This window comes from Pantoea sp. S-LA4 (assembly GCF_054482835.1).
This window is the reverse complement of the sequence record NZ_JBTLRC010000004.1, coordinates 57,672-115,342: the sequence shown is the minus strand read 5'-3', so window position 1 is coordinate 115,342 and position 57,671 is coordinate 57,672. Positions and strand designations below refer to the sequence as shown.

Below are 57,671 nucleotides of genomic sequence, written 5' to 3'. Positions count from 1 at the left end.
TCATTTATTTTTGCCAGAACAGCTATATTGATCGTTACGCATCACTATCTATCAGCCCGCTTAATTGATGTCACAACAACGGAGAGAGGAAATAAATTTTCCTGCTGAGGATTAAGCACATGAATAGATAAGAGGTTTATCATGAAAAAATCAGTATGTAGTGAACTGCACGGCAGAATAATTCATGCAAGAACGATTCTACCCGCCAGTAATATTGCACTGTACGAGGTCGATTTTGACAATGGCACTACTGCGGTGTTACGCGTCAGCACAACTTTTCCGCTACGGGAAGGCGACACGATTGCCAGAATCAATGATGTCTGGCGTGCGGGCCAGCATGTGATTACGCCCTCTCCGTTCGAGTTCGTGGAAAAGCGTGAATCCGACCGCTATTTCATTGAATATGAGCGTTAATGCGCGATTTTTATGATTCAGATTTAACCCGTCGCGTCAGTCAGGCCGAAGCCTTCCATTCGTAGCTGATTGATATAAATGATAAAATATCAGGTAAGCAATCAAACACCTCAGCCACCTGAACGGCAAGAGTGGGTTGCCGTCCGATTAAGGGAACTGTCACTTTTTTCTCTGCGTTTTAAATAATAAAAAGCGACTTACAGTGCGGACACAGCACAGCCTGGCCTTTGTTCTTTTTCGCGATTAACTGCCTGGAGAATTTCTTACACTCCGGGCACTGGGTATTCGTTTCGTTGTGGTGCAACGCGTCGAAAAGAAAGCTTAACCAGGTCATGTCCGTATCCTCTGAAGTGGGGCGATCAGCGTAGCACAAGGCGAAATAATTAGCTTTTCCTATAAGCCATCGCTGGTTAAATAAAGATAGAACCCGAAGAAACCTCTCTTTTATTTTTTTATTTATATTTGGTGATTATCGTCAACAGCCCCTCTGTTTTATTAACATCGGTGTTAATGATCGAAACAAGACTATAGTTAACCTATCGGAACCTGCTTTCACCTCTGGCTCCCTCTTCCTTTTTTATCATCCTTTCTTTTTTCCAGACCCAGCAGCTGCGCGAGCGCAAGGAAATGAATGTGAAAATAAATCTGTCGACGTGGTTCAGTCGGGAAAGTGAATTACCTTCCGATCATTTCCCGCTGTTCCCGCCAGAAGGCCTTTATCAGGCCCAGCGGCCCGAACTCTTTTCTGCTGAACAAATGGAGAGCTACGGCGAGAAATTAGCAAAAACACACAAGCTGTCGGGCGGTAAATGGTCCTACCGGCTGCTGCAACAGCTGGCTGATAACGAGCTGTCCCTGACGCAGAGCGCGGCGATTCTGAGCGAGGGCGACAAACGCAGCCAGACGCCGGCTGCCGTCTGGCTGCTGGATAATTTTTACATCATTGAAGAGCAAATCCGCCTGGTGCGGCACCTGTTACCGGCAAAGTTCGGTAAAGGATTGCCGATGCTGGAACAATCGGCGCATTACCTGCGCATCCAGGCGATCGCCGAGGAGATGATCAGGCACAGCGATGGCCGGCTTGAAACCAGCGTGCTGCTGCCGTTTATCGCCGCCTATCAGCGCGTCACTCCGCTGCTGCTCGGCGAACTGTGGGCGATGCCCGCCATGTTGCGCTTTGCGCTGATCAACAATCTGGCCCGGATTGCGGCGGAGGTCGCCAGGGTGCATCAGGAGCGCAACAAAGCTGAAGAATGGATCACCGATATACTGGCCACCGCAGCCAAAGATGCGGCAAAAGTGATCCTCGTTATCGCCGATATGGCCCGTCAGAACCCGCAGATTTCCGGCGCTTTCGTGGCTGAGCTTGAACGCCGGTTGAGTGGTCAGAACAACACGCTCGCCTTAACCTGGGTTGAGCAGCAGCTTGAAAGCACCGGCCGGAAAACGTCAGAGGTGATTGAACAGTTCAACCGCCAGCTGGCATTGAGTCAGCTGTCGGTGAGCAACACTATTACTGGACTGCGCCAGCTGGGCGAGATTGACTGGCAGGCCTTTGTTGAGTCAGTCAGCCTGGTTGAACGCATTCTTCAGCAGGACCCGGCAGGGACTTATCCTCTGATGCACTTCGACAGTCGTGATGACTACCGTCACGTTATTGAGCGTCTGGCCCGGCACAGTCGGTTTGATGAGCGGGAGGTGGCCCGGACGGTGCTGGATCTGGCTAACCAGCCCGGACGTCCCCTGCGTCAGCAGCATGTCGGCTATTTCCTGCTGGATAAAGGCTATCTGCAGCTTGAAGAGCAGCTTCAGGTCAACGTCACCTGGCTGAATAAGAGCCGCCAGCATCTCAGCCAGACGCCTTTACTCTCCTGGCTGGGCAGCCTGCTGCTGCTAACCATCGCCTTTAGCGCTGAGATGCTGGTCAGCACGCAGCAGGCTGGCATCGGGCCGTTACTCTGGCTGCTGGTGCTGCCAACCCTTATCGTCAGCAGCCAGCTGGCGTTACAGCTGCTAAGCGAACTCACCACCCGCACCCGCCATCCGCTTCCGCTGCCGCGTCTTGATTATGCTCAGGCGATACCGCCGCACCATCAGACGCTGGTGGTGATCCCCTGTTTACTCAGCAGCAACGCCGCCACCGACGCGCTGCTTCGCTCCCTGGAGATCTGTTATCTCGGCAACGCCTTACCGAATATCCGTTTTGCCTTACTGACCGACTTCACCGACAGCGCGGAACAGAATCATATTCATGATGAGGCGCTTATCCGCTATGCGGTGCTGAAAACCGAGGCGCTGAATCGCCGCTACAGCGGCCGTGCCGCAGATAGCGCGCTGTTTTCACTGCTGCACCGCGATCGTACTCATAATATTTCGCAGGGCGTCTGGATGGGCTATGAACGCAAACGCGGCAAAATCCATGCGCTCAACCGCTGGCTGCAGGGAGAAGATAATAGCTTCAGCGTGACGGCGGGAGCGTCCCAGGCACAGCTGCAAGGCGTCCGATACGTCATTACGCTCGACAGCGACACCATTCTGCCGCGCGAGACCGCCCATAAACTGATTGGCGTGATGGCGCATCCGCTTAATGCGCCCGTGTTCGACACTCAGTCCAGTCGGGTGGTTGAGGGGTATGCCATTCTTCAGCCCCGGCTGGCCGAGGAGATCCCGGTTCAGGGTCAGGGCCGCTATGCCAGGTTGTGCAGCAGCGTGCCGGGTAATGATGCTTACTCCTCGCTCTCCTCAGATATTTATCAGGATCTGTTTGGCGAAGGATCGTTTGTCGGTAAGGGCATTTACGATGTGGCAGCCTTCTCGCGCGCCACCCGTAATACCTGCCCGGAAAACCTGGTGCTGAGTCACGATCTGCTGGAAGGCTGTTACGCCCGCTCCGGGGTGGTAAGTAACGTGGTGCTCTATGAGCAGTACCCGACGAACTATCTGAGTGATGTCGCCCGGCGGTTTCGCTGGGTCAGAGGTGACTGGCAGCTGCTGAACTGGCTGCGGCCGCAGGTCCGGCTGGAAGATGGTCACCGGCAGAAAAATCCGCTCAGCCCGCTTTCCCGCTGGAAGTTAATCGATAACCTGCGCCGCAGCCTGGTCGCACCTGCCCTGCTGGCGCTGGTGTTTATGCTCTGTACCCTGGTGCCGAATCCGGCCTTCTGGGCCGCTGGCATTATGCTGTTTCTGCTGCTGCCTGGCGTGCCAGCGCTGATTATTGATGGCGTGACAAAAAGTAAAAAACGCGGCTGGCGGCAGCATCTGCAGATCCTGTTTACCGATGCGTTTAACCGTATCTCCCGTGCCGGCCTGGCGCTGGCCGTTCTGCCGCATGAAAGTTACTGGTCGCTGAAAGCGATCGTTGTCACCCTGTGGCGGCTGAATATCAGCCATCGCTACCTCAACGAGTGGAAGAGCGCCTCTGCATCCCCTTCGGCCGCCCATGATATACGCCATTTTTACCGCTGCATGTGGATTAACCCACTGGCAGGCGTGGCGCTGGTGGTACTGACCGGGCTGTCGATGCCAGCGTTGATCCATATAGCCCTGGCGCTGGCGTTACTCTGGGCAATGACCCCGGCGCTGCTCAGCCGCATGAGCCAGCCGGTTGCCCCGCCGCGGATCGCATTGTCAGCCGCACAACAGGGTTTTCTGCGCCGCACCGCCCGTGAAACCTGGGCCTGGTTCAGTGAGTTTGCCAGCGATGAAAACAACCATCTGCCACCGGATAATCTGCAGGAAATCCCGCAGATGCGGATAGCGCACCGCACCTCACCCACCAATATCGGGCTGTCGCTGCTGGCTAACCTCACCGCATGGGATTTTGGCTACGTCAGTCAGGATCGGGTGATCAGGCGATCGCTTGCTACCCTCGATACCCTTGATCGGATGGAGCATTTCCGGGGCCATCTTTATAACTGGTATGACACGCAGACGTTACAGCCGCTCAACCCGCGCTATGTCTCCAGCGTGGACAGCGGCAACATGGCGGCTCACCTGGTTACGCTGCAGGCCGGACTGGCGCAGTGGAAATACCAGCCGGTGATCTCCCCGTCGCGCATGCTGGAAGGTCTGCGTGATACGCTGTTGCTGATCCCGACGCAGCCCGGCACCCGCCAGCACGACCTGCTGGCTGACATCGACACCCGGCTACGGGCGATGGCACAGGCATCACCCGCGGAGCTGTTATCCGGACTGGAGGCACTGCTGCCGCTGAGCGCTGAAGCACAACAGCAGCATCAGCCGACAGGCCGCATCAACTGGCCAGCCCTGCTCCACCAGCAGCTGGATGACCTGGCCGGGGAGTGGCGTCGCTTTTTCAGTTGGGTCTCTCCGCAGGCGCCCTTCCCCGCTGAGATGCCGTCTCTGTTGTGGCTGGCTGAATTACGTCAGCATCGCCCTGGATTGACCCGGCAACAGAGCGATCCGGTGGTGTGGGCCGCCCGTGAGCGGATGGCCGCGCTGCTGGAGCTGGACAGCCGCCTTAGCGATCACGCCAGAATGGATTTCCGCTTCTTATATTTTCCGGCTACCTCGTTGCTCAGCGTGGGCTACAACATTGACAGCGGTCTGCCCGACGCCAGCAAATATGACCTGTTTCCGTCAGAAGTGCGGCTGACCCACTATTTCGCCATCTCCGCCAATCAGCTGCCCGCCAAAAGCTGGTTTGTGCTGGGTCGCTTATTTACCCGACTGGATAATCAGCCCGCCGTGATGTCGTGGAGCGGCTCGATGTTTGAATATCTGATGCCGCATCTGGTGATGCCGGTCTACCCCGATACGCTGCTGGAAAAGATGGCGTTATCGGCGGTGAAGCAGCAGATCCGATCCGCGAAAGCTACCGGTACGCCGTGGGGCGTGTCGGAATCGGGATATGCCGCCTTTGACGTGAATCATAACTATCAGTACCGGGCATTCGGCACGCCAGAATTAGGGTTAAAACGCGGTCTGAATGATGATCGGGTGGTTGCGCCTTACGCCTCGCTGCTGGCGCTGATGGTCCTGCCGCAGGAGGCAACCGATAACCTGCTCAGGCTGAAAGCGATGGGCGCCAGGGGTGAATATGGCTATTACGAGGCGCTGGATTTCACCGCCGACCGGCTGGCTCCCGGTCAACCATTTACCCTGGTCAAATCCTATATGGCCCATCATCAGGCGATGGGGTTTCTGGCGCTGTCGCACCTGCTGCTGGGCGCGCCGATGGTGGCCCGCTTCATCTCCAGCGCGCTGTTTCAGTCGTCGCGCCTGCTGCTGCAGGAAACCGTGCCGGATGATATCGAGCTGTATACACCGCGCCGCAGCTTTGACGAAGCTGTCGATAACAAACTGCAGCGGAGCGTGCCCGACCAGCGTGAGTTCAGCGGTTCCGATCCGCGTCAGCCACAGCTTCAGCTGCTGTCCAACGCCAACTATCATCTGATGGTGACCCACTCCGGTGCAGGCTACAGCCTGTGGAAGGGGCTGGCGCTGACCCGCTGGCGGGCAGACAGCACCAGCAATCACTACGGCACCTTCTGCTACGTCACCGATCATCATTCCGCCGACGTCATCAGCCACAGTTATCAGCCGATCTGCAGTGCACGGCCCGGCTATAAGGCCCGGTTCAATGATGCCGGCATTGAGTTTGACGCAGCGGGCACCACGTTCAGCATCCACACCCATATTGTGGTCTCGCCGGAAGATGATGTTGAGATCAGACGGATAACGGTTACCAACCGTTCCCGTCAGCCGCGCCGGTTCGATATCACCAGCTATGCCGAAGTGGTGCTGGCACCGGCCGCCAGCGATATGGCCCATCCCGCCTTCAGTAACCTTTTTGTTCAGACAGAAATTTTGCCTGGGCTGGAAGCGATTCTGGCGCATCGCCGGCCGCGCGAAGAGCAGGAAGTGACGGCCTGGATGTTTCATGCGATGGCGATCCATGGCAATACCGACCGTGAAACCACCTATGAAACCGATCGGGCCCGGTTTCTTGGACGGGGCAATAGCCGCGCCAGCCCGCAGGCGCTGAAGCCTGGCGGTGAGCTGACCGGCCATCAGGGCGCGGTACTGGACCCGCTGCTGTCGATTCGCCAGACCGTCGCGCTCAAAGCTGGCGAAGCGGTCACCATCGATATGCTGTATGGCGTGACGCCGCAGCGCGACACCTCGATTGCGTTGATCGGGAAGTACCGTAACCATATCAGCGCCGATCGGGTGTTCGAGCTCGCCTGGTCGCACAGTCAGGTTGCCCTGCGTCAGCTGAATATTCGCACTGAAGATACCGGCCTGTTTAATCAGCTGGCCAGTGCGCTGCTGTTCCCTTGCGCCGGGATGCGTGGCGACCTTAACAACCTGATGCAGAACCGGCTGGGTCAGGAGTCCTTATGGCGTCATGCGATATCCGGCGATCTGCCGATTCTGCTGGTACGTATCGGGAATAACGATCAGCTTGATTTGGTTACCACGGTTATCCAGGCGCATCAGTACTGGCGTCAGAAAGGCCTGACGATCGATCTGGTGATCATGAACAGCGATCAGGGCGGCTATCAGCAGAACCTCTACAACCAGCTCACCACCCTGATCCCGGCTGGAGAAGAGCGTCAGCAGGTCGACAAGCCCGGCGGTATCTTTATTCGGAAGAGTGAAAGTTTTTCCGCGGAAGATTTGCGGCTGTTGCTGAGCGTGGCGGCAGTGGTGCTGGAAGGCCGCGATGGCAGCCTGGCCGACCAGCTCAGCGTGCTGTTGAAACCGCCTCGCACACTGCCCGCTTATCCGTTTACCGCCACCCGCCCAACGCCTGAACCGGCGGCGGTGCATTTTGCCCCGGCGGGTTTGCAATTTTTCAACGGTTACGGCGGCTTTAGCGCCGATGGCCGTGAATATCACATTATTCTTTCCGGGCAGCAGCAGACGCCTGCGCCCTGGAGTAACGTGCTGGCTAACAGCCAGTCAGGCAGCGTCATCTCTGAAAGTGGTCAGGCCTATAGCTGGTATGAAAACGCCCACGAATATCGCCTGACGCCGTGGCACAACGATCCGGTGAGTGATAGCAGTGGTGAAGCGCTCTATTTACGTGATGAAGAGAGCGGCGATGTCTGGTCCCCCACGCCGCTGCCGATCCGGGGAAAAGGGGATTACCTGACCCGACACGGCTTCGGCTACAGCGGTTTTGACCACACGGAACAGGGCATCAGCAGCACCTTAACGGTATTCATGGCTGAACTGGCACCGGTCAGGCTGTCATTGCTGACGCTGAGTAATCAGTCGGGACGGACACGCAATTTGTCGATCACCGGCTACGTCGAATGGGTTCTGGGTGAGCTGGCGAGTCGCTCGGCCCGGCACGTAGTGACTTCAGCCGCTACGCTGGCTAGCGGTAATGCGGTGCTGGCTAAAAACTTCTATCACAGCGCGGGTTCAGCGCGTACCGCCTTTTTCGCCGTCACCGGCACACAGATTGCGCATAGCGGCAACCGGCTGGAGTGCCTCGGTCGTAACGGCACCACTCGGCAGCCAGCGATGATGAATTTTCGCGGCCTGTCGGGCAATACCGGCGCGGGTCTGGACCCCTGTGCTGCCCTGCAAACGCTGACGACGCTGATTGACGGTGACAGCCGCAGCTTTGTTTTTGCCCTTGGCGTGGGTGAGGATGAAACGGCAGCCAGCGCGCTGATGCAGCAACTGCTGTCAGTCGATCAGGCCAGCAATGAGCTGGCAAAGGTCAAGCGCTACTGGCAAAGCGTGCTGACGAAAGTGCAGATTCAGACGCCTGAACCGGCGGTTGATCTGCTGGTCAACGGCTGGCTGCTCTATCAGACGCTGGCCAGTCGCTTACTGGCGCGCAGCGGTTATTACCAGTCCGGCGGGGCCTACGGTTTTCGCGATCAACTTCAGGACACGCTGGCGCTGACCCATGCGGCACCGCAGCGGCTGCGCGATCAGCTATTGCTGTGCGCATCGCGGCAGTTTATTGAGGGCGATGTTCAGCACTGGTGGCATCCACCTGGCGGCCGTGGCGTCAGAACACGCTGCTCCGACGACTATCTCTGGCTACCCTATGCGCTGTGCCACTATGTTGAGGCCACAGAGGATATGGCACTGCTGTCACAACCTGTCAGCTATCTCGAAGGCCGCTTACTGGCGGCGGATGAAGAATCGGTGTATGAGCTGCCTGGCACCAGCAAGGTCAGCGAAACGCTGTGGCAGCATGCGGTTCGAGCGGTGAAGCACGCCCTGCGCTTTGGTCAGCACGGCTTACCGCTGATGGGATCTGGCGACTGGAATGATGGCATGAGCACGGTCGGGATCGCTGGCAAAGGGGAAAGCGTCTGGCTCGGCTTTTTCCTCTATCGTGTGCTGACCCGTTTCGCCGCGCTGGCGGTTCAGATCGGTGACAACCCTACCGCCGCGCTGTGTCAGCGCCATGCGCAGGATCTTAAAACTGTGCTCAACGTTGCGGCCTGGGATGGCGAATGGTATCTGCGCGGCTTCTTTGACAGCGGCCAGACGCTTGGCTCTCACGTTGACCCTGAATGCCGCATCGACGCGATTGCCCAGAGCTGGTCGGTATTGTCCGGGGCGGGTGAAGCAGCCAAAAGTCAGTCTGCGATGAATGCGCTGTTCCGGCATCTGGTCGATCCGCAGAACGGGCTGATTAAATTGCTGACGCCGCCCTTTGATGGCGCAGGACCTAATCCGGGCTACATTCGGGGCTACCTGCCCGGAGTGCGCGAAAATGGCGGGCAGTACACCCACGGTGCGCTGTGGGCGATTATGGCTTTTGCGGCACGGCGGGAAACCGAACGTGCCTGGTCGCTGTTCTCGATGATTAATCCGGTTAATCACAGCAGCGATCAGCGGCGTTCGGCGATCTACAAAGTCGAACCCTACGTGATGGCCGCGGATGTCTATGCGGCAGAAGGTCACAGCGGGCGCGGCGGCTGGACCTGGTACACCGGCTCTTCCGGCTGGGCCTGGCAGCTGATTACCGAAAGCCTGCTCGGGATCACCCGACGCGGCCCACGCCTCTCTGTCCATCCCCAGCTTCCCGCCGCGTGGCGCGAGATAAAAGTGGTCTACCGTGAAGGAGAAGGTATCTATAACATCACCGTGTCACGCGGAGAGGGCGAATGGCAGCTGTGGCTGGATGGCGAGCGGTGTGAAGGCGATGAAATAGTGCTGGAGAGCCTGCAAAAAGTGCATCAGGTAGTGATTCATCTGCCAGCCGAAAAGATCTGAATAACGCCTGGCGGATTAACGGTGACGCTGCGGAGAAACCGCAGTCACGACGGTGGACGGCGCCAGCCGCCAGCGATCACGCCAACGGCTGAGCTTACCGCGCAGTAGCTTGCTCATTCACACCACTGCGCTTGCCGCCCGCGTCATCAAGGGGCGGCGTGGGCGTGGTAAATCTTGCTGACCACGCTCCAGCGCCCGTTTATTTTCAGCTGTCCGGGATAGCGACGTCTGCGGACCAGAGTGGCGGTCTGAAACAAAGGAGTGAATGATGGAGCGTGAAGCGATACTGCAGGTGCTCAGGGCGAACCCGCACAGCGGCATCCGGGCCTTTCACCGCGGGCGCCCGGGCTGTTACGGTTACACGGAGGGGAAGCTGCTGATAGAGCACGCGGGCAGCCTTATTCCCAACGAAATCGTGCAGAAGCCCGTGATGTTTTGAAGGTGCAGAATGCCCTGTGCGTGTCCGGGCGATGGCATAGTGACTTTCCGGGCGGCTGAACCTCACGGCTCAGCAGCGTGGCCGGAGCCGGAGAGGCTGCTGATTAAGTCAGTGGCGAATTTGTGCCAGGTCATCTTCGGTCAGGCCGGTCATTTTCATGACGGTGACGCGGTCAATTCCGTTCTGCAGCATGGTACGGGCAATTTTCAGCGTGGCTTCACGCTCGCCTTCGGTACGGCCCTTTTCAATACCACGCTGCTCACCGAGCTGAAGACCTTCTTCCCTGCCCTTCTCAATGCCCTTCTGTTCGAGCTGTTGTGCGATGGTCATAAGTGCGTCTCCATGTTGCGGCACACGCTGTGCCAGTTCGCGTACAAAGGCTTCGGCGTCGGCTGATTCGCCTGCCTGTACAATATAGTGTACCAGTGATATCACCTGTGATGAAGACAGATAGCCAGCCAGCAGAATGGGCACCAGCCGGTCGGTCAGTTCGGCCAGGTCCCGCTGATGGATGTGCTTCTGCAGAAGGGTCAGGGCAGCCATGCTGCGGTGGCCGGCAATTTCATCATCCGGAATGACGGTAACGTCAACCAGCGGGAAAGCCTGGCTGTAGAGCCTGCCTGCCAGCTCCGGATCGTCAAACTCATCCAGCCACCGGGTGGAGTACGGATACGGGCTGCGTTTACCCGTATAGAACAGAACCGGTATCACCAGTGGCAACTTTTTATGCCCCGCCTCAAGGTGCCGCTGCATGGCGGCCACGGCATAGCGCACCAGGCGAAAGGCCATATGTTTGTCAGGCGAGGACGAGGCCATTGACACCTTCTTTAGCGAAGCAGCCGATATCCTGCTCTCCCCTTCGGCACCCTGTGGCTGCATGGTGGTTCTGGCGGCGATCAACGTCTCTGCCGAGTCGGCCGATGTGGACAGAGCCGCCAGGCTTCTCAGGCAGGAGGATAAAGATCTGTTTGAAAAACGGTTAACCAAAGCGGTGCAGCAGCAACAGCTGCCCGCAGAAACCGATACCGCCGCGCTGGCTACCGTGCTGAACACCCTGCTGGAAGGGATGTCGATTGAAGCGAAGGAAGGGGCCACGCCGGAAAGCCTGAAAATGATCGGCCAGCATGCCGTCAGGCTGCTGCAGCCGCTCAGCCACCGATCGCACAAAGTGCAACAGGCATTACTAGACGACCGGTCAGTTTTTAAATAGAGTAGCCGCACTATGAAAAAACACGCGACAGATATGCGCCAGCACATCATTGATGTAGCTCGGGCGATTATTACGCACAAGGGCTACAGCGCCGTCGGGCTGTCTGAGATAGTCCAGGCTGCCGGTATTCCCAAAGGCTCGTTTTACTACTACTTCAAATCCAAGGAAGAGTTCGCTGAAGCGCTGCTGGAACACTACTTCAGCCACTATCTGCAGGAAGTCGATAACCAGCTGAGCGGCACAGGAACAGCCAGAGAACGGCTGCTGCGTTACTTCGCTTTCTGGAAGACGACCCAGGGCGCAGACCTGCCGGAAAGCAAATGCCTGGTGGTCAAGCTCGGCGCGGAAGTCTGCGATCGGTACGACAACATGCGGCAGGTACTGGCGACCGGTACCCAGGAAATCGTGCATAAAATTGCAGGCTGCATCCGGCTGGGACAGGAAGATGGCTCACTGCCTGCGGTAAGCGATGCCGATGAGCTGGCCGAAGAGCTCTATCAGCTCTGGCTGGGCGCCTCCCTGATGGCAAAAATTCACGATCCGGATAACGCCTTCGGTAAAGCAATGAAGGCGACCACACGGCTGCTCGGGTAGCCGTGTTTTTTTATCCAATTACTAGACGACCGGTCAACTATTAAGAGGTTTACATGACTGACAACAGTACCCGTACCGATTTATTTTCCCCCGTCGCGATGGGCAGCCTCCAGCTGGCTAACCGTATTGTGATGGCTCCGGTTACCCGCAGCCGTTACGGTGAGGATGGCGTGCCTGATGAACTGCATGCAACCTACTATGCGCAGCGTGCCAGCGCCGGCCTGATTATTTCAGAAGCCACCAACATCTCGGCTCAGGGCCGCGGCTATGCCGCCACGCCGGGCATCTGGAATGAAGAGCAGGTCGCCGGCTGGAAAAAAGTGACGGACGCGGTCCACGCTCAGGGCGGAAAAATCGTCTGCCAGCTGTGGCACGTTGGCCGCTTCTCAAGCGTGGAGCTGCAGCCTGACGGTGCAAGTCCGGTTGCGCCATCCGCTATTAAAGCCGAAGGCCAGACCTACACCGTGAACGGATTTGTGCCGGTATCCACCCCGCGCGCGCTCGAAACTGAAGAAATCCCCGGCATTATCGAACAGTACAGACTCGCAGCAGAGAACGCCCTGCGGGTCGGTTTTGACGGCGTTGAGGTGCACTCAGCCAATAGCTACCTGCTCGACCAGTTCCTGCGGGACTCCACCAATCACCGTACCGACAGCTACGGCGGCTCCATCGAAAACCGGGCCCGCCTGACGCTGGAAGTGACAGAGGCCATCATTAACATCTGGGGTAATGACCGGGTCGGTATCCGCCTGTCACCGGTCACGCCTGACGCCGGGAATACCCCACCGGACAGCAACGTGATGGCGATGTATGGCTACCTCATCCAGCAGCTTAACCGCTTTAATCTGGCCTACCTGCACTTTGTCGAAGGCGCGACGGCCACCTCGCGGGACGTGCCTGCCGATGTGGATATGGATGCACTGAGTGCGCAGTTCACCGGTCCGTTTATCGGCAACAATAATTACGACCTTGAGATGGCTATCAGCCGCCGGAACGCGGGAATTATTGATGCCGTTGCCTTCGGCCGCCTGTTCATTTCCAACCCGGACCTGGTGAAGCGCCTGCGTTACGGTACCGAACTGACCATTGCGCCGAAAGAAGCGTATTACGGCGGCGGGGCGAAGGGCTATACCGACTGGCCTGAAGCGTAATAGTGATAACGAACGGCGGGGATCTCCCCCGCCATCGGCAGCGGGTTTACCTTTAGCGATCGGCGTGCGTGGCGGCATCTGAGATAAGCGCATTACTTTTGCTGTTGAGCATCCTGAGTAAGGATTGCAGCTCCCGCAGTATCGGATCAAGACGCTGAAGATTCCCCACCATTCGATCATAAGCAAGCGAACCCGGCTGCAGCCCCTTCAGGCTGCTGTTCAGCTCGCGCAATGTTTGCTGCAACTCAACCGGAAGCGTTTCCATTGCCGGACTGTCGGTTAACTGATTCAGATGTTTCAGTGTCGTTTGTAAGTCACCCATCGTGCGCTGGCTTTGCTGCAGCGTCGCGCTGGCCTGCCTCACCAGTGGCGTAAGAGGCAGATGGTTCACCTTATCCAGCACCAATACCAGTTTCTGTTGCAGCTGATTCAGACCGCCGGGCGCTGTCGGAATGATTTCATAGCCGGAAATGATGCCCGGTCCATCATAAGCTGGCGCATGACTTAAAAAATCGAGATCAATATACAGCGCGCCGGACAGCAGACTGCTGGTTTTTAGCGTAGCGCGCATGCCGCGGGCAATGCCACTCTTCAGCCGCTGCACCAGGTTAAAATCAGGCATCTCGCGGGCAAAGCGGTCAGGTTCGATATTAATCAATACCGGCACGCGGTAGGCCGTCGCAATATTCTGCGTCCGGCCGGGTAAAACAAACGGCACCCTGATGACGGTACCAAGACGAATACCGCGAAACTCCACCGGCGCCCCGGCTTTTAAACCACGCACTGAATCGGTGAAAAACAGCAGGAACGGAACATGCCGGGTGAAAAAGGATCGCTCACTGCTCTGCCGGTCGGCAAACAGCGGGTATTCCGCGTTATTGCGGGCACTCTGCACGGTTTTTATTCCCTGCGGAGTATCAAAACTGACGCCACCCGTGAACAAAGAGATCATCGCGTCTGTTTCCACCCGCAGACCTGACGCCGATCGGCCGACGTTAATCCCGCTCTCCTTCCAGAAGCGGGAATGGGTGGTCACCAGACGATCGTAGGGTGATGGGATAAATAACTGGTAGGTCATCGCTCGCCGGTCAGCATCAAAGCGGCTGTTTTCCACCGACCCGACCCGATAGCCGCTGAACATCACCGGATCTCCGGCTTTAAGCTGACTGTTTTTATCACTGCGCAACATAACACGGATGCCCGGCGCGTTGACCGGTGCCAGCGGTGGCGCGTCCAGCAGCGGATAGTGCGCTAAGGGTTGGCCTTTATTACCAGACTGTAACGCGATGTAGGCTCCGGTCATCAGCGTGCTCAGGCCGGTAATGCCATCTTGGCCTGATTGCGGTTTTACCCGCCAGAAGACGCTGTCGCTGTGTAACAGCTTCTCCATACCCCGATTCAGACGTAGGTTGATTTCAACGTGACGGAGATCGTCTGCCAGCGCGGTACTCTCTACCTCACCGATAATGATGCTGCGGTTTTTAATCGGCGTTTTTCCCGCTTTGATACCTTCCGCGCTCTCCGTGATTAGCGTGACCCGCGGGCGATGATCGCTGAAGTAATAAAAAACGATCGCGACGCCAGCCATCATCACCATCAACGGAATAATCCCTCTGGCCAACCGGCGGGATAACGTTGTTGCACCGGCATCAGCATGTTTCATCTCATGATGACTCCACATGAAAAAAAAGAATATATCGGTCTGCCATAACGGCATCTTTTCGATAGCAGGCTTATTATTCGCTCGTAAATGACAGCTTCTTTTTTCAGAGCTTTCAAATTTTCCGATAACAATTAGCTGATAAATTTATGCAAGATAATGATATAAGCGCCAGGGCATTAAACGTGGCGATCAGGCACTGGGGTAATAACGACCGTGCAGAGCTAATTAAAGTTTACTCAGGACTAAATAGAAAGGAGTAATACACCATACACAATCGCCGTAAAAATAAGTATAGGTGCGATGCAGAACAGGAAAAAAAACGCCGTCATTTTTTCTTACCTGTCGCCAGATCACCGTTTTTTTTTAAAAAGTGAGGTTATAAACGATAGCAATAAAAGGAACGAAAAAGAGAAGATTTCAGGCTTCAGTTTATGAAACTCACTCAGGCAGACAGCTTCAGCGCGCTAAAGAGATTTTATTAATCAGCGTGTTATACGGATTACCCGTCACCACAGCCGGGCGATCCTTCTTCACCAGCCCGTAAAAACAGTACCATTACATCGCACTGATTAAGATTATTTATTTTTAATGAAATAGACCTTATTGCCGAGCGGCAGCAATAAGCCTATGCTTGAAATCAGGTTGCGAATTTAATCCGAGGCATTTATGTTTCTTAACTACTTTGCATTGGGCGTGCTGTTCGCGGTTTTTATCATTATTTTTTATGGCATTATTGTTCTACACGACATTCCTTATCTCATCGCAAAATCCCGTAACCATCCCCATGCTGATGCTATTCATGTCGCGGGCTGGGTCAGCTTATTCACTTTGCATGTTATATGGCCATTTTTGTGGATCTGGGCGACGCTCTATCGGCCGGAACGAGGCTGGGGAATGAATGCCAATGCCTCTCTGGAGCAACGCGTTGCGGAGCTTGAAAAGCAGCTAAATAACCGAAATGTAGGCTAGCCGGAGTAACAAGGCGATGGATCTACTGATCATTCTCACCTATGTCGCATTTGCCTGGGCAATTTTTAAAATATTCCGAATACCGATCAATAAATGGACGGTGCCAACCGCAGCACTGGGTGGCGTTTTTTTGATTGGCGCGCTGATCATGCTAATGAATTACAATCATCCCTATACTTCTCTGGCGCAAAAAGCGGTGATTGCGATTCCCATCACGCCTCAGGTCACGGGCGTGATCAGTGAGGTCACTGACAAACAAAACAAGCTGATCAAAAAAGGCGAGATGTTATTTCGCTTAGACAGCACCCGTTATCAGGCCCGGGTTGACAGGTTGCAGGCGGATTTAATGACCGCCATCCACAACGTTCAGGCTTTAAAAAGCCAGCTGGACGAAGCCATCGCCAATACCACCCATGTCTCTGCTGAACGAGACCGATTATTTAAAGATTACCAGCGCTATCTGACCGGCAGTAAGGCAAAAGTGAATCCGTTTTCCGAAAGAGATATCGATAATGCCCGACAAGACTATCTGGCGCAGGATGCGCTGGTAAAAGGTTCTGTCGCTGAGCAGGCGCAGATAAAAAGCAGTTTAGACAGCGTGATAAACGGCGAGCAATCGCAAATTGTCAGCCTGCGGGCGCAGCTGGCTGAAGCGCGATTCAACCTGGAACAAACCGTAGTCCGGGCACCGGGTAATGGCTATGTGACCCAGGTCCTGATCCGGCCAGGCTCCTATGCCGCCGCCCTGCCTTTGCGACCGGTGATGATTTTTATTCCGGAACAAAAGCGGCAGATTATTGCCCAGTTCAGACAAAATTCGCTGTTGCGTCTGGAGATGGGTGACGAAGCCGAGGTGGTATTTAATGCTCTGCCGGGTCAGGTCTTTACCGGCAAACTGACCCAGATTCTTCCGGTGGTGCCTGGAGGCGCTTATCAGGCACAAGGCACGCTTCAGTCTCTGACCATCGCCTCTGGTACCGATGGCGTGCTGGCTACCATCGAGCTGGAGCCGAACGCCGATGTTGACGCCTTACCCGACGGGATTTTTGCGCAGGTGGCGGTCTATTCAGACCATTTCACCCATGTTTCGGTGATGCGTAAGGTCCTCCTGCGGATGACCAGCTGGCTGCATTATCTCTATCTTGATCATTAACAGGCGGCATCATCTCTGTGAGGAGAGTGAATACTTTATCGTGATGGATCAACCCTGGTGTGTTTATAAAAAATTGGCAAAAAATAATTTCGGACGGGACAGTACCGGATTACCGGATTAAGGAAACGATCTCAAGCACGCCATTAATAATAAATTGCACACCCATACAGACCAGCAGAAATCCCATCAGTCGGGATATGGCATCAATACCGCTTTTACCAACCAGCCGCATAATGGTATCGGTGCTCCGAAGGCAGACCCAGACGATCATCGCCACGATCAGGAAGATAAGCGGGGGTGCCACCAGAATCACCCAGGCCGGAAATTCATTGGCATGTCGCAGTGTAGACGCAGAGCTGATTAACATCGCAATGGTACCGGGACCGGCCGTGCTGGGCATAGCCAGTGGAACAAAAGCAATGCTTGTTTTAGCTGTCTCTTTCTCTTTCGCTGTTTTTATTAACACATCCATCCCCCGCTCCTCCTGCTGTATCGGAAACAACATCCTGAAACCGATAAAGGCCACAATCAGCCCACCGGCAATACGCAAGCCAGGAATCGAAATGCCGAACGTATCCATGACTAATTGACCGGCATACCAGGCAACGATAAGAATAATAAAAACATAAAGAGAGGTTTTAACCGCTATCAGATTACGGGTGGCGCTGTTCATCTGACCGCTTAATGCTAAAAATAACACAACAGTGGTTAGCGGATTCGCCAGCGGCAGAATAACGATCAGTCCCAGCCCAATGGCTTTTATCAAATCCAGCATCATGAATATCCTTTGCAGAAATAATAATCAGGATGGAGGTGCCGCCTATGTTAATAACAGCCGGCACCAGACAGACCCAGGCAGGTCGTGTTTCACCGTGACGTAACAGACAGCAGCCTTCAGAATTAAAAATTCATTCAGGCTCTGTTACGCGGATTCAGGCATTATTGATAAAAATTGTCGCATCAGCGAGTAAACACCTTTGTGAATACAGGATATCCGTAAAACTCACATCAGCTTGATTACAATCAGGAATTATTAACTTTACTTTATTTACCGGGAAAATCGACCACGTCGGCAACCATGGTGTCGATGGCACTTTTGATATCATCTCTCGTTATCGGAGACTCACTGTTAGAGACTTTACCGCCATAGGCTTTCCTCACCACTTTTATCACCGGTTTATTGGTTGAGACGTCAATTAACGCCGCCTCGATGAACAGGAAAGTATTTTGTGAACGCTTGCCGGTCATGGTCATGGTTCCTGCCACAACCGCTGTCACCGGCAGAACTTCATAAAACTGAATATCTTTATTTTCAGCTGAAACTGCAGTGATGGCCGTCCTGAGCATTAACCCACCAGCATGTGGCTGATTGCTTAAATTCTTGTGGGAGCTCACAGCGCTTTTCAGCCGCTGTTCGGTATATAAACGGATTTATTCCAGTGTAGCGGCATTTACGCGACTATCCGGTTTAGGAGAAGGGAAATAGACCACCGGTGACACATAAATATCCTTATAATTGCTTAAACGAAAATCGGGTGATACCCAGCGCAGTACCTGTTGACCCGATGTCGTTTCTACGGTGCGTAAATCAGAGTAATCACTTAGAAAGCCTGAGTACTGATTGGTTTCTGCCACTTTAGAAGAACAGCCTGTCAGTGTGAGAAACAAAGCAATGACGCAAAACCTTAGCAGGATAATCATTTTCGCCCCCATGAGCATGGTTATTTATACAGCGGAGAGTTTTTGCCTCATTAATTATACTTCAGTTAACGCCAAAGTTGATGATTAATTATCCGTCTTAATAACAAGACCAGTAATATGTAAAGAAAAACGCCTTGCCGTTCTTTTTTTTAACATCTGAAGGCGTACGCCCGGGCTTAAACATGATTTTTTCTCTATAAAACGCCTTTTTTTATTACCGAAAAAACTATCCTATACACCCGCCAGAAAAAATAGTCTTCAGCCGTCACACCATTTGCTTATGACTGAAAAGTGTGACAGTCAGATTATTTTCTTTGTTGAACAATGCGTTCATCACAAAAAACCAAAATAAATCAAATCTCCCAGGAAAGAATATGCTGCAGACTCTATAATTATTGTGGCAATTAATACTTATTCCATACTAAATACATCTGGAGATGAACTGATGAAAAAAATAATTTATGTGATAGCCGCGTGTGCCTTTTCCTTCAACGCGTTTGCGGCAGAGATGATGCCGAAAAATGATTTTGAAAAAGTGCAGGATCAGTACGAAAAAGTGGGTAGCGTATCAACATCAGGTGAAGTCAGCGCCTCTGATGCGAAAGCTGAACTTTCCAGCCTGGCAGATAAAAAAGGCGGAGATGTTTATGTTCTGACATCCGGCAATACCAACAATAAAATGCATGCTACTGCGGATGTCTATAAGAAAAAGTGATATAGCTAAATTGTTAACGTCATCCTCGTCTATCCCATTCATATGATCACACTGTCTGAATCAGGTTTGCCAATGCGCTAACCGGCAGCACCGGTTAGCGCATTTTTATTGCATTAAGTGACCGATTTTGCAGAAAAGAGCCATGCCGTAAGCCAAAAGTGTCGATTCTGCTGCTGTGACGTTACAGCCCATCGATCCAGGCCGTCACGGCGTTGTTCACCTCCTCACTGCGATCCTGCATAATCCAGTGTCCTGTCTGCGTCCAGTAATCTGTTTTTGATTTTGGGTTTGAAAACCATTGACGCATATTCTCAGCCTGCGTGGCATCGCGACAAAGGTGATATACAGGAACCGTTAAGCCTCGACAAAAGTCTTCACTCGCTTTACCCACTCCGACTTGTCCCGCACCCAGAAACAGCGGGCCGAATGATTCCCGTACCACATGCAGCGGCACGCCCTGCAGGCGTCTTGCATGCCAGCGCTTTAACGCGGGCTGGGTATTTTTATCGTAAAAGAGCTCAAATAGCGCCGGACCGGTTACATAAGGATCGCCTTTATGCAGATCGTCAGTGGCTTTCTGAAAAACGGCCGCCTGTTCGTCCGCGAATCCCATTGAACCGTCCACCGAGACGACTGCACTCACTAAATCGGGCCTTTTTGCCGCAAGCCGCGCGGCAATCTGGCCGCCCATTGAGTGACCAATCAGAATAAATTTCTGACCGGGATAGCGTGACAGAATTAATGCCTCAATATCGGCAACATAGTCAGCCGGGTTATAATGCCCTGATGGCTTGACCTCTGATCGACCATGCCCGCGTAAATCTACCGCTACCGTACGGTATTTTCTTTCAAGCGCGGGTAATTGCCAGCTCCAGTCATGTGAATCACAGGTCCAGCCGTGTAATACCATTATATTTTTGCCTTCTCCTTTTTCGGTATAAAAAAGTCGGGCCGTCGGTGACACCTTTGGCGCATAGACTGTCGGGCTGGCTTTAACCGCCGCCGAGACAACGGTCGCGCTGGCAAAAGCCAGCAGGTTACGTCTGGACAGAGAGAAGTTTTTTTCTTTCATGAGGGTTCCTTAGTGCTTGCTAAACGTTGTCCCGCCGTTTTATTTAGCAGACGATGCGGTCGCAGCTGAGATATTTATCCCAACGTCAATCGCATGGTATATAACATTCAGCTAAGGTCAATTACGCACTTTGAAGCGAGTAGATATACTCAAGGATACTTAAATGACAAATAGTGTTGATCCCGTTTTCTTTGCAGACTGCGCCGCCCGTGTTTTTTTCGATCAGGTCGCAAACAAATGGAGCGTCATGATACTGACTTTACTTAATGAGAATACGCTGCGCTTTAACCAGATGAAGCGCAGCATGGAAGGTATCACCCACAAAGCCCTTACCCAGGCCTTACGCAAAATGGAACGTAACGGATTGATTAATCGGACCGTTTTGGCGACCTCTCCGGTTGCCGTTGAATACGCAATCACCGATCTCGGCCGCTCTTTGCAGAAACCGTTTAGCGCCATGTATGACTGGGCAATTAATCATCTTGATGATATTGAAAAAGCGCAGGAAGCCTATGATGTCAGCCTCGCTGAGGTGGAGGGAAGTAGTCGCGCGCAGAAGTAACGGGAGGCCTTGCCTGAATTTCGGGCACAAAATGAATATAAGGCATTCCGCACACTTTATTAATACATGGGGAGTAAAGCGTTTTAATTAGCGGTGGATCGATCGGCTATTTACCTTCGCAATTTTTAAACTGACTGGCCTGTTGCTATTTTACGGGCAAATGAGAGTAAACCTGTCATAACAGATAGGCTTTACATGAATAAATAGCAGCCTCAGCTGAGCCTGTTTAATATTAACTCTGGCAACCACAGGGTTTACCCGCTAACGGCATTCGTGTTGCATCATGCATTTGCAGGAGATATCGGACCTTTCCTTTATGTTGCGCCACCGCTTTACCACGAATTATTGACTTTACTGGCAAGGGATAACTGAGACTATTTAACCTCAACCTCAACCTCAACCTTTTGCGCATAGCCGAAGGGATGTCGGTCTCAGGTGGCACTGTGTTAAAAGCGATCCTTAATACCGGCTGCGCCATCCATCCTGCCGGGCGTGAGTTTCAGGCCAATCCGGCTTTCCGCCTCTGGCGTTACTCTCCGCTGGCGACTGCACCCTCTGAGCCGCGGTCGCCAGCGTGCCCCGTTCTCCAGCCAGCGCCTTTACGCGGTGCCTTTCTGCATCCGGTGACAACGGTTATCCGGCTCGCCGATGATGCTGCACACCAGATAACCTGTTGACTCGTTGACTGCTGGCATGGCCGGTTACATCGCCATCTGCTGAGCCGCCTTCAGATGCTGCTCAACCACAGGCGTGTGTGCATCGGCCAGCGCCTTCACATCCGGGTCCTTGATTTTAGTGGCATCCTTTTGCAACTTCGACAGCACCATTTTGTGGTCCATGGTGCCGGCGTTTTCCATGTACATCTTGTCAAAAGCGTCACCGCTCTGTTTTTCCAGCTTAGCAGCCATGGCCGCGTGTTGGGCGTCCGGCTCAGTGGGCAATGCTACGCCTTTTTGCTTAGCGACCGTCTGGACTTTGATCAGGGCATCGCCGTGGTCTCTGACCATCTGCTGCGCAAAGGCTTTAACTTTGCTGCTTTGAGCCTTACTCAGTGCGACTTTGGCGGCAGCAATTTCGTTAATATTGGCCTGCGCCATGTCCTTCACCGCTTTTTCATCACCCGCGCTGAGCTTAGCGCTTGATTCTCCCTGCATTGCAGCGCCATTCTGCGCGGCGCTGGAGGGGGTCTGAGCTTGCACACCGACGGTACTGAACATTGCTGCTAATACCGATGCGGCTAACAGCCCTTTCATCATTTGGCTCTTTTGCATTGTGTTCTCCTGATAGTCAGAGTTAAGGACGAAATTAAGTCATTAACCGTGAACAGCCTCGAATATAAATAGCACCTTCATTGCTCAGTATAGTGGATCAACGATTCCTGAAAGCCGGTGGCGCTATTTTCCCCGCCCCGTGCCGGCAGGAAATGATGAAAACAGAGCAATGATAAACGGAGCGGGAAATTAACGAAGAAGGGCGGACTGGCGGCTTGAGGCTCACCCATGCGCACCTCTCATTGGATGAATGCATGTTACCGTTACGGTAAAAAAATAATAAATCTGAAAGCAAACATTAATGGCCGATCAGAAGATCAGCCGTAATCAGGGCAGATTTAAAATGCCGGTTACCGTCCGCCGGGTGTTTTAAACAGAGCGGCTAAACCCTTACTGCGTTAATCAGGGCGAAAGAGAATAGCAGAACTACAGCGTTGTCCTGTTACCCGCATTATCCTGCTCAAAAATTTTATGCTTCACTAAACGATCGCGAAGCCAGATTTGTGCTTTTCCGGCTTTGGCCTGTTTTGACCACAGCAGATCCACCGCGACAATCCAGTCTGTGTGCGGATATTCCTGCTGCCGTAATTCAACCAGCCTGCCGGTTTGAAGTTCACGATAAACAAATTCGCGGGGTAGCGAAGCCCATCCCAGACCCGCCAGAGCCGCATCGAGCATGGCACTGTAACTCTCCACTCGCCACAGCATCGGGCTGCCTAAATATTCTGTCGTCGCGATCTTTTTTTCCTGTGAGCCAAAAGTAATGTGGCGCCAGTTGTGCAGATCGGCAAAGGAAACCGGAATTTGTTGAGCAAGCGGATGATCAACACTGACGACATGGACCATCACCACCTTACCCAGTTGGGTGAACTGAATAGTCTCACTCTCAACAGAATGAGAAAGGGTAATACCCAGATCCACCTCACCGCTTTTCACCATGGCTTCCACGTCGCCACGAAACGGCTCCTTAATATGGATATCGACTTCAGGAAAGGTCATAGAGAATTCATATAGCACCGGCGCAATAGTGATGTAGGGAAGCTCGATGGCCAGGCTGACGTGGCTCTCAATTTGCTGGTTAAAGGCGGTTACACGCTGATCAAACGCATGACACCTTTCCAGTATCGTTTTGACATATTCCCGCAGCACTTCCCCTTCCGGCGTAAGCCTGACCTGCCTGGGCGTTCGCTCGAAAAGCGCAACGTTGAGTTCAATCTCCAGATTGCTCATCGCCATATTCACGGAAGACTGAGATTTCCTCAGATGACGCGCAGCAGCAGAAAAGGAACCCGATTTGGCCACCTGTTCAAAGGTCATAAGTTGTTCCAATGAATATTTCAATTTACCCCTCAGCTTTCAATTTATCTGAAAACAGCTCACTCACTTTTATCATTTTTTTACATATAGAGTGAGTTCTCTTTTTTGAATAATGACGGGGATGCTTATGGAAACGTTGATTGCAGCAAAGACACCTCAAAGCTCGCTGAGCCCCGGACGCATAGCGTCGCTGGGCTTCCAGCATGTACTGGTTATGTACGCGGGCACGGTCACGGTGCCTTTAATCCTTGCGTCAGTAATGGGCTTAAACGGCGCTCAGACGGTGACGCTGGTTAACGCCTGCCTGCTGACATCCGGACTCGCTACCCTGCTTCAGTCTGTCGGTATCAGTCGCTTTGGCGGAAGATTGCCGTTAATCCAGGGATGCTCTTTCATCGTGCTGGCACCGATGGCGATGATCGGCCAGCAGTATGGGATTACGACGGTTTTTGGTTCGGCCATCGCGTGTGGGTTGTTTACGGTGCTTATCGCCCCGCTGTTTAGCCGCCTGGTCCGCTTTTTCCCGCCGATTGTGATTGGCTGTGTGATTACCATCATTGGCATTTCTTTGATGCCCGCAGCGGCAATCTGGATTGGCGGCGGAAACCCTGACGCCCCTGATTTTGCCAGCCCCTCTCATTTATTACTCGCTCTGGCTACCCTGGTGATCACGCTGATCTTCTATTGCAAGACGCGCGGCATCATCAGAAATTTCGCCATCCTGGCGGGGATGGGAGCAGGCACCCTGATCGCTTTTATCGCAGGATTAACCGATTTCTCCGTCGTCACTCATGCTGCGTGGATCGGTATCAGTATGCCCTTCTCTTTTGGTCTGCCGGTGTTTTCACCCGTTCCTGTTTTTATATCCTGTCTGGCGATGATCATCGTCATGACAGAGACAACCGGCAATGTCCTGCTGATAGATAAGCTGATCGGTCGTCCGACAACATCACAACGCCTTTCCGATACGATACGCGCTGACGGGCTTTCAACGATGATCGGCGGCTGTCTCAACAGCTTTCCGTACAATGCCTTTTCTCAAAATGCCGGGCTGATCATGCTCACGCGCATCACCAGTCGATCGGTCCTGGCTGCCGCAGGTGTGATACTGGTGTTGCTTGGCCTGTTTCCGAAACTGGGTGCGATTGTGTCAGCAATTCCTCGTCCCGTACTGGGCGGCGTGGGCATTTTAATGTTTGGCATGACGCTGGCGGCTGGTATCCAGCAACTCAAAGAGGTCAGTTTTGAAAATGATAATAATATGCTGATTGTTGCCGTATCGATAAGCGTCGGTGTTATCCCTATGGCCTTCCCTGCTTTGTTTAATTCGCTTCCGTCGTCATTAAGATTAATTTTTGACAGCGGAATTTTTATGGGTGGATTCACGGCTGTTTTACTCAATGCCCTACTGAACGCCCGAAAAGGAGAAAATAATGAATAACACAACGGATATTAAATTCCTGAAAATGTCGAACGAGGTCGGGAAACGCGCTATCGCTTTAGGTAATCATCCTTTCGGTGCGGTGCTGGTGGCCCCTGATAAGGAGACGGTGCTGTTGACCCAATGTAATATCGATAGCGTTAATCATGCTGAATCAACCCTGGCGCGAATCGCGGCAAGCAATTTTTCTGCTGAATATCTCTGGAACTGTACGCTTTACACCGCGGTAGAGCCTTGTTGCATGTGTGCCGGGACGATTTACTGGGCCAATATTGGCCGGGTCGTTTATGGAATGAGCGAAGCTCGTCTGCTGGAGTGTACCGGTAACCACAATGAAAACCCGACCATGCATATCCCTGCATCATATGTTTTTCAGCATGGGCAGAAAAACATTGAACTGACCGGCCCGGTAGAGGAGGTGGAAGAAGAAACGCTCAGGTTGCAAAAAGATTTTTGGGCAACCCGGTGAGGCGATAATATTTCAGCGTATCAGGCTGAGTGTTTATTCCGGATAAAACACGCTTTCCGTTCCCGGACTTATTTTTCAGCAATACGTCCGGAAAATTAAATATCAGGCAAACCCTGAAGCGCGCTCACTGTTCAGCCAGCCACCGCGCCGGTTACTGAACTCGCTGCGCCGAAAGGCGTCCTCGCCAGGCCGTCGGCCAGCAATCAAAAAAGTAAAACTGATGAAAGGAGATTATAAAAGTTGCTGCAACGATTGTGTCACCGCAGCAGTGACTTCATGAATACGCTGCTCGGCGCGGCGATAATAGGTCCATTTACCCACTTTGCTGGCTTCCACCAGGCCTGCGTTTTGCAGCGCTTTAAGGCATAACGACGTGGCGGGCTGTGATAAGCCCGCCTTGTCCTGGATGAGGCTGGCACAGACGCCATACTGATCGAAAGGATAGAGCTGCGAATAACCCGCAAACGCTTCGTCAGGATTTTTCAGCCATTTAAGTACCGCCACCCGTGTCGGGTTGGAGAGTAATTTCAGGGCATTTTCGGGTGACATGCCGCCTCGCAAAACATCAGGATGGATAGACCGGATAGTCAGTATATCCTTTCTCACTGCCGCCATACAGGGAGGCGTGATCGACGCTGTTCAGCGGATGACCCGCTTTCAATCGCGCAGGCAGATCGGGATTGGCGATAAAAGTACGGCCGAAACCAAACAGATCGCCCCAGCCTTTTTCCAGCATCCGCTGCGCTTTTTCCTGCGTATAGCGGCCTGAGTACATAATCGGCGAGCGGAAAGTTTCGCGCAGCGCGATGCGGAAATCTTCAGGCAGATCCGGACTGTTGTCCCAGTCGGCTTCGGCAATGGAAAGATAGCCGACTTCCAGCTCATTCAGTAGCTGCGCGGCGCGCAGGTATGTCGCATGAGGGTCGCTTTCTACCAGACCAAGGTAGACGCGCTCTTCATCGGTGCTTGAAAACAGCGGTGCAAAACGGACGCCGACCCGGTGGCTGCCAAATACCGCACTGACCGCCTCGGTCACTTCGCGCAGGAAACGCAGACGATTTTCGAGTGAGCCGCCATATTCATCTGTACGGAAGTTAGTGTGTTCGGAGATGAACTGGTTTATCAGATAGCCATTGGCGGAATGCAGTTCGACGCCATCGAAACCCGCCTCTCTGGCGTTTTCTGCGGCACGGCGATAGAGCGCCACCAGCTCTTTGACTTCAGCAGTGGTCAGTTCACGCGGCGCACTGGGCGCGGTTAACCTGCCGGCACCGGGTCCGGTTTCGATAAAAACTCTGACGTTATCTGCGGCAACGGCTGAAGGGGCGACCGGCGACTGCTTGCCTGGCTGCAGTTCATTATGCGATACCCGGCCAACGTGCCAGAGTTGACAAAAAATCGTCCCGCCCTGCTGGTGTACAGCCTCAGTCACTTTTTTCCAGCCGGCGATCTGTGCTTCGCTGTGGATGCCCGGCGTCCAGGCATATCCCTGACCACGGGGTTCAATCTGTGTGCCTTCGGTGATCATAAAACCCGCACCGGCACGCTGGCGATAATATTCCACCATCATCTCACCGGGAATATTGCCAGGCTGCTCACTGCGGCAACGCGTCAGCGGCGGCAGTGCAATGCGGTTACGGAGCTGAAGGTCACCCAGCGTCAGGGGAGCGAATAAAGAGGGCATAACGAAAAATCCTTTAATGTCGAAAGTGGCGACATTATATTTACACATTTAAATTTGTAAATGTGTAGTTCGTGCTTTTTGCCCTGCTGAAGGTGACAAGGGGTTGCAGCCTGACGGTGCGCTTAGCCTGTATGCGTCATGCCGGGAGGCGTTATTTAAGGCCGTCAGCCGCGCTACGCGGGTTAAGTTAACGCTCTCTCAGCCTTGCAGGTTTTTTGCGAAACACACCGCCTCGTCCCGGCCGCTGTAAGGTCCGTAATTCTCAATGACTGAGTAGCCATTTTTACTATAAAACTCAACCGCCCGACGATTGATTCGCCGGGTTTCAAGCCACAACGCGTGATAACCCATACGCTTCGCCGAGCTTTCCAGAAAAGTAAGTAACGCATTGCCAATGCCAGCAGAACTTCGATCTGAAAACATTCTCTTAACTTCAGCTATATCATTCGCGAGTGGACGGATAGCCCCGCATCCAACGGCATGACCCTGTTTGTTTCTTGCCACAACCCATAGTGACCGCTCTCCTTGTACAGACTCTGGTGTAAAATGGCGTTTACCGCTATCGCCAGTGATCGCAGCCAGCTCTGCTGACAACTTTTCAATCAAATCGAGCGAGTCTGGCGCAGATGGGTCTGCTTTTTCGACGGTGATCATAGGGGTACCTGTTGTACGACGGCTGTTGAATATAAAAAGATATTAATGAAAAATGCGTTGATCGTCAGCGACGATATTGCGAAATAACAGGATAAACAGTGTCGTTTTCGCCGATCGACTACTCCCCGCTCCCTATCCCTGGCGGCCGTAACATCAAACATCATGCACCTCTCCCCACAAAATAATTCGATTCCGGCATCAGAAAAGTTTCGCTGAAACATCTCTGCAGCTTAACCTTTTCTTAAGATTAATCCGATAACCTGCAGGCTGTATTAGCCCATTTTGGGCTTTTCCGGAGCCCGACCCCATGCAAAATAATACGACACACACTTTATCTCTGAGCAAAGTTCCTGCCGTCACCGCGGCTTTCTGGTTAACCAAAATCGCAGCGACCACCCTGGGTGAAACCGGCGGCGATGCGGTAACCATGTCGATGAATCTGGGTTACCTCACCGGTACCCTGATTTTCGCCATCATCTTTTTCATTGCGGTGGTGGTGCAGATTAAACGTCACAGCTTTAACAAATGGATCTACTGGTTTACCGTTGTGGCCACCACCACTGTCGGCACCACGCTGGCGGACTTCGCCGATCGCTCGCTGGGAATAGGTTATCTGGGCGGTACACTGCTGCTGAGCACGCTGCTGGTGCTCTCACTGTTTATCTGGCGCATTACCTGCGGCACCATCGCGGTAAATTCCGTTAACAACTCTATCTCAGAGAGTTTTTACTGGATTACCATCATGTTTTCTCAAACGCTGGGCACCGCGTTAGGTGACTGGACCGCAGACAGTGAAGGTCTGGGCTACGACGGCGGGATCCTGCTGTTTGTTGGCGCGCTGGGCATTATCTGGGCCGCCAGTCGATTTACCTCGCTTTCGCGGACGGCGCTGTTCTGGTCAGCCTTTATTCTGACCCGCCCGCTGGGTGCGGTAGTGGGTGACTTCCTGGATAAGCCTGTGGCCTCCGGCGGACTGGCGCTGAGTCGCTATAGCGCCTCGCTGACGCTGGCGCTGATTATCATCGCGTTTCTCTGGCTGCTGCCGCAGCGCCCGGCGATGAAAACCGCTACCGCCAACGGATAAAAAAAGCGCCGCCGGCAGCGTTGCCGATGACGCTCAGCGCTCGTGAACACATTCGGAGCCGCCAGCAATGGCGGCTTTTTTATTATTCAGTGCAGGCCGAAAGTATTGTTGCCGCGCAGGCTGTAATGCTGACAGAAGTCCCGCTTCTCGCTCAACGCCAACTCTGTATCAGGGATCAAAGCGAACTGGCATCCTGCACAGGCCACCCTCCAGCGCCTTCAGCTTCGGCTCAGTACCAGCTTCAGGCCTGCAATGGCGAAGCAGCAGGCTAACAGCGCATCAAGCCCGCGCCGGATACGCCGATAAAAAGCACTCATCAGCGCGGTGGAGAACAGTAACGCATAGCCGCAGAACACCATCACGCAGATCGCTGCACAGCCGCAGAGGATCATGGGCAACGCCGCGGCCGCCGCGCCCGGCTTGAGCGCAACGGACATAATGGCGACCCAGGTAAGAATGGCTTTTGGATTACCGATATGCATCAGGATGCCCTGGCGGAACAGCCTGGCATAGGCGACCTTCTCATCGCCTGGCGCGTATTGCGCCTCATCCGGTCGGCGTAGCGCGGATTTCCCCGCTTTGAAGGCAAGCCACAGCAGATATAACCCGCCGCCAATTTTCAACACGATCAGCAGTTGGGCGAAGGTCGCCAGCACGGTCAGCACGCCGCAGGCGGCCAGCAGTGCCCACAGCATCGAACCGCCTATCACGCCACCGGCCAGCGCCAGGGCAGCAGCGCGCCCCTTTTTCATCGCCGTCCCCATAATCGCCATATTACTCGGCCCTGGGCTGGCCGTTGCTACAAAGTAAGTGGTGTAAATCAGGATTAACTCGTGCGAAAACGCCATGTTTGCCTCGTTTATCAGAGTGGTGCTGTGGCCACTCTATATCGGCTCGCGCCAAAAGCCAGCATTCCGCCTCGTTTATCCCGATCGGATGATGCGGCCTGGCTGTCCCGGTGGTTTTTGCCGATCGGGGAATGCGTCAGCCGCTGAGTTGCCGGCTCGTCATCACACCATGCTTTCCCTATTGCGTTCAGCCCGCGCTATTCAAGCCGACTGGCAATCAGCCTCAGCTGTTCGGCGATCTGCTTCAAATCCCGCTGCTGCTGTCCAGCGGCACCGGTTGAGCTGCGCACCACCAGCCTGGCGGGCAGGATAGAGGAAGAACGCTGCTCATCGTGCTCGCCGGCCAACAGGATACGCGCCACCGCCTCTTTGCCCTGCAGATCGAGATCCAGCGAAACCGTGGTCAGCGCCGGATGAAAGAACGCGCTTTCATAGGTGTCATCGTAGCCAATCACCGAGATTTGCCCCGGTACCGCAACGCCGCGTTGATGCAGCGCGCTGAGTACGCCAAGCGCCATCTGATCGTTACCCACCAGCAGCGCGCTGAAGTCCGGCGCTTCGCGCAGCAGTTGCAGCACCCCGTTGTAACCACTCTGCGCATCCCAGTTACCGTGGCTGATGCTGACCGGCTTCAGGCGATAGCTTTCGAGCGTATCCAGCCAGCTCTTTAACCGCAGGTTAGCCGACACCGACTGCTCAGGACCGGCCAGCAGGGCAAATTCCCGATGTCCCTGCTCATAAAGATATTTAACGCTGGCGCGGGTACCGTCAGCGGGATTAAACGAAACGTTAAACACGGCGCTGTAAGGGTCAACATCCAGAAAGAGGCAGAGGATATCTTCGTTCTGCTGGGCGATGTGCTCTGCATCGCTGCTCTCCAGCGGGACGTTAATGATCACCTTATCCACCCGCTGAGACTTCAGCTCATTGATACAATCCTGCAGACTTTGATTGACGTTCTCATCAATCATCGCAATCAGCACCTGGTAGTCAGCGGCGTTGGCGTAGCGTTTTACCGCGGCGGCCACCTGCGACGGGGCATGCAACGCCAGCGAAGTGGTCACCAGACCCAGGGTAGTGCTCTGCTTGCCTACCAGCTGTTGCGCCAGTCGGTTGGGTACGTAGCGCAGCGTTTCAATAGCCTGTTCCACCTTGCGCCGCGTTGAGGCTGAGACGTTTGCTGACTTGTTTAAAACCCGTGACACCGTCTGATAAGAGACGCCTGCATGGCGGGCGACATCTTCCAAGGTGGCATTTTTTGATTTCATAATTCGCATCCCTGATGACCAATGGCGAAATGTTATCACAGCTCACCATCCCGCCAGGATACCGCAGTCACATTGCCTGAATAAAAAATAAAAGTAATACCTTCACATCCTGCGATTTGGTGATCTGATTCACCTTTCGTTACATAACACCGTCATTTCTTTGCAATACGTCACACATTGCCGCGATTTAATTTGTCACTCCTCTGCCAAAGAGCGTTTACTGCCGCTGTCATGTGAACGTATTACAAATACAAAATGAGGATAACATGGAAACAAGGTTACGTACTGCTGCTGTGGCGCTCGCTGCTGCCCTGGCTTCTCCATCGCTGTATGCCGCGATCGACAACATCGATTTCCACGGCTATCTGCGTGGCGGCGTAGGTGTGTCGCAGGATGGCGGTATTGAAGAGTACCAGAAGAATAAAATCGGCCGACTGGGCAATGAGGCCGATACCTACGGCGAGATCGAACTGGGCAGCGAAGTTTACAAAAAGGATGATGTCAGCTTCTACGTTGACACCATGGTCAGCATGTTCTCCGACGGCTCCAACGATAACGAAACCACCTTCGGCGACGATGCGCAGTTTGGCCTGCGTCAGCTTAATCTGCAGATCAAAGGGCTGGTGCCGGGCGATAAAAACGCGGTGATCTGGGGCGGTAAACGCTACTACCAGCGCCACGATCTGCATATCATCGATACCAAATACTGGAATATCTCCGGCTCCGGGGCCGGTATTGAAAACTACACGCTGGGTCCGGGTGCCATCTCGTTCGCATGGATTCGGGGCGATGCTAACGATGTGGATTACCGCGTCGATGGCGATAACGACGTCAACATTAACTATCTTGATTTGCGCTATGCGGGCTGGAAACCCTGGAGCGGGGCCTGGACTGAGTTCGGCATCGATTACGCCATGCCAAACACCACCAAAAAGCAGGAAGAGTATGGCGGCCTGTATGACGCCGAGAACGGCGTGATGCTGATCGGCGAAATCAGCCAGGATATCTGGGGCGGCTATCAGAAACTGGTGCTGCAGTATGCCGACAAAGGCCTGGCGCAGAACATGATTTCACAGGGCGGCGGCTGGTATGACATGTGGAATGATACCCGCAACGCCAAAGGCTACCGCGTGATCAACACCGGTCTGCTGCCGATTACCGACAAGTTCTCGTTAAACCAGGTCTTCACCTGGGGTTCCGCAGATGATGTGACAGCCCAGACCAGCAAAAGCACCCTGCTGTCGCTGGTAGGCCGCGGTCAGTATCAGTTTACCGAGTATGTTCGCGGCATCGGCGAAGTCGGTAGCTTCTGGCAGAAAGATGAGAACAAAGTCGGCGGTGATTATAAGCAGGCGGGACAGAAATATACCCTGGCGCTGGGTCTGGCCGCTGGTCCGGAGTTTATGTCACGTCCTGAACTGCGCCTGTTTGCGTCTTATCTGAATGATTCTGAAAACGGACACAGCTTCCAGGACAACACCAGTAATGACACCTGGAACTTCGGCGTACAGGTCGAAGCCTGGTGGTAAACGCACTATCTCCTCGTTGTGGTCTTTATTAAGCGCTTATGCAGGGGCTTATTTGGATAACCGGTAACGGTTATCCATTTTTTTATTCCGCCTGAAAGAAGCGTCTCTCCAGTAGCTGACGCAGACGATCGGACCGGGTCCCGAAGATCGCATGCACCTCGTGTCCCAGAATCACCACGCCAATCGCTCCCGCCTGCTGCAATCCGGCCGTATCCACCGCCGCCAGCGATTTCACCGTCACCCGCAGCCGGGTTAAGCAGGCATCGACCTGCTGAATATTGTCGCGCCCGCCAAAGCAGCGCATTAGCTGATCCAGCAGTTCACCGTCAACCGGTGCCTCACCGGCGGGCAGCGCCTGCCGGCTGAAGTAGTGCTTAAACGATTTCAGACTGACCATTCTGTTCTCCTTCAGATAAGAAAAAGGCGGGCTGCTGCCCGCCGTGTTGCTGATAACGCTAACCGCCTCGCTTAGGAGGCGCTGTTGTCCCGTGGCGCACGCAATACGCGACAGCCCCAGGGTGCCAGGGTCAGCGCGCCGGTCAGCGGGACGCCGCTGATCAGATCGCTGATCCCGGCTGGCAGTTGCAGTTGCTGCGCCTGTCCGGTGTAGTTCTGCAGGAAGATAAACGCGTGTTCACCATCGGTACGGCTCTGCGCCGTCACGCCTGGCGGCAACGCCATCGGCAACGCACGCGGTAACGCCAGCTGCCGGATCAACGCGCCGTAGAAATCACGGTGGAACGGCAGATCATTACGCGATGCGATGTACCAGGCTTTGCCCTTGCCGACCTGATTAACGGTCACCGCCGGAGTTCCGGCGTAGAAGTCGCTTTCGTAGCTGGCCACGACCGTTGCGCCTTCCGGATGAATATGCTCGCAAAGTTCCCGCGCCTGATACGGCCCGCACAGGCCCAGTTCGTTACCGTTGACGCCGCGTACGCCATTGAACTCATCGTCGGTCAGGCTATCGATCTCTTCTGCCCAGATGCCGAGCAGCGGCCGCAGCGGGCCAGGGAATCCGCCGAGGTAACAGAGATCGCTCTCGTTGACGATGCCGCTCCAGTAGCTGGCAACAAAGTGACCGCCCCGCTCCAGATGTTGCTGCACCCGCGCCGCGAAGCCATCACGAACCATGTAGAGCATCGGCGAAATCACCAGCTCATAGCCGCTGAGATCGCTGTCGCCGTTGATCACATCGACCGCCACACCCTGTTCCCAGAACGCGCGATAGTGTTCATTCACCGTGCGTTCATAGTGCAGGCCGAGGTTGCGCGGACCCTGCGCGTTATCCATTGCCCAGCGGCTTTCCCAGTCGAAAATAATCGCCACTCTGGCCTCAACCCGGCTGCCCAGCACCGGAGTCATCGCCGCCAGCATCCGTCCTAGCTCGCTTACTTCGCGGCCGGTTCGGGTATCAAGGTGACCGACGTGATCGACCACCGCACCATGAAATTTCTCGACCGAGCCGCGGCTTTTACGCCACTGAAAATATTGCACCGCGTCGGCACCGTGCGCGACCGCCTGCAAAGACGAGAGAATATGCATCCCCGGCTTTTTGAGCTTGCTGGTCGGCTGCCAGTTAGTGGCGCTCGGCGTCGACTCCATCAGAACAAAGGGTTTGCCCTGCTTCAGGGTTCGCATAAGATCGTGATACATCGCGGTGTAGCAGGCCAGCGCGGTTTCATCCTGCTGGTTGTGCCACATCGGATAGCTGTCCCAGGAGATAAAGTCGAGCGTCGGGGCCAGCTTCCAGTAATCGTAATCGTAGAAGTACTCCATGAAGTTGGTGGTGGCGGGCAGATCGGGATTGGCCTGCTTCAGCGGCTTGATCTCTTCGCGGCAGAAATCGTTGACCTGATCGGTCATAAAACGCCGCCAGTCGAGGTTCAGACCGTGAATCGACATTTCACCCTGCGGAGCCGGTGAGACAATCTGCGACCAGTCGCTGTAGGTATGGCTCCAGAAGTCGCTCCACCAGGCGTGATTCAGCTTCTCCAGCGTTTCGTAGCGGCGCTGCAGCCAGCCGCGAAAGGCCTGCTGACAGCGATCGCAGTGGCACTCGCCGCCATACTCATTAGAGATGTGCCAGCCAATCACCGCCGGATGATGGGCATAACGTGCCGCCAGCTGGTTGTTCATCGCCTGTACTTTCTGGCGATAAACCGGCGAGGTCATGCAGTGATTATGCCGGCCGCCATGCAGAGCAGGCACGCGATCGCGACCCACCCGCAACACCTGCGGGTAGGCCTGCGACATCCAGGCCGGACGGGCGCCGCTCGGCGTGGCGAGAAACACCGAAATGCCCTGCTGCCAGAGCTTGTCGATCACCTCATCCAGCCAGCCGAAATCATAGCGTCCCTCTTCCGGCTCCAGCTTCGCCCAGCTAAAAATCCCGACGGACATGACGTTACAGTGCGCCTGCTTCATCATCATTACATCGTCATCAATAATGCCCGGCTGATGTTGCCACTGTTCCGGATTGTAGTCAGCGCCATGCAGCAGCGAGGTCACCCTGGCGCTGATCGGGGGAAATTTATTCATATCTGTTCCTCAGAGGTGTCAGAGACATCAGCGTTTGCGCTAATGATTAATGAAAAACCTGTAGCGAAGGCAGCGCCTTGCCGTGACAGTCAAACAGCGCCTGATTTTCGCGGGCGTTACCCTGTTTCCATTCGTCGTGGATATATTTCATGCCGGCAGGCGTGGCCCAGGTGTTGCCGGGCGCCGGGATCCATGCGGGTTCCCAGTACACCACGCCTTTGCCGCGATGGTCTGGCACCGCCAGTACCGCTTTGATCAGATCATGCAGGTAGGCCGCCTGGCCCGTGACCGTAGCGGGATAACCGCCGGCCTGCTCCTCTTTGGCCTGGAAGCTGTTCTCCGCGCTATCGCAGTTTTCCAGCTGGTAGCCATAGGCGGCTTCCACCACCATCACATCTTTGTCATAGCGCCGGGAGATATCGTCCATGTTAGCTTTCAGCGCGCTGATCGGGCCGTTCCAGTAGGTGTACATCGACAGACCGATCACATCGAACGGCACATCACGCTTAACGATTTCGTCGAACCACCAGCGGAACATGTCGTTTTTAGTCCCTTCAGCGAGGTGCAGCATGATCTTCACCTGCTGCGGATCGCTGAGGTTTTCGCGCAGCCCGCCGATCGCCGCTTTCAGCAGACCGGCCAGACGATCAAACTCGCCGCCGTTCTGGCCCCAGCTTTTTCCCTCTGGCCAGAGCATCCCGCCGTTGAGTTCATTGCCAATCTGCACGATATCGGGCATCACGCCTTCCGCTTTGAAACGTGCGAGGGTGTCGCGGGTATAGTCATGAATCTGCGTTTCCAGCTGAGGAAAGGTCAGCGACTGCCAGGCCTTTGGTTTGAACTGCTTGCCGGGATCGGTCCAGAAATCGCTGTAATGCACGTCGAGCAGCAGCTTCAGTCCGGCCGCTTTAACGCGCTTCGCCAGCGCCAGTGTGGTCGCCAGATCGTTGCCGCCGCCGCCGTAGGTCTGGCCGTTGCCGTCGGTGGGATCGACCCACAGCCGCAGACGAATGGTGTTGATGCCACTGGCTTTCAGAATGGCGATGGCATCCTGCTGCTGGTTAGCGGCGTTGTAGAATTTCGCGCCCTGCTTCTCCAGTTCCGCCAGCGAAGAGATGTCCGCGCCTTTGATGAAATCCGCTGGCCACGGCCCGGCGGAGGCGATAGTGGACGAATGAGCGGCGAGCAGCGGTGTCGCCCAGGCCAGCGCCAGGGCGAGAAATAAGGTTTTTGGCGTCATGATTTATCCTTTAGTACTGCCTGAGGCCAGGCCAGAAACGAAGTATTTCTGCAGGGCCAGATAGAACACCGCTACCGGCACCGCGATCAGAACCGCGCCCGCCGCATAGGTGGTGTAGCTGGCGCCCATCTTTTGCGACACCAGGTTATAGAGGCCGATCGGCAAGGTGAACTGATCGGGTGTACGCAAAATGGTGCTGGAGAGAATGAAATCGCCCAGCGGACCGGTGAAGGAGAACAGCGCCACCACCGCCAGAATCGGCTTCGACAGCGGCATGATGATCTCGACAAAGATGCGGAAGTTGCCCGCGCCATCCATGCGCGCCGACTCATCCAGATCTTTGGGTATCGAGTCGAGATAGCCCTTCATCAGATAGGTGTTCATCGGGATCATGCCGCCGACGTAGATCAGCACCAGCGCCATGTGGCTATTGATCAGCCCCAGCAGTTGCGACAGCACGAAAATCGCGATCAGTGCCGAAAACTGCGGAATCATCTGCAACAGCAGAAACAGCATCAGCCCGTTCTGCCGCCCTTTGAAGCGAAACCGCGAAAAAGCGTAGGCGGTACAGCTGACGCTCACCAGCGTCAGCACCATGGTCAGGAAACTGATTTTCATCGAGTTCCAGTACCAGGTCAGATAAGGCACCGTGCCGTTGAACAGATCGCGGTAGTGCTGCAGTGACGCATTCTCCGGAATGATCGAACTGCTGAGCAGGCTGTTACCCGCATTCAGTGATGCTCCTACCGTCCAGACCAGCGGATAAATGATGATGGTCGAGACGGCCAGCACCACCAGCCAGGTCAGCGACAGGCGTACCCACCGTTCGCGTTTAATACTGCCGGACTTCGCCATAACTGCTCCCTTACGCCATCTCATCTTGTTTAAACGACCGGGTCGCGCGGAACTGCCACAGCGCCAGACCCACCACGAAAATCGACAGCAGAATGGTGATAGTGGCGGCGATAGCATATTGCGACGACGACATGGTGAGCTTGTAGATCCACGACACCAGAATATCGGTGCCGCCGGCATTCGACCCCGCCACCGCCGGACCGCCGTTGTTAAACAGGTAGATAATGTTGAAATTATTAAAGTTGAAGGTGTATTGCGTGATGATGATCGGCGCAATCGCATACAGCACCAGCGGCAGCGTGATGGTTTTCAGCCGCGTCCAGGCACTGGCGCCGTCCATGATCGCCGCCTCATAGAGATCGTCCGGAATCGCCTGCAACACGCCGGTGGTCATCGCGAAGACAAACGGGAAGCCGAGCCAGGTCTGCATCATGATCAGCGCGGTTTTGCTCCAGAACGGATCGGTCATCCACGCCTTTGGCGCGATGCCAAAGAAATCGAGAATGGCGTTATTGATCACCCCGAAGCTGTCGTTAAACATGCCGGCAAACACCAGAATGGTGACGAAGCCCGGCACTGCCCACGGCAGGATAAAAATGGTGCGGATCAGCGGTTTAAAGCGCAGGTCTTTCTGATTGACCAGAATTGCCAGCATCACGCCCACGGTGCACTGCAGCGTGGTGGCCAGCAGCGTCCAGACCACTGTCCACTGCAGCACGTCAAAAAAGGTGGATCGCCAGATCGACAGGGTGAAAATGTTGATAAAGTTTTTGAATCCCACCCAATCCACCAGCTTCGCCGGCGGCGTGTGGTAGAGGTTGTAGTTGGTGAAGGCAATCGCGAAGCCAAACAGAATCGGAAACACCACCACGAACACCAGCAGAATAAAGCCCGGTGAAATCATCAGGTAAGGGAAGCCGTCGCGCAGCAGCAGCTGATACTGCTGACGCACACTGTTAAGTGGCTGACCCTTGTCACGCTTTACGCCATTCAGCCAGGCATCACGCACCGACACTCCCCAGACTGCGAGGCCAAAGGCAGCAATCAGCAGGCTGATGATCCCCTCTGCCAGCAGGAAGATGGAGTTATCGCGCGGGACCACTTCACCCAGCGTATAGAGTCCCCACATCCCTTCACGCAGAAAATCGTGGAAGACGCCGGTAAAACTGGCGAGCAAAATCAGAAAACAGAGCCCTTTTGCCCACTGGCGGTGATAAAACTGGCCGAAGCCAGGCAGCAGCGCGAGCAGCGCACCCGTCGTCGCATGACGACGCGGACGCGTAGCGCTGACCAGATGTTCATCGGAAGAAATAGCCACACCCTGATCCTTTTCCTGTAGGGATTATCGCCCGGCGCACCATTACTGGTTGCTGGCCTGCATCGCTTCGATCTGCATGGTGATCTGCTTCACGGCATTATCCAGCGCCGCTTTCGGCTCCTGCTTGCCGGAAACGCTCAGCTCCAGCGCCGCATTAGCCGGACCCCAGACTTCCTGCATCTCTGGTACGCCTGGCATGGCCGACGCGCGCGTGGCCTGCACCGCCACCGCGTTAGCTTTCTCATCATCTTTGATGATCGGATCGTTCATCAGCGCCGTGACCGGTGGGATTTCCTGCGTTTTCTGATAACGCTCTTTGACGTACTGCGGCTGGTTAATAAAGGTGATGAATTTCTGCGCCAGCGCCTGATCTTTACTCCAGGTTGAGACCACATACCCTTTCACGCCGAGGAACGAGCTCATCGGTTTGCCGTTGGGCAGCAGCGGCAGCGGAGCGACACCATAGTTAATCCCGGCCGCCTGATAAGGCTGAAACGCCCACGGACCATTAATCACCGCGGCCGCTTTTTTCTCGGTAAACAGCGAGTCGATGGCGTTCAGCCCGTTGTCGCCCATGATGCCGCCTGGCAACAGCCCTTCGCTGAAGAAGCGCTTCAGATAGCTGACCGCGTCGACGCTGCCCGCAGTGTTCAGCCCGACATCCTGGGTATTGAGCGTCCCATCACTATTTTTGCCAAAGATATAGGCGCCCATCGGAGCCATTACGCCCCAGCTGTAGTAGATCTGATCAAACTTCGCCAGCAGGCCATACTGCTTCGCCGCGCGTTGCTTTTGCGAGAAGGCGCGATATTCATCCAGGGTTTTCAGCGGTGACGGCAGCAGATCTTTGTTGTAAATCAGCACCAGCGTCTCAACCGCTTTCGGCGCGCCGTAGACCACCTTGTTCTGCGTAAAGGCTGCCATCGCTGACGGTGTGTAGGCGCTCTGTTCCGCCGCATCCATTTTCAGCGGGGCCAGCAGGCCCTGTACCACGGCGCTGCCCAGCTGATCGTTCGGAATGACCAGCACATCCGGGCCGATGCCCGCCGGACCATCCAGACGCAGCTTCTCAATCTGCTGGGCAAACGGCATCTCCTGCACTTTTACCTCAACGTCGTACTGCTTTTGAAAATCGGCGATCGCGGTTTTGATTCCGTCCGATTTCTTAATATCTTCCCAGATGGTCAATTGCTGAGCGGCCCAGGCGGATTGATTAAGCATCAATGCTGAAAGGAGTAGCGTAACGCTGATTTTAATTTTCATTTCTGTCCTCATGTGAAGGTATGACATTTTTAGCTGTCATTCGCTGAAATCTTTTTGCTAACGCCTGCAGAGTCCTGACTAAACGGGCAGGTTGATTCTGGATAACGTATCGCACAGGGGGCCTACGCTACGCGGAACGCTGACGCCGCTCCAGCCTGTTAGCACCAATGTGTGATCGGTATTACAGAAATCAAAAACAGCGGTAGGGCGCGCTTCGGTGCAACGTTATAGTCAACTCAGGCACCATCGGGGCTGACGTGAAAATTAACCATCTGTTATACGTCGTACATTTAAGCAGCCATATCCCTGCCATGAGGATCAGCATGTCCAGCATCAGATTAAGAAACGTCACCAAACGCTTTGGTAAAACAGAAACGCTGAAAAACATCACGCTCGATATCGAGACCGGTGAATTTGCTGTCTTCGTTGGCCCGTCCGGCTGCGGTAAGTCCACGCTGTTACGGCTGATTGCCGGGCTGGAGGAGATCAGTGACGGTGAGATTTTGATTGGCGATGAGGTGATGAATGACATCGCGCCCTCACATCGCGGTGTGGCGATGGTGTTTCAGTCCTATGCGCTCTATCCGCATATGACCGTGGCGGAGAATATCGGCTACGGCCTGAAAGTTAACCGTTTGCCGAAAGCGCAGATTGAGCATCAGGTGGAGATGGTGGCGAAAACGCTGCAGCTGGCGCATCTGCTGGATCGTAAACCAAAGCAGCTTTCCGGCGGTCAGCGTCAGCGTGTGGCGATTGGTCGGGCGATTGTGCGGAATCCGCGGGTATTTATGTTCGATGAGCCCTTGTCGAACCTTGATGCCGAACTGCGTGTCGATATGCGCCTGCACATAGCAAAGCTGCACCAGGAGCTGAAAACCACCATGGTTTATGTGACGCACGATCAGACCGAAGCGATGACGCTGGCCGATAAGATTGTGGTGATGAACTACGGCAAGGTGGAACAGGTCGGGTCGCCGATGGCGCTCTATTACAATCCGATCAACCGTTTTGTCGCTGGCTTTATCGGATCACCGAAAATGAATTTTCTGCCGGCACGCGTAGAGCAGTGCGGGCCCGGCGGCCTGATCGCGGTAGTCAACGACGGCGAGCACCGGCTGCAACTCCCCTCACCCTTGCGCCAGCTGCAGCCAGGCGATGAGATCACGCTGGGGATCAGACCAGAACAGTTGCAGATTAACGGCGACGGGCCGCTTAACCTGAATTTTCATTGCGAAGTGGTGGAGCGACTCGGTAACAATACCTATCTGTTTGGTCAGAGCCACGGCTACGACGGCTTCAAAATGCTGCTGCCGGGCGATGTCCATTTTCGTCCCTACCAGACACTGCGACCCACCTTCCATCCGCATCACTGCATGGTGTTTGATGCCCAGGGCGAGCGCATCAGCGCGGATATCGCGATGCCGCAGGTTCGCGCCGCCTGATTACTGTCAACAAGCCCGGTGATGGCGATCGCCGGGCGTGCTGTTACGCTTTTGATGCGCGCTAATGGTCTTACGGATTGTTGCCGTGACACCGCGATCAATCGCTTCCTCAGGCCAGGCTGTCCCTTTCACCCCAACCTGATTTCAGAAGCGGCTCATTCCCTGAAGCGGTTGATTTTTATCTGCCAGTCATCCGTTTACCGTTCAGTATCTGATTCAGGTTCAAGGCAGAAGTCGTGACCTCATCATCCCGTTTCGCCCGGCCTGTTGGCGGTTAATCCAGCAGCGGCTTGCGGTTGTCTTTCGGCGGCTCTGGCTTGAGTCTTTCAACGGGAATATTGCACATGCTCTCTGCAATCATGCCGAAAAGAGAATCTTTCGGGAACGTTTTCCACTGCCCCGGCTCCGCTCCGACGTGAACAAGAATGCCTTCCGCAAAGGGTTTTGAAAACATTGACCGGTTCAAAACAGCACGCTGGTTTTGCTCGCAGTTAATCACATTAATGGCCCGGGAACTGGCAACGTAAACGGGCGGATCTTTTATAATCAGTCTCTGTTTCACGTAGTTGTTGATGAAATAAAACTGACGCAGGTGAGGATTACCCTGATAGGTGGAAATTACCCTGAAATCGGCATAGGAAATTAAGTCGTCATCAGCAAGAACTTTTATCAGACCTGCCGGAGCTTTTACCGGCGTTTGCGGCGGTGGCTTGCTGGTTTCCGCACAGCCGGTCAGAAGAAGTAATGTCATCCATGTCAGTTTTTTCATTTTGCCGCCTCAGCAGTTAAGTCAGGTCGTAACGTTACGAGCATATCAGGCGTGACATTTCCCTGAACGGAACAGAGTAATAATGTGCCCTGTTTGCCTTTGCTGAGTAATAACAGTTTCTCGGTGCTTTCTTTTGCCGGAGCAATGTCAGAGACCGCTTGCGCGTTTATTTTCCATCCACTGTCTGGGTTTGCTTTAATCATCGCCTGAGAGACATATTCATCTCCGGCCCTGGTCCAGCTCAAATGATCGAGTCTGGAGAGCACCTCTTGTGGTGATTCTTTGAAAACCAGTCCCCAGAAATAGTATTTACCGTAGTTGATGGCATCGAAATTATTGGTTTGCAGATTATAACCGGTAATCGTCAGGTTTAATTCATGCAGAGGCTGGGTAAACCAGAGGGTGCCATTGCCGTCGACCGGCGCTTTGAACCAGGCCCGCTGTTGATGGTCAACCGTTAGCGGTGCGACGCGGCTCAGAGTGGCCCGCTGATGATATATTTCGTTGAAAAAGGTTGAATCACAACGGGTCAGGCTTTGCGTCAGCGTATTCGCGTAAGCAGGTAATGTCAGTCCTGTCATTCCCAGCAGGAGGCCAGTGGTATAGATAATTTTACGCATCTCATATCCCTATATAAAAAACGCTCTTTTTATCGGCGCAGCGCAATGGAACTTTATGTTTTTTCTTTCACTGTCGGACGGGTGCATGATTGATTCAGCCTGTGCCTGGCATGGTCGAAGCACCCTTGAGGTTACCCGAACCAACGCTGTCGTTTACGGCGACCAGATACCCTCTGTTCATGAACAGCGTTAGCTCAGGATTATAAGAACACGAAGCTCAGTGACGCTATGTTTACTGTTATCAACGGAAAAATTAACTGAGAAAAGATCATGGAAGCGTTCAGCCAGCAGCGTTTCGGGGTTCGTCTTGAGTGGGGCCTGTCTGCCGTAGAGGGCTTAGCCAGCGAAGCGGACTGCATCGTTATTATCGACGTTATCTCATTTTCGACCTGCGTCAGCCTGGCGGTCGATAAGGGTGCGCGCATTTATCCCTGGCCGTGGAAAGACGATTCCGCACGTCAGTATGCGATGAAAATCGGAGCACAGGCAGCCAGCCCGGACCGTCGATTCAGCGGTGAAGGTTATAGCCTGTCGCCGGTTTCGATTCAAAACATTCGCGAAGGTGAAAGCCTGGTACTGCCGTCGCCTAACGGCTCCGCGATTTCGTTCAGGGCGCGGGAGACCGGTAAGCCGGTTTTCACCGGCTGCTTACGGAACATGACCGCCACAGCAAAAGCCTGCCGCCATTTTGACCGTATACTGATCATCCCCTGTGGTGAGCGATGGCCTGACGGTAGTCTTCGTCCCGCGGTTGAAGATTACGCCGCAGCAGGCGGCATTATCGCCGCAATGGGACGACAGGATTATTCACCCGAAGCACAGGCGGCGGTGGCTGTCTGGCAATATTACCAGGCACAAAATCTGCAGCCTCTTGGTGAATGTGCCTCAGCGCTTGAACTCCAGCAGCGTGGATTTGATGCAGACACCGTGCTCTGCCTACAGGTTGATACGGCTAAACAAGCGTGCCGGCTGAAGGGGGAGTTTTATGCGTCAGCGGTGACCTGACTGACCCGCTCAGCGGGAAACGCAATCTTCTTTTTCTTTCAGGTGCTTTGCCTGCCGCTGCGGGGGATTGAGGTATAAGTCACACACAGACATGATGGCTGGTAAGCCGGTTGTTGACATAGCGATGAATCATTAACGCAGGCGGTTCAGCGACCGGGGGAATGTTTTTTGTTCCGAACCATACAGGATTAGCCGAGCAGACGGAGCCACAGATATAAGCCGGAATACCGGCAAAAGTACCTGCTACTGGCCGATGTACATGCCCGGTAGCCATCGCCAGCAGCCTGGCCGGTGCGTTTTTAATCAGCGTTTCCAGCAGGCCCGTTGCTCTGCACATCGATTCATCCAGGGTCGGGATGCCAGATTCAAAGACGTGATGATGCATAAAGAGCAGCGCTGGCGAGTCCCCTGTATTGTTGAGTTGTTTATTCAGCCATTCGAGATGGCCGGAAACGCTGCCATAATCCTGGTGATCAACTGTCGAATCCAGACCTATTAGTTTCAACCCGCCAATATCACGACTAAAGTGCAGAGCCTGTGGCGACGCATCAGAAGCCCCCTGTGACTCACCCCATGTCATTCGCATTAAATGGCGAGCGTCGGAATTTCCCGGCAGAACTAATGAAGGATAATCCTGCTGTTCCAGTTGTTCAGCGATCTCTCTATAGCCTTCGCGCCACTCGCCGTCTGTCAGGTCACCGGTAAGCACGACTATGTCCGGATGCAGATTCGCAAGCCACCTCAGCACCTGTTCGAATCGCTGAAGATGATCGTTTTCAGATGAGGCATGAATATCCGAAATCTGAGCTATCAGCATAGCGTCCTCCACGATTTCGATGGGGTGTTAACGGCGGAGCTTAACACAGTCAAAAGCTATCATCCGGCATCCGGGCTTTGCCGACGATGGCTTTCTCTTGTTATTCAGTTAAATTCAGTGGTTCCAATACCGAATGCACCGATCGCCAGCGCCCAGAGAGCAAATGGCATAACGCCGGGCCTGTCAGTCAATTTCACGTTTAAGCTGTACTGACTGCCGTGAGTGGTCCGGTTACAGCCAGCAGACGTTGCGGGACGGACAGAATGTCAATTTGCTCAACGTTGATAAACAGCTCTGAAATCGCCTCAGCGTTGATAAGAACGCTACCTTAAATCGCCAAAAACCCCTTCGCCCGCCTTTTTAAGCAGTTCGTCGACGATAATGCGGACTTTCGGGATCAGATGCCGGGTGCGGGGCCACACCACATTCAGCTCTACCGGCACCGGCATATGGTCGGCCATCACCGCCACCAGGCTACCTGCCTCGATATGGCTGTTCACCATCGATTCCGGAAACTGTGCAATCCCTGCACCGGCAAGACAGGCGAGCAGTATGGCATCACCATCGCTGATCTGATGCGCCGTGCCTGAGATAAATTTCACCTCCCGCTCACCCGCTGGGCGCAGTCGCCAGGCCAGTGGCGCGCCCCGCCGAAAGCCCATGATGCAGCCATGCTTTTTCAGTGATTCGATGTCACCAGGCGCGCCATGCTGCCTGAGATACTCAGGAGAGGCGCACAGGATAAGACGCTGACGGCTCAGACGACGGGCGATCAGCTCATCGGTGCTTTGCAACTCACCAAGCCGCAGTACCAGATCAACGCCCTCCTCAACCGGATCGATCAGCCGATCATTAAAGGTCAGCGCCAGCCGCAGCGCCGGGTAACGGCTAATCAGATCCAGCAGCACCGGCATCATCAGATTGCGGCCAAAAGAGGCCGGCATATCGATACGCACCGTGCCCGCCGGATTGTCCTGACGTCGGCTGAGGCTGTTTTCCGCCGAGTCCAGAATCTCCAGCGCCGACAGGCAGCTTGCCAGATAAGCCTCACCGTCGCTGGTCAGGCTCAGTTTGCGGGTAGACCGGTGAAACAGACGTGTTCCCAGCCGCTCTTCGAGCCTTGCCACGCTCTTACCCACCGCGGATTTGGTAATGCCCAACTGTTCGGCAGCTTCGGTAAAACTGCTCGATTTTGCCGTAATGACAAAGTGAGTAATGCCTCGCAGAGAATCTGCGGTAAAGGAGGTAGACATAAAGTTGACTCAGTGGCGAATTACAAGCGGTTTATCGATGTTTAATTCTATACCAGGCTTATCTCCCTCGGAAAATAAACCCGGCACTGACCGGAGAAACTGTTCTGAACTAACTGGAGAGCCCATGTCACAGGCCAAACCCCTTACTTTCGTCTCACTGCTGGGCAGCCTTCGTAAAGGCTCTTTTAACGCGGTAGTGGCCCGCAATCTCGCTTCGCTGGCCCCGGCCGGTGTGGAGATCACCCCGCTTGGCTCTGTCGGCGAGATTCCACACTATGACGCAGACCGGCAGGCCGACGGGTTTCCCGCCGCCGTCGTGGCAATGGGTCACGCAATCTCGGCAGCGGATGGGCTGATCATCGTCACACCGGAATATAACTACTCGGTGCCAGGCGCGCTTAAAAATGCGCTGGACTGGCTTTCACGCCTGCCCGACACCCCGGTAGCCGGTAAACCGGTGGCGATCATCACCGCCTCTCCGGGCGCCATTGGCGGCGCGCGAGCCCAGTATCACCTGCGTCAGATTCTGGTGTTTCTTGACGGCAGAGTGCTGAACAAACCGGAAGTGATGGTCGGCAAGGCCGCTTCCCGGCTTGATCCGCAGACCGGCCTGATCACCGATGAAAATACCCGCAATCTGATTGCGGCCCAGCTCAAAGCGCTGGCAGAGAGGGCAGCTAACCGGCACGCCCATTAACGATTAATCAACCTGGGAGAAAAACAATGTCTGTTGAAACGATTCGCGGTATGGACCATGTTGGCATCACCGTATCCGATATTGACGAGGCCACCCGTTTCTTTAAAGAAGCGTTTGGCGCAGAAGTGATCTACGACTCCGTTTCCCCATCAGATGAGGATGTAAAAGGCGAAGAGACGGAAAGCATCCTTAACCTGTTTCCGGGAACCCGCATCACCACGGTCAGGATGATGACGCTAAAGCACGGGCCGGGGCTGGAGCTGTTTGAAATGAAAGGACCGGAGCAGCAGCAGCCGGTGCGTCCCAGCGACTACGGCTTACAGCATTTTGCCGTGTACGTTGATGACATCGACCAGGCCATCAGCCTGTTTGAGCGAGCCGGTGGAAAAATGTTTACCTCGCCTCAGCCACTGATGTTTCCGACCGAAACAGGAAAAAATAACTTCTTCTGTTATGGCCGCACGCCGTGGGGCAGCGTGATTGAGCTGATCTCATTGCCATCAAAATTACCGTATGAAGATCACACTGCTCTGCGCCGCTGGAAACCCTGAGTCTGTCGGGTGCGTCTGCCAGGGCGCACCCGACAGCGCCCTTCCTCGCTGGCTGACTCCCTCCTAGGCTAAACAGGCTTCACCCCCTTTACTGTTCCGCGCATCAGACATCTGAATCAACTTCGCTCCTGTGGCGATCTCTCTTCTGGTTCACCGCCGAATCAGCGTGATGCAGCCACCCCGGTCAGACGCACCAGTTCAGTCAGGTGTCGTTTTACAATGCACGCTTCAGCGAGCTGAGAGTTTTCTCTGAGAACGATCGGCCCGGCGCTGGTGCGTACCGCATATCGCGTGATCCACATCCCAACATCGAAAAATCCTTCACCGGGAATATCAGCATTTTGTTTAGGTTGACTTAATGTTTACCGCTGTAAACTTATCTTCATTCAGGGTTCATCAGATGGTCACATTTTCAGCAATCGACTGTTTTGGTTAATGATAAGCGTAACCGCAGTCGCAGGTTGCTTAGCGTCTTGGGCCGCAGCGTTTTAACTTTTATTAAACATTGTTAATCAACGGGTGACTGGTTTTGACGGGTCAGATTACTCGGGTTATGGAATATCTTTATGTCTCAATTACGCATGACTAAGCCCGTTCTGCACCGCGTGACCTATATTGTTTTTTTCTCGCTTTATATCTCGGTTTTTCTCAATATTGCCTATTACCAGCAGGCTCTGGCGCTGATCCCGCTGAACGGCCTGCGCAATACTCTTTTCTTTCTCTCTATGCCGCTGGTGGCCTTTTGCGTCATTAATATTGTCGTCACCCTCACCTCATTTTTCAGGCTGGACAGGATAGCGGTTGCGCTGTTTATCCTTGTCTCTGCCACCGCGCAGTATTTTATTCAGCATTACGGCATCGTTCTGGATCGCTCGATGATCACCAACATCGTGGACACCACACCAGCCGAGAGCCTGGCCCTGCTGACGCCTGAAATGCTGCTGGTGCTGTTTCTGTCTGGTGTTGTGATGGCCGCACTGGCTTTCTGGCCGCGTTTTAAAAAGACGTTCTCTCTCTGGACATCTCTGGCATCCCGCGGCATTAACATCGCCCTTTCTGTCATGCTGATCGCGCTGGTGGCGATGCTGTTCTACAAAGATTACGCCTCGCTGATCCGCAATAATCATGGTCTGGTCAAGGCTCTGAGTCCGGCGAATTTTATCGCTGCCTCGCTCTCTTATTACCAGCATCATCAGCAGGCCGACCTTCCGCTGGTAAAAATAGGTGAAGACGCCCATCAGCTTCCACAGATGCTGACCGGGCCGAAAAAAAACCTGACGATTCTGGTGTTGGGTGAAACCTCACGCGCCGCGAACTTTTCGCTGGGCGGTTACTCGCGACCGACCAATCCGTTACTGGCTGAAGATGATGTTGTCTATTTTCCTGATACCACATCCTGCGGCACCTCGACGGCGGTCTCCGTGCCCTGCATGTTTTCCAACATGCCGCGTGCGCACTATGACGATGCGCTGGCCAGCCATCAGGAAGGCGTGCTGGATATCATCCAGCGGGCGGGTCTGCGCGTTTTATGGAACGAGAACGACGGAGGATGTAAAGGTGCCTGCAATCGGGTGCCGAATCAGGATATGAACGCCCTGAACCTTCCCGGCATGTGTATTAAAGGCGAGTGTTATGATGAGGTGCTTTTTCATGGCCTGGAGGAGTATATCGCCCGACTGCAGGATAATGGCGTCATCGTTCTGCATACCATCGGCAGTCACGGGCCGACCTATAGCCACCGGTATCCGCCCGCGTTCCGCAAATTTACCCCCACCTGTGAAACTAAACAGATCCAGGAATGTTCGCAGCAGCAGCTGGTTAATACTTACGACAACACCATTTTGTATGCCGACTATATCGTCGACAAGGCGATTGAGTTACTCAAGGCGCATCAGGACCGGTTCACCACCAGCCTGGTTTATCTCTCTGACCACGGTGAGTCGCTGGGTGAGAACGGCGTTTATCTGCATGGACTTCCCTATGCCATTGCGCCTGAGGTTCAGACCCATGTGCCGATGCTGATCTGGTTGTCACCTGACTATCAGCAGCGTTACGCGGTGGACTCGCGCTGCCTGATCCAGCGGGCCGCAGCCAACGCCTATTCACAGGACAATCTGTTTTCTACCCTGCTGGGGCTTACCGGGGTTCAGACACGGGAATATGTCGCCGCCGACGATATGCTGGCGGCGTGCCGGGAAAAGCGTTAAGGGGATTTTTCATATGAAGCCCGGTCGGGGCTTCATATTTTTTGATTGGAAGTGGCAGGGTGTAGATGAAAGAGTGCAGGGAATAGCGTGTCGGCCCGGCAGCCCTGACCCTGACACGCAGGTTACCCGCGCACGGATGACTCACGCTGCTTTTCTTCCTGAAGGTCAATATCAGGCCGGGCTAAGTGATCAGGTATTTAATGGAGGTCCACAGCAGATATATCCCTGCCAGGATCTGTAGAATCCGGGTGCCCCAACGGATAAAACGCCAGGCATGGCGTTCACTGGCATCAGCCGCGGCGATGGTCGGATCGGGATTAATTTTTCTTTTCCTCGGTCTGAAGTCCAGCCAGACCAGAATAATGATGGCTATTGCGACCAAAGCTTTTTGAAGTACATTGGCGTCCATGCGTCATTTCCTGTGACTAATAAAGGGTCGTTATCAATATAACTGAACCGGAAGCGTGTGGTATAGCGAAGTTTCCGGGCCGGAAGCGTGATGCAGAGTGCCAGGATAAACGCCTTAATGATGGAGATTCGATAGGGTGATCACAACGCTGCTGGAAAAGTTGAAAGCACTTGAATTCAGCCTGCACGGTGCCAGACGCCAGCACAGGGCGTGGCCTGAAAAGATATTGCAAAGTCCGAATGGCCTTGCGACTAAAGTGAGCCTGCCTTGTATTTCAATACGTTACCCCATACAGGTGCTATTGGGGCGGTGCAGGCATTCAGGGCATATCACAGAGTGAAATAACGGATGAACGTTAAAGGAAAAAACTGGGTCAAGGCGGAGGATGTGGCGCGGCTGGCGGGCGTCTCTCGCTCGGCGGTATCGAGAACCTTTACTCCGGGCGCGTCGGTTGCCGAAAAGACGCGCGCCAAAGTCATGCATGCGGCTGAGCAACTGGGCTATCAAGTCAATATCATCGCCCGAACCATGAACACCGGCAGCAGTAATTTCATCGGTATCCTCACCGCCGGCTTCGATAACCCTTTCCGCAGCAAACTGCTCTCCCCGCTGGTGAATCAACTGGCTATACACGGTTTTATGCCGCTGTTGATGAACGCCGATGATCCTGACCAGCTCGCCCCATCACTCAAACAGCTACTGAGTTATCATGTTGCTGGCGTCATCATTACCTCTGGCGCACCGCCTCTTTTGCTGGCAGAGGAGTATCTGGAGCGTAAGATTCCGGTCACCCTGATCAATCGTCATGCCGATTTAGCCGGCTGCGATCGTGTTGCCAGCGATAATCAGCAGGGCATGCAGTTAATGGTCGATTATTGCCGCCAGAAGGGATGGAATAATATTGGCTTTATTGGCGAGGATCTCTCGAATTTTAGCACCAGCGAACGTTACTCGGCGCTAACTTCGCTGACTCCCGATTTATCCGTTTCAGCGCGCTTTATTGCTGGCGGCGGATACGCTGCCGGTCGTGCGGCCTCGATTGAGCTTAGCCACTGTCAGGCGCTGTTATGCGCCACTGACATGCTGGCGTTAGGGGCGATGGACGGCCTGCGCTCGCTCGGCGATCAGTCACCCCTTCCGGCGGTCATCGGCTTTGATGACATTCCGCAGGCTGGCTGGGACCCTTACAATCTCACCACCGTTCAGCAGGACACTGAGGGGCTGGCGCAGCAGGCGGTCGACCTGCTGGTGACGCGCATCGCCCGGTTTGATCTGCCCTCCCGACATCGCGCCGTCCCGGTGAAATTAATAGTTCGTAATAGCGCATAATGGAAAATTAATTTTATGCGGAGTTAATCACAGATTATTCTCCGCAGAATCGCCACACTCCTCTCTGCCCTGCGGGGCTAATTTTTTGCTACGAAGTGCACACGTGTGCATTTTCATTAAGGAGATGTTATGGCTACCCATGAAGATGATTCGCTTTTGGCGCGCTACCGCTTCGCCTGCAGCATTGCTGAGTCAGGGGGAAAGCTGGCTGATGAGTTCTACCAGCAGCGTGAAAAGTTGCAGACCGACCACAAAGGCACTGACCTTCAGGATGTGGTAAGCCGCGCCGATCGCGAGGTGGAAGCCTTCGTTAAGCAGCGGATTGCGGAGGTATTTCCTGATGATGGGTTTTTAGGTGAAGAGAGCGGCACGGCTGCTCGCAACAACCGGGTGCTATGGGTGGTGGATCCGATTGACGGGACCAGCTGTTTTCTCAACGGCCTGCATACCTGGTGTCTGTCACTGGCGATTGTGGTCGATGGCGAACCGGTGATCGGCGTGGTTTATGATCCTAACCATCATGAACTTTTTCACGCGTTTAAAGGGCACGGCGCCTGGCTGAACGATCGGCGAATTGCGCCGCACCCGGCCACCGATGTGGCGGGCGGCGTGATGGGTGTCGGGACGTCACATCGCGTTTCAGCGGCTGATTTCCTGCCCTTCCTTGAGGCGCTGTTACAGCATGGCGGCATGTTTGTGCGCAATGGTTCGGGTGCGCTGATGAGCGCCTGGGCGGCGGCCGGACGACTGATCGGGTATTACGAACCGCATATGAATCCGTGGGATGGCTTGCCGGGCATTGTTTTGATGCGCGAAGCGGGTGGCACTACAAATGACTACCTGGCGGCGAACGGCCTGGCCGACGGCAACCCGGTATTACTGGCAAGTAATGCGCTCTATCCGCAGTTAAAACAGTGGGTTAAACAAAGTTTACGCTAACACGGGCAGGGCTTCTGATTCTGTACTCTACATAAAAACAGGGATCTGGCCGTCATGGATGATCAACAGCGATCAGCGGCACCTCCGCCTATCGGAGACAAGATGATGTCTGGATTACTCAGTTTTTTCCGCACCAGTCCTGAGAAAAGCGCCGGTGCTTTTGATCCTCAACGCTTTCGCTTTGTCAGATGGCAGACGTTTCTCGCCATGACGCTGGCGTATGTGACTTTTTATGTCTGTCGCCTCTCGTTTACCGTCGCCAAAAGTGCGCTTGTCGAGCTGGGTATTTCCCCCTCCGAGCTCGGCATGATTGGTTCGGCGCTTTTTTTCAGCTACGCCATCGGTAAGCTGGTTAATGGTTTTCTCGCCGATCATGCCCACGTGGTGCGCTTTATGAGTCTGGGGCTGTTACTCAGCGCGGGCATGAACCTGATGATGGGCATGACCACCAATGCAATGCTGCTGGCGATCTTCTGGGGCATTAACGGCTGGGCGCAGTCGATGGGCGTAGGGCCGTGCGCGGTGTCGCTGGCACGCTGGTACGGCACCAAAGAGCGCGGCACTTTCTATTCGATCTGGTCGACGGCACATAATATTGGCGAGGCCATCACTTACATGCTGATCGCCGCGGTAATTGCCGGTTACGGCTGGCATATGGGATATCTCTCAACCGCGGCGCTCGGCGCGGCAGGCGTGGTGCTGATGCTGCTGTTTATGCGCGATTCCCCACAGAGCTGCGGCTTCCCGTCAATCCATCAGATCAGTAATGAACCGATGGAAGAAGACGAGGCCAAAAGCTCAATCCTGAAAAATCAGCTGCTGGCGCTGCGTAATCCCGCGCTCTGGACACTGGCGCTGGCCTCAGCCTTTATGTATATCGACCGCTACGGCGTGAACTCCTGGGGCATCTTTTTTCTGCAACAGGGCAAGGGCTACACCACCGTTGAAGCCTCGGCGATCATTGGCGTCAATGCGATTGCGGGTATTGTCGGCACCATAATGGCCGGGATCCTGTCTGACCGTTTCTTCGCCCGTAACCGCAGCATCATGGCCGGATTCATCAGCCTGCTGAACACCGGCGGGTTTGCCCTGATGCTGTGGTCACCACACAGTTACTACACCGATATCATTTCGATGGTGATTTTCGGCGCCACCATCGGGGCACTGACCTGCTTCCTCGGCGGACTGCTGGCGGTCGATATCTCTTCACGCAAGGCGGCCGGCGCGGCACTCGGCACCATCGGCATTGTCAGCTATGCCGGGGCAGGATTCGGTGAGTTCCTGACCGGTATCATCATTGATAGAACCTCGGTGATCGAGAACGGCAAAAAGATCTACGACTTTCACACGCTGTCGCTGTTCTGGGTTGCAGCCGGTCTGGCGTCTGCGCTGTTGTGTTTTATCACCGCTGTGATGGTGGCGAGACTGAACGCCAGTGAACGCCGCACCCTCTATTCATCTTAATTACCTCATTAAGGACGCTATTATGATGCTACTTACCCGTCAGGCCGCCGCACGCCTGTTGATTGTCGGCGCGTTGTGGTCAGGTGCCATGCAGGCGCACGCGGATTCACAGTATCAGCTGGAAAAAGTGGTCGAACTGAGTCGCCATGGCATTCGCCCGCCGACGCCGGGAAACCGCAAAGATATAGAGGCTGCCACGCATCGCGCCTGGACAAGCTGGAGCACCCAGGATGGTGAACTTACTGGCCATGGCTATGCTGCCGTGGTGAATAAAGGACGCTGGGAAGGCGAACATTATCGTGAACTGGGGCTGCTCACCGCCGGATGCCCGCAGCCGCAGGATCTCTTTGTGCGCGCCAGCCCGCTGCAGCGCACGCGCGCCACTGCGCAGGCACTGGTGGACGGCGCATTCCCCGGCTGCGGCGTCGCTATTCACGCCGTACCTGGTGAAAACGACCCTCTGTTCCAGACCGAAGCGTTTCCAGCCACCAATACCGATCCGGCAACACAACTGGCCGCGGTAAAGGAAAAAGCGGGCGATTTAAGCGCGCGCCAGCAGGCGTTGCAGCCTGCCGTACTGGCGCTTAAAAATGCGGTGTGTCTGCCCGAGGCAGATTGCTCGTTTTTTGAGAAACCGTGGCAGATTAAGCAGGGTAAAAGCGGCAAGGCCTCGATTGACGGGTTGAGCGTGCTGGCCAACATGGTGGAAACACTGCGGCTCGGATGGAGTGAGAATCTGCCCGTCAGCCAGCTGGCGTGGGGAAAAATAACATCGTCTGACCAGATCACCGCAATCCTGCCGCTGCTGACGGAGAATTACGATCTCGGAAATGATGTGCTCTATACCGCCCGGAAACGCGCTTCAATCCTGCTTAATGCCATGTTGCAGGGTGCAGAGCAAGGGGTGAATAAAACGGCGGATAGCCTGCCGGATACGCGCTGGCTGCTGCTGGTGGCGCACGATACCAACATTGCGATGGTGCGAACGCTTATGGGCTTTAACTGGACGCTGCCGGGTTATACGCGCGGCAACATTCCACCGGGAAGCAGCCTGGTGTTTGAACGCTGGCGTGACAGAAAGAGCGGCGAGCGGTTTATGCACGTCTATTTCCAGGCGCAGAGTATGGATGATCTGCGTCATCTGCAAGCCGTTGATCGGGCGCACCCGCTGCTGCGTGAAGAGTGGCGACAGTCAGATTGCCGGGTCACGGACGTCGGCACGCTATGTCCGCTAAAAAGTACCGTGCGCGCGTTGAGCAAAAATCTTGATCGCCACGCCATTACGCCAGTGGACTATTCAGCGTTCTGATCAGGCAATACCCGCCGCGGACAGCCCTGCCCGCTCAGCCGTTTGTCTGTCTGAACGTGGGGTCGTCTGCCGGCTTGTCTGCGGCGCTGAATAAAAGATAGTGCTTATGTAACAGCCGGTGCGTTGTTGGCTACAGGCGGGCTGTCTCTTCAGTATTGACCGGTTGGATAGCGGCATCGCAGGTTGATGCCATCACGCTAACCCGCGGAGGGCGCTTTGTTTGCGTCCCCGGTTTTCATCGCAGGATTGACCGCAGCATCCAGCCCCTCACCATTGCCACCGCCGCGTACTTCAGGCGCCCCCTGCTTCATCGCTGTGAAGGTCGCAAGGCAGCACCTGGATATTTGTGCCTGCGGGCAGCTCTTCGGCCTTTAACGCGAGGGAACAATGTGAAAACGGGCGGGCTTATCCGGCACCGCCCCTATTTTTCATTAAGGAAATTTGGTCAGCGGGTGTTTATTCCGTTTTTCGCACGACCTCAGGTAATTTCCAGCTACCGTCCATTACCGAATCTTTGGGCTGATATAGCCTGAACAAAAGATAAAAATTGCCCTCAGGCGCAGGCAGCCAGTTGGCGTTCTTATCCTCGGGCTGAGTATGAGATAGCGTGATGTTCAGGCTACCATCTTTATCTTTTACCAGGCCTTGAGTGTCTGAACCAATTTTGTAGCGGTTGAGTGGGTTATCGACCAGCATCTTAGTGTCGGCATCGTAGATGGTGACCGACCAGAATGCGTTAACCGGGGGTTCTGAGTTCAGCGTGAGCGTATAGCTGCTGGCTCCGGAAAGCGCCTTGCCTTCGCTGTCATTATAACGAACCGGGTAAACAGCCTCTCGCTCTCCCTGACCACCCAGATAAGGGCCTGAAACCAGCGAGCGCAGCGGGTAGTTGTAGCCAAAATCATCCAGTCCTTTCACATAGCTCCATCCCTGGCGTACTTCTGAAGTGCTCACCATCGTAGACACCGCGACATAAGGTGCATCCTTCACACCGCGCTTAACGCCTTCGAGTATGGGCGAGGCGATGTTATTGCTATCAAAGCCCTTTTCAGTCAGGCCAAAACGGCTGAACTGGCCGAACAATCCTTTATCCTCTGGCTTGACCGGGTTCGATTTGATGGCAAATGCGAGCTGACGGAAAAAATCCAGCCCGTCGTTTTTGAGTGCAGGCATCGGTGCCAGAGTATCGTTATAGACCTTGCCGCTGGCGGACTGCAGATGGAATTGCTTCTGCAATGCATGCAGAGGCGCCATATCTTCACCCTGGGTTACGCGCATGCGGCCCCATAACCAGATTTTGTTGGTGGATACCCTCAGCACGGTGGCGTCTTTAGGCAACTCACCCTTCCAGCCCGGCGGAACAAAGACAAATTTACCGGCTTTGGTTCCGGTGGTGCGGCGACCGATATAGTGCTCCAGCTCCTGCCACATGTTGAAGACGTCCACCACATAATAGCGATCGTTTAAATCCGGAACCGTCAGTACGTAAGGTTCATCAAGCTGAACAATTGCGCTCATGTAGAGCGTATCGTTGTTCGCAGACGGCATATCTTTCGCTGCGGGCGTTGCCAGCTCCGTTGCCCAGCCGATCTGATTCAGCGGCGCGCGATAGCTGGTTGGCGGCTTAGGTTCTGGCACATCAGTATATTCGCGGGCAATCTGCTCCATACGTACCAAAGGATAGCCCCATGTCCAGGCCATCACGGCTGAACTGTAACCGTCAGCCTCCATCCCTTTTTTGAACACTTCCGGCGAACCCTGCAGGGTAAGCACCGGGTCCTGATAGGTCGCTTCGGCAGCCTGCGCCGTCAGAGATAATGAAGAACCCGTCAGGCCAGCCAGTAGCATCGCACCGACCAGAACCTTTTTTTTCATCAGCATGAGGTTTTCCTTTTTTTGAACAAAAACAGAAACGAAAAATGATTAATCCATAAACTGCAAATTGAGCCCGGCAAAAATTTGCCAGCGCGGCTGCCCCGGCCCGCGATCGGCAACGCTGCCCTGCGGCTCAACGAAAAAGTTATAAACGGTATTTCCTTTCTTAATGATCTGCCCGACGCCCAGCCCCAGCGGAACGCCGTAGCTGTCATTCTGGAAGTTATAGTTCCAGATGGGCGCCGATCGCAGATAGGTTCCGCCACCTAACTGATAAAAGACAAACGGCTGAAAAGCGCCCAGATTGACGTCACTGCGGTCGCCTTCACCGGCAAAACTGTGCTGCCAGGAGGCAAGATAGCCGTACTGAATTTTGGGGTTACTGGCGTCAAACAGGACGTTGACCAGTCCTGCTGACCACTTTTCACTGCCCAGCGCGTTTTCGGTTGCCGTCGGCGCGGTGAGCTGCGGGCCGAAGCCGAAGCTCACCGCCGGATTACCGGTATCGATCAGGTAAGCCGTAAAGAGATTGAGATCACCGAGACCGGTCTGATGCCCGCCAGTCGGGGGCGAAGGATAGGTATTCACCGGCAGTGAGGCGCGCAGGATCCAGTTGGTCTCCCCCAGCGAAAACGGTTTGGCGTAGCGCAACCAGAACTGATTAGCCTCCTTGTCGCTTTCACTGATATCGCCGATGTAATAGTTCTGCATGTTGAACGCAGTCATGTTAGCGAGCGGGTTATTAGCCTGCGCTGAATCGGGTCCGGCGGCGTGGAGCGCCCCTGAAACCACGAATAGCAAGGTGGCAGATAATCCTGATCGAGCTTTCATCATTGTTTCCTTTTGGCAGAGAATGTATGGCAACGGCGTGAATACTGGAGAAGAAAATTGATGACAGTACGGTGCACGACTGCTAATGATTAAAAGCGAACCCTGCGGTTCGCTTATTTCTGAAAGAAGTATAGTTATAACTCAAATTTTCACGATATTTCAGTATGTTGCTACAATTAAGAATTGTGCCACAGCTCACTAAAGTGAAATTTTTGTCCGCGGCAACGCGGCTATCCGTACAGATATCGTCACTTATTCCTGCCACAATTCGCCCTTTATAAATTGGAGTCACCACAATGGAACTATCCAGAAGAACCTTTTACCGCCTGATTCTGGGCAGTGCGGTGGGTCTGGCTGCGCTCAGGCAGATACCGGCCGCGCAGGCAACATCACTTCAGATCCCCTTGCGTAAAGGGGCGGGTGATAAGGGGGAAACGCAGGGGGGAATGCCGCCCGCCGGTGCGGTCTGCTCAGTGTCTGACTTCGACTATCAGCTTAAATATCAGCGAG

Annotated in this window: 48 protein-coding genes and 2 pseudogenes (1 of these 50 only partly in view); 24 read left to right on the top strand and 26 right to left on the bottom strand. The window is 54.4% G+C overall.

The genetic code is table 11. The annotated features are described in order from the left end of the window. The first annotated feature begins 141 nt into the window (after positions 1–141). Positions 142–414, top strand: a complete 273-nt coding sequence (locus ACX3P5_RS21105) for a hypothetical protein (RefSeq protein ID WP_336756019.1) — start codon at positions 142–144, stop codon at positions 412–414. Between the two features lie 178 nt (positions 415–592). On the opposite strand, the gene ACX3P5_RS21100 is transcribed toward ACX3P5_RS21105, so the two are convergent. Further along, on the bottom strand, positions 593–748 hold the full coding sequence (locus tag ACX3P5_RS21100; RefSeq protein ID WP_336756018.1) for a YnfU family zinc-binding protein: 156 nt from the start codon (positions 746–748) through the stop codon (positions 593–595). 299 nt (positions 749–1,047) lie between these two features. Here ACX3P5_RS21100 and ACX3P5_RS21095 point away from each other — a divergent pair, with 299 nt between their 5' ends. Together ACX3P5_RS21095 and ACX3P5_RS21090 are read left to right on the top strand one after the other, a co-directional pair. Then, on the top strand, positions 1,048–9,633 hold the full coding sequence (locus tag ACX3P5_RS21095; RefSeq protein ID WP_458969308.1) for a GH36-type glycosyl hydrolase domain-containing protein: 8,586 nt from the start codon (positions 1,048–1,050) through the stop codon (positions 9,631–9,633). 265 nt (positions 9,634–9,898) lie between these two features. Next, on the top strand, positions 9,899–10,072 hold the full coding sequence (locus tag ACX3P5_RS21090) for a hypothetical protein (RefSeq protein ID WP_458969307.1): 174 nt from the start codon (positions 9,899–9,901) through the stop codon (positions 10,070–10,072). A gap of 108 nt (positions 10,073–10,180) precedes the next feature. Here the strand turns inward: ACX3P5_RS21090 and ACX3P5_RS21085 are convergent. Next, a pseudogene (locus ACX3P5_RS21085) lies at positions 10,181–10,879 on the bottom strand (Rpn family recombination-promoting nuclease/putative transposase); the annotation flags it as partial. Here ACX3P5_RS21085 and ACX3P5_RS21080 point away from each other — a divergent pair. Genes ACX3P5_RS21080 through ACX3P5_RS21070 form a run of 3 tightly spaced genes read left to right on the top strand, consistent with a single transcriptional unit; the run spans position 10,866 to position 13,027 of the window. Next, positions 10,866–11,282 (top strand): TetR family transcriptional regulator C-terminal domain-containing protein, encoded by a 417-nt coding sequence (locus ACX3P5_RS21080; protein WP_458969306.1) that lies wholly within the window; start codon positions 10,866–10,868, stop codon positions 11,280–11,282. The pseudogene ACX3P5_RS21085 and the gene ACX3P5_RS21080 overlap by 14 nt on opposite strands. 12 nt (positions 11,283–11,294) lie before the next feature. Next, positions 11,295–11,876, top strand: a complete 582-nt coding sequence (locus ACX3P5_RS21075) for a TetR/AcrR family transcriptional regulator (RefSeq protein ID WP_336756014.1) — start codon at positions 11,295–11,297, stop codon at positions 11,874–11,876. Between the two features lie 53 nt (positions 11,877–11,929). After that, complete coding sequence (locus ACX3P5_RS21070) at positions 11,930–13,027, top strand: alkene reductase (RefSeq protein ID WP_458969305.1); 1,098 nt, start codon at positions 11,930–11,932, stop codon at positions 13,025–13,027. Positions 13,028–13,079: 52 nt separating this feature from the next. Here the strand turns inward: ACX3P5_RS21070 and pqiB are convergent, their stop codons facing one another. Next, a complete protein-coding gene (pqiB, locus tag ACX3P5_RS21065; RefSeq protein WP_233988428.1) occupies positions 13,080–14,690 on the bottom strand; it encodes an intermembrane transport protein PqiB in 1,611 nt (536 codons plus the stop codon). Between the two features lie 666 nt (positions 14,691–15,356). On the opposite strand from pqiB, the gene ACX3P5_RS21060 reads away from it, so the two are divergent. Together ACX3P5_RS21060 and ACX3P5_RS21055 are read left to right on the top strand one after the other, a co-directional pair. Then, positions 15,357–15,659, top strand: a complete 303-nt coding sequence (locus ACX3P5_RS21060; RefSeq protein ID WP_233988429.1) for a DUF3302 domain-containing protein — start codon at positions 15,357–15,359, stop codon at positions 15,657–15,659. A 16-nt stretch (positions 15,660–15,675) separates the two neighbouring features. Further along, entirely contained in the window at positions 15,676–16,812 is a 1,137-nt protein-coding gene (locus tag ACX3P5_RS21055) for an HlyD family secretion protein (RefSeq protein WP_233988430.1), read from the top strand. Between the two features lie 109 nt (positions 16,813–16,921). On the opposite strand, the gene ACX3P5_RS21050 is transcribed toward ACX3P5_RS21055, so the two are convergent. Together ACX3P5_RS21050 and ACX3P5_RS21045 are read right to left on the bottom strand one after the other, a co-directional pair. Then, positions 16,922–17,587: a MarC family NAAT transporter gene (locus ACX3P5_RS21050; protein ID WP_458969473.1), complete on the bottom strand. Its 666-nt coding sequence runs from the start codon at positions 17,585–17,587 to the stop codon at positions 16,922–16,924. Between the two features lie 269 nt (positions 17,588–17,856). Further along, a pseudogene (locus ACX3P5_RS21045) lies at positions 17,857–18,513 on the bottom strand (DUF3313 domain-containing protein). Positions 18,514–18,958: 445 nt separating this feature from the next. On the opposite strand from ACX3P5_RS21045, the gene yahO reads away from it, so the two are divergent. Next, positions 18,959–19,228: a DUF1471 family periplasmic protein YahO gene (gene yahO, locus ACX3P5_RS21040; protein ID WP_233988433.1), complete on the top strand. Its 270-nt coding sequence runs from the start codon at positions 18,959–18,961 to the stop codon at positions 19,226–19,228. Positions 19,229–19,409: 181 nt separating this feature from the next. Here yahO and ACX3P5_RS21035 read toward each other — a convergent pair whose 3' ends face one another. Further along, the gene (locus tag ACX3P5_RS21035) at positions 19,410–20,300 is read right to left on the bottom strand and encodes an alpha/beta fold hydrolase (RefSeq protein ID WP_458969304.1); all 891 of its coding nucleotides are present in this window, start codon (positions 20,298–20,300) and stop codon (positions 19,410–19,412) included. 163 nt (positions 20,301–20,463) lie between these two features. Here ACX3P5_RS21035 and ACX3P5_RS21030 point away from each other — a divergent pair, with 163 nt between their 5' ends. After that, complete coding sequence (locus ACX3P5_RS21030) at positions 20,464–20,862, top strand: winged helix-turn-helix transcriptional regulator (protein WP_336756009.1); 399 nt, start codon at positions 20,464–20,466, stop codon at positions 20,860–20,862. Positions 20,863–21,563: 701 nt separating this feature from the next. Here the strand turns inward: ACX3P5_RS21030 and ACX3P5_RS21025 are convergent. Then, on the bottom strand, positions 21,564–22,133 hold the full coding sequence (locus ACX3P5_RS21025; RefSeq protein WP_233988438.1) for a DUF4142 domain-containing protein: 570 nt from the start codon (positions 22,131–22,133) through the stop codon (positions 21,564–21,566). Positions 22,134–22,559: 426 nt separating this feature from the next. Next, positions 22,560–23,450 carry a LysR family transcriptional regulator gene (locus tag ACX3P5_RS21020; RefSeq protein ID WP_233988439.1) on the bottom strand — a complete coding sequence of 297 codons (891 nt, stop codon included), beginning with the start codon at positions 23,448–23,450 and terminating at the stop codon, positions 22,560–22,562. Between the two features lie 127 nt (positions 23,451–23,577). Between ACX3P5_RS21020 and ACX3P5_RS21015 the strand changes: the two genes are divergently transcribed. Together ACX3P5_RS21015 and ACX3P5_RS21010 are read left to right on the top strand one after the other, a co-directional pair. After that, entirely contained in the window at positions 23,578–24,891 is a 1,314-nt protein-coding gene (locus ACX3P5_RS21015) for a nucleobase:cation symporter-2 family protein (RefSeq protein ID WP_458969303.1), read from the top strand. Next, complete coding sequence (locus ACX3P5_RS21010; protein WP_336756007.1) at positions 24,884–25,360, top strand: nucleoside deaminase; 477 nt, start codon at positions 24,884–24,886, stop codon at positions 25,358–25,360. The genes ACX3P5_RS21015 and ACX3P5_RS21010 overlap by 8 nt, the downstream gene beginning before the upstream one ends. 231 nt (positions 25,361–25,591) lie before the next feature. On the opposite strand, the gene ACX3P5_RS21005 is transcribed toward ACX3P5_RS21010, so the two are convergent. The 3 genes from ACX3P5_RS21005 to ACX3P5_RS20995 form a co-directional block, all read right to left on the bottom strand. Further along, a complete protein-coding gene (locus tag ACX3P5_RS21005; RefSeq protein WP_094119022.1) occupies positions 25,592–25,909 on the bottom strand; it encodes an ArsR/SmtB family transcription factor in 318 nt (105 codons plus the stop codon). Positions 25,910–25,925: 16 nt separating this feature from the next. Then, positions 25,926–27,044 carry an alkene reductase gene (locus ACX3P5_RS21000; protein WP_458969302.1) on the bottom strand — a complete coding sequence of 373 codons (1,119 nt, stop codon included), beginning with the start codon at positions 27,042–27,044 and terminating at the stop codon, positions 25,926–25,928. Between the two features lie 198 nt (positions 27,045–27,242). Then, positions 27,243–27,698 carry a GNAT family N-acetyltransferase gene (locus ACX3P5_RS20995; protein ID WP_458969301.1) on the bottom strand — a complete coding sequence of 152 codons (456 nt, stop codon included), beginning with the start codon at positions 27,696–27,698 and terminating at the stop codon, positions 27,243–27,245. A gap of 307 nt (positions 27,699–28,005) precedes the next feature. Here ACX3P5_RS20995 and ACX3P5_RS20990 point away from each other — a divergent pair, with 307 nt between their 5' ends. Further along, entirely contained in the window at positions 28,006–28,782 is a 777-nt protein-coding gene (locus ACX3P5_RS20990) for a COG4705 family protein (RefSeq protein ID WP_233988444.1), read from the top strand. Between the two features lie 218 nt (positions 28,783–29,000). On the opposite strand, the gene ACX3P5_RS20985 is transcribed toward ACX3P5_RS20990, so the two are convergent. Continuing rightward, entirely contained in the window at positions 29,001–29,630 is a 630-nt protein-coding gene (locus ACX3P5_RS20985) for a LysE family translocator (RefSeq protein WP_233988445.1), read from the bottom strand. Positions 29,631–29,827: 197 nt separating this feature from the next. Next, positions 29,828–30,898, bottom strand: coding sequence for a LacI family DNA-binding transcriptional regulator (locus ACX3P5_RS20980; RefSeq protein ID WP_336756005.1), 1,071 nt, complete (start codon positions 30,896–30,898; stop codon positions 29,828–29,830). A gap of 266 nt (positions 30,899–31,164) precedes the next feature. Here ACX3P5_RS20980 and ACX3P5_RS20975 point away from each other — a divergent pair, with 266 nt between their 5' ends. After that, positions 31,165–32,427, top strand: coding sequence for a maltoporin (locus tag ACX3P5_RS20975; RefSeq protein WP_458969300.1), 1,263 nt, complete (start codon positions 31,165–31,167; stop codon positions 32,425–32,427). Between the two features lie 82 nt (positions 32,428–32,509). On the opposite strand, the gene ACX3P5_RS20970 is transcribed toward ACX3P5_RS20975, so the two are convergent. The 6 genes from ACX3P5_RS20970 to ACX3P5_RS20945 all read right to left on the bottom strand — a co-directional run bounded on the left by ACX3P5_RS20970 (position 32,510) and on the right by ACX3P5_RS20945 (position 39,644). After that, positions 32,510–32,824: a glucose PTS transporter subunit EIIB gene (locus tag ACX3P5_RS20970; RefSeq protein WP_233988450.1), complete on the bottom strand. Its 315-nt coding sequence runs from the start codon at positions 32,822–32,824 to the stop codon at positions 32,510–32,512. Between the two features lie 71 nt (positions 32,825–32,895). Next, positions 32,896–34,968: a beta-galactosidase gene (locus ACX3P5_RS20965; RefSeq protein ID WP_458969299.1), complete on the bottom strand. Its 2,073-nt coding sequence runs from the start codon at positions 34,966–34,968 to the stop codon at positions 32,896–32,898. Between the two features lie 46 nt (positions 34,969–35,014). Continuing rightward, on the bottom strand, positions 35,015–36,208 hold the full coding sequence (locus ACX3P5_RS20960) for a glycoside hydrolase family 53 protein (protein ID WP_233988452.1): 1,194 nt from the start codon (positions 36,206–36,208) through the stop codon (positions 35,015–35,017). Between the two features lie 3 nt (positions 36,209–36,211). Continuing rightward, positions 36,212–37,063, bottom strand: coding sequence for a sugar ABC transporter permease (locus ACX3P5_RS20955; protein ID WP_233988454.1), 852 nt, complete (start codon positions 37,061–37,063; stop codon positions 36,212–36,214). Between the two features lie 10 nt (positions 37,064–37,073). Next, the gene (locus ACX3P5_RS20950; protein ID WP_233988455.1) at positions 37,074–38,381 is read right to left on the bottom strand and encodes a carbohydrate ABC transporter permease; all 1,308 of its coding nucleotides are present in this window, start codon (positions 38,379–38,381) and stop codon (positions 37,074–37,076) included. A 42-nt stretch (positions 38,382–38,423) separates the two neighbouring features. Next, positions 38,424–39,644 (bottom strand): extracellular solute-binding protein, encoded by a 1,221-nt coding sequence (locus ACX3P5_RS20945; RefSeq protein WP_233988456.1) that lies wholly within the window; start codon positions 39,642–39,644, stop codon positions 38,424–38,426. A gap of 323 nt (positions 39,645–39,967) precedes the next feature. Here ACX3P5_RS20945 and ACX3P5_RS20940 point away from each other — a divergent pair, with 323 nt between their 5' ends. Further along, positions 39,968–41,086 (top strand): ABC transporter ATP-binding protein, encoded by a 1,119-nt coding sequence (locus ACX3P5_RS20940; RefSeq protein ID WP_233988458.1) that lies wholly within the window; start codon positions 39,968–39,970, stop codon positions 41,084–41,086. Between the two features lie 274 nt (positions 41,087–41,360). Here ACX3P5_RS20940 and ACX3P5_RS20935 read toward each other — a convergent pair whose 3' ends face one another. Next, complete coding sequence (locus ACX3P5_RS20935) at positions 41,361–41,855, bottom strand: surface-adhesin E family protein (protein ID WP_458969298.1); 495 nt, start codon at positions 41,853–41,855, stop codon at positions 41,361–41,363. Further along, a complete protein-coding gene (locus ACX3P5_RS20930) occupies positions 41,852–42,475 on the bottom strand; it encodes a hypothetical protein (RefSeq protein WP_458969297.1) in 624 nt (207 codons plus the stop codon). The genes ACX3P5_RS20935 and ACX3P5_RS20930 overlap by 4 nt, the downstream gene beginning before the upstream one ends. Positions 42,476–42,745: 270 nt before the next feature. On the opposite strand from ACX3P5_RS20930, the gene ACX3P5_RS20925 reads away from it, so the two are divergent. Then, positions 42,746–43,480, top strand: a complete 735-nt coding sequence (locus ACX3P5_RS20925; RefSeq protein ID WP_458969296.1) for a 2-phosphosulfolactate phosphatase — start codon at positions 42,746–42,748, stop codon at positions 43,478–43,480. Between the two features lie 79 nt (positions 43,481–43,559). On the opposite strand, the gene ACX3P5_RS20920 is transcribed toward ACX3P5_RS20925, so the two are convergent. Further along, the gene (locus ACX3P5_RS20920) at positions 43,560–44,297 is read right to left on the bottom strand and encodes a metallophosphoesterase (RefSeq protein ID WP_458969295.1); all 738 of its coding nucleotides are present in this window, start codon (positions 44,295–44,297) and stop codon (positions 43,560–43,562) included. Positions 44,298–44,620: 323 nt separating this feature from the next. Continuing rightward, positions 44,621–45,550: a LysR family transcriptional regulator gene (locus ACX3P5_RS20915; protein WP_458969294.1), complete on the bottom strand. Its 930-nt coding sequence runs from the start codon at positions 45,548–45,550 to the stop codon at positions 44,621–44,623. 124 nt (positions 45,551–45,674) lie between these two features. Between ACX3P5_RS20915 and ACX3P5_RS20910 the strand changes: the two genes are divergently transcribed. From ACX3P5_RS20910 to eptA, 3 genes are all read left to right on the top strand, one after another. Further along, positions 45,675–46,247, top strand: a complete 573-nt coding sequence (locus ACX3P5_RS20910) for an NADPH-dependent FMN reductase (protein ID WP_458969293.1) — start codon at positions 45,675–45,677, stop codon at positions 46,245–46,247. 26 nt (positions 46,248–46,273) lie between these two features. Beyond that, on the top strand, positions 46,274–46,798 hold the full coding sequence (locus tag ACX3P5_RS20905; RefSeq protein WP_233988469.1) for a VOC family protein: 525 nt from the start codon (positions 46,274–46,276) through the stop codon (positions 46,796–46,798). A gap of 581 nt (positions 46,799–47,379) precedes the next feature. After that, entirely contained in the window at positions 47,380–49,005 is a 1,626-nt protein-coding gene (eptA, locus tag ACX3P5_RS20900) for a phosphoethanolamine transferase EptA (RefSeq protein ID WP_458969472.1), read from the top strand. 181 nt (positions 49,006–49,186) lie between these two features. On the opposite strand, the gene ACX3P5_RS20895 is transcribed toward eptA, so the two are convergent. Continuing rightward, positions 49,187–49,414 carry a hypothetical protein gene (locus ACX3P5_RS20895; protein WP_233988471.1) on the bottom strand — a complete coding sequence of 76 codons (228 nt, stop codon included), beginning with the start codon at positions 49,412–49,414 and terminating at the stop codon, positions 49,187–49,189. 348 nt (positions 49,415–49,762) lie between these two features. On the opposite strand from ACX3P5_RS20895, the gene ACX3P5_RS20890 reads away from it, so the two are divergent. The 4 genes from ACX3P5_RS20890 (at position 49,763) to ACX3P5_RS20875 (ending at position 54,455) form a co-directional block, all read left to right on the top strand. Beyond that, positions 49,763–50,743, top strand: coding sequence for a LacI family DNA-binding transcriptional regulator (locus ACX3P5_RS20890; RefSeq protein ID WP_458969292.1), 981 nt, complete (start codon positions 49,763–49,765; stop codon positions 50,741–50,743). A 129-nt stretch (positions 50,744–50,872) separates the two neighbouring features. Next, a complete protein-coding gene (locus ACX3P5_RS20885) occupies positions 50,873–51,682 on the top strand; it encodes an inositol monophosphatase family protein (RefSeq protein WP_458969291.1) in 810 nt (269 codons plus the stop codon). Positions 51,683–51,787: 105 nt separating this feature from the next. Next, positions 51,788–53,146 (top strand): MFS transporter, encoded by a 1,359-nt coding sequence (locus tag ACX3P5_RS20880; RefSeq protein ID WP_458969471.1) that lies wholly within the window; start codon positions 51,788–51,790, stop codon positions 53,144–53,146. A gap of 22 nt (positions 53,147–53,168) precedes the next feature. Continuing rightward, positions 53,169–54,455, top strand: coding sequence for a histidine-type phosphatase (locus tag ACX3P5_RS20875; RefSeq protein ID WP_458969290.1), 1,287 nt, complete (start codon positions 53,169–53,171; stop codon positions 54,453–54,455). A 456-nt stretch (positions 54,456–54,911) separates the two neighbouring features. Here the strand turns inward: ACX3P5_RS20875 and ACX3P5_RS20870 are convergent, their stop codons facing one another. Further along, complete coding sequence (locus tag ACX3P5_RS20870; RefSeq protein WP_458969289.1) at positions 54,912–56,336, bottom strand: DUF1254 domain-containing protein; 1,425 nt, start codon at positions 56,334–56,336, stop codon at positions 54,912–54,914. A 42-nt stretch (positions 56,337–56,378) separates the two neighbouring features. Further along, complete coding sequence (locus ACX3P5_RS20865) at positions 56,379–57,161, bottom strand: hypothetical protein (RefSeq protein WP_233988475.1); 783 nt, start codon at positions 57,159–57,161, stop codon at positions 56,379–56,381. A gap of 296 nt (positions 57,162–57,457) precedes the next feature. Here ACX3P5_RS20865 and ACX3P5_RS20860 point away from each other — a divergent pair, with 296 nt between their 5' ends. Then, positions 57,458–57,671, top strand: partial view of a DUF1254 domain-containing protein gene (locus tag ACX3P5_RS20860; RefSeq protein WP_458969288.1) — the 5' end (the start) only. It continues 1,301 nt past the right edge of the window; 214 of the gene's 1,515 nt are visible here — the first part of the coding sequence; it begins with the start codon at positions 57,458–57,460; its stop codon lies off the right edge, out of view.

Coding starts and splice junctions, on each gene's coding strand:
- ACX3P5_RS20885 (WP_458969291.1), top strand. CDS start 50,873: ATGGCTACCCATGAAGATGATTCGCTTTTGGCGCGCTACCGCTTCGCC.
- ACX3P5_RS21075 (WP_336756014.1), top strand. CDS start 11,295: ATGAAAAAACACGCGACAGATATGCGCCAGCACATCATTGATGTAGCT.
- ACX3P5_RS20990 (WP_233988444.1), top strand. CDS start 28,006: ATGCAAAATAATACGACACACACTTTATCTCTGAGCAAAGTTCCTGCC.
- ACX3P5_RS21050 (WP_458969473.1), bottom strand. CDS start 17,587: ATGCTGGATTTGATAAAAGCCATTGGGCTGGGACTGATCGTTATTCTG.
- ACX3P5_RS20930 (WP_458969297.1), bottom strand. CDS start 42,475: ATGCGTAAAATTATCTATACCACTGGCCTCCTGCTGGGAATGACAGGA.
- ACX3P5_RS20995 (WP_458969301.1), bottom strand. CDS start 27,698: ATGATCACCGTCGAAAAAGCAGACCCATCTGCGCCAGACTCGCTCGAT.
- ACX3P5_RS21010 (WP_336756007.1), top strand. CDS start 24,884: ATGAATAACACAACGGATATTAAATTCCTGAAAATGTCGAACGAGGTC.
- ACX3P5_RS21000 (WP_458969302.1), bottom strand. CDS start 27,044: ATGCCCTCTTTATTCGCTCCCCTGACGCTGGGTGACCTTCAGCTCCGT.
- ACX3P5_RS21015 (WP_458969303.1), top strand. CDS start 23,578: ATGGAAACGTTGATTGCAGCAAAGACACCTCAAAGCTCGCTGAGCCCC.
- ACX3P5_RS20960 (WP_233988452.1), bottom strand. CDS start 36,208: ATGACGCCAAAAACCTTATTTCTCGCCCTGGCGCTGGCCTGGGCGACA.
- ACX3P5_RS20975 (WP_458969300.1), top strand. CDS start 31,165: ATGGAAACAAGGTTACGTACTGCTGCTGTGGCGCTCGCTGCTGCCCTG.
- ACX3P5_RS21100 (WP_336756018.1), bottom strand. CDS start 748: ATGACCTGGTTAAGCTTTCTTTTCGACGCGTTGCACCACAACGAAACG.
- ACX3P5_RS21070 (WP_458969305.1), top strand. CDS start 11,930: ATGACTGACAACAGTACCCGTACCGATTTATTTTCCCCCGTCGCGATG.
- ACX3P5_RS20980 (WP_336756005.1), bottom strand. CDS start 30,898: ATGAAATCAAAAAATGCCACCTTGGAAGATGTCGCCCGCCATGCAGGC.
- ACX3P5_RS21035 (WP_458969304.1), bottom strand. CDS start 20,300: ATGAAAGAAAAAAACTTCTCTCTGTCCAGACGTAACCTGCTGGCTTTT.
- ACX3P5_RS21030 (WP_336756009.1), top strand. CDS start 20,464: ATGACAAATAGTGTTGATCCCGTTTTCTTTGCAGACTGCGCCGCCCGT.
- ACX3P5_RS20870 (WP_458969289.1), bottom strand. CDS start 56,336: ATGCTGATGAAAAAAAAGGTTCTGGTCGGTGCGATGCTACTGGCTGGC.
- ACX3P5_RS20970 (WP_233988450.1), bottom strand. CDS start 32,824: ATGGTCAGTCTGAAATCGTTTAAGCACTACTTCAGCCGGCAGGCGCTG.
- ACX3P5_RS20915 (WP_458969294.1), bottom strand. CDS start 45,550: ATGTCTACCTCCTTTACCGCAGATTCTCTGCGAGGCATTACTCACTTT.
- ACX3P5_RS20875 (WP_458969290.1), top strand. CDS start 53,169: ATGATGCTACTTACCCGTCAGGCCGCCGCACGCCTGTTGATTGTCGGC.
- ACX3P5_RS21025 (WP_233988438.1), bottom strand. CDS start 22,133: ATGCAAAAGAGCCAAATGATGAAAGGGCTGTTAGCCGCATCGGTATTA.
- ACX3P5_RS20895 (WP_233988471.1), bottom strand. CDS start 49,414: ATGGACGCCAATGTACTTCAAAAAGCTTTGGTCGCAATAGCCATCATT.
- ACX3P5_RS20880 (WP_458969471.1), top strand. CDS start 51,788: ATGTCTGGATTACTCAGTTTTTTCCGCACCAGTCCTGAGAAAAGCGCC.
- ACX3P5_RS20955 (WP_233988454.1), bottom strand. CDS start 37,063: ATGGCGAAGTCCGGCAGTATTAAACGCGAACGGTGGGTACGCCTGTCG.
- yahO (WP_233988433.1), top strand. CDS start 18,959: ATGAAAAAAATAATTTATGTGATAGCCGCGTGTGCCTTTTCCTTCAAC.
- ACX3P5_RS20905 (WP_233988469.1), top strand. CDS start 46,274: ATGTCTGTTGAAACGATTCGCGGTATGGACCATGTTGGCATCACCGTA.
- ACX3P5_RS20920 (WP_458969295.1), bottom strand. CDS start 44,297: ATGCTGATAGCTCAGATTTCGGATATTCATGCCTCATCTGAAAACGAT.
- ACX3P5_RS21090 (WP_458969307.1), top strand. CDS start 9,899: ATGATGGAGCGTGAAGCGATACTGCAGGTGCTCAGGGCGAACCCGCAC.
- ACX3P5_RS20925 (WP_458969296.1), top strand. CDS start 42,746: ATGGAAGCGTTCAGCCAGCAGCGTTTCGGGGTTCGTCTTGAGTGGGGC.
- ACX3P5_RS20985 (WP_233988445.1), bottom strand. CDS start 29,630: ATGGCGTTTTCGCACGAGTTAATCCTGATTTACACCACTTACTTTGTA.
- ACX3P5_RS20890 (WP_458969292.1), top strand. CDS start 49,763: ATGAACGTTAAAGGAAAAAACTGGGTCAAGGCGGAGGATGTGGCGCGG.
- ACX3P5_RS21020 (WP_233988439.1), bottom strand. CDS start 23,450: ATGACCTTTGAACAGGTGGCCAAATCGGGTTCCTTTTCTGCTGCTGCG.
- ACX3P5_RS21005 (WP_094119022.1), bottom strand. CDS start 25,909: ATGTCACCCGAAAATGCCCTGAAATTACTCTCCAACCCGACACGGGTG.
- ACX3P5_RS20910 (WP_458969293.1), top strand. CDS start 45,675: ATGTCACAGGCCAAACCCCTTACTTTCGTCTCACTGCTGGGCAGCCTT.
- ACX3P5_RS20935 (WP_458969298.1), bottom strand. CDS start 41,855: ATGAAAAAACTGACATGGATGACATTACTTCTTCTGACCGGCTGTGCG.
- ACX3P5_RS20945 (WP_233988456.1), bottom strand. CDS start 39,644: ATGAAAATTAAAATCAGCGTTACGCTACTCCTTTCAGCATTGATGCTT.
- ACX3P5_RS21060 (WP_233988429.1), top strand. CDS start 15,357: ATGTTTCTTAACTACTTTGCATTGGGCGTGCTGTTCGCGGTTTTTATC.
- ACX3P5_RS21105 (WP_336756019.1), top strand. CDS start 142: ATGAAAAAATCAGTATGTAGTGAACTGCACGGCAGAATAATTCATGCA.
- ACX3P5_RS21055 (WP_233988430.1), top strand. CDS start 15,676: ATGGATCTACTGATCATTCTCACCTATGTCGCATTTGCCTGGGCAATT.
- pqiB (WP_233988428.1), bottom strand. CDS start 14,690: ATGAAACATGCTGATGCCGGTGCAACAACGTTATCCCGCCGGTTGGCC.
- ACX3P5_RS20965 (WP_458969299.1), bottom strand. CDS start 34,968: ATGAATAAATTTCCCCCGATCAGCGCCAGGGTGACCTCGCTGCTGCAT.
- ACX3P5_RS20940 (WP_233988458.1), top strand. CDS start 39,968: ATGTCCAGCATCAGATTAAGAAACGTCACCAAACGCTTTGGTAAAACA.
- eptA (WP_458969472.1), top strand. CDS start 47,380: ATGACTAAGCCCGTTCTGCACCGCGTGACCTATATTGTTTTTTTCTCG.
- ACX3P5_RS20865 (WP_233988475.1), bottom strand. CDS start 57,161: ATGAAAGCTCGATCAGGATTATCTGCCACCTTGCTATTCGTGGTTTCA.